Genomic DNA, 57267 nt, shown 5'->3' on the forward strand with positions numbered 1-57267 from the left:
TTTTGTGGAAAAGCCCAGTGCCGGCGAGATCCGCCTCGATGGCGAGCGGATCGGTGTGCGCAACGGCCATGTCATGAGTGATCGGCAACTGGCACCGCAGCGCGCCGAGATGGGCATGGTCTTCCAGCTCTTCAATCTCTGGCCGCATCTGTCGGTGATTGAAAACGTGGCGATCGCAGCGCGCAAGGTGCGCGGTCTGCCTGCTGCCGAGGCACGCGAACTGGCTTTGGAGATGTTGGCCAAAGTCCATATGACACACCGCGCCGACGCCTCACCGCTCGAACTGTCCGGCGGCCAGCAGCAGCGTGTCGCGATCGCGCGGGCGCTTGCTCAGAAGCCGAAGCTGATGCTGTTCGACGAGCCGACATCCGCACTCGATCCCGAACTGGTCCAGGAGGTTCTGAAAGTAATGGAGGAACTGGCGGCCGAGGGGCGCACGATGCTGATCGTCACGCACGAGATCGCGTTTGCGCGCGACATTGCCGATCGCGTCCTGTTTCTTGACGGCGGCACCATCGTCGAAGCCGGGCCGGCACGCCAGGTCATCACCGCTCCCCGCGAAGCGCGCACGCAAGCGTTTCTCAACAAGATCCGGCATTAGGCGCGCCATGACCGGATTTTCCATATTCTTCTCGGTCGTCGAAGGGCTCGTTGCCGGGCTTGGCGTAACCGCTTTCGTCACGATCGCCTCACTGGCGCTCGCAACCGCCTTCGGGTTTTTTCTCGCCCTGCTCAGGCAATTTGCCGGGATCAAGCTTATCAATCTGGCGATCGATGCCTGCTGCGAGATCCTCTGCAATGTGCCGGCCTTGACGCATCTGTTCATCCTCTATTTCGGGCTTGCCAGCATCGGCGTGAAATTGACGTCGATCACGGCGGCCGTCCTGGGCCTCGGGCTCATCGGAGCGGCGATTACCTGCGCAATCTTTCGCGCCGGTTTCGCTGCGTTGCCGGGCGGGCAGGCGGAGGCGGCGCTTGCCGCAGGGTTGACCCCGCTCCAGACGATCTTTGAGATCCTGACGCCGCAGGCCATGCGGATAGCGCTTCCAGCGCTCGGGAACTACGCGGTGCAGCTTCTCAAGGATACGTCCGTCGTCTCGGCCATCGCGGCGCCGGAAATCATGTTCTTTGCCCGTTCCATGGTGACGTCGTCCTTCCAGACAACAATGATCTACGCGACGGCGGCGGCACTCTACCTGTTGCTGAGCTTGCCACTGATGCAGGCAACGCGGTTCCTCGAAAGACGTTACGGGAGATTGAAAGGATGAGCGTCTTCTTCGCGCCCTATGGTGATTATGGTGTCGAATGGCTGCCTCTGCTGTTGCGGGCGATGGTGAATACGGCCTTGCTTTCCGTTTGTGCCTTTGCCCTGGCATTCGTTTTTGGTTTGCTGCTGTCGCTCTGCCAGAAATCCAGTTTTGCAGCGCTGAGGTATTTCGCGGTCCTTTATGTGACGATCGTGCGTGGCGTGCCGCTGCTGGCGGTTTTGTTTCTGCTTTATTTCGGTTTGCCGGGTATCGGGATCGTCTTCGATGCTTTCGGCGCGGCGATTGCGGGCCTGGCATTGTGTTTCGCGGCCCAGGTCGCAGAGCTTTTCCGCGCCGGCCTGAAGGCTATACCGGCCGGGCAGAGCGAGGCAGCGCTGGCTGCTGGCTTCACCCCGGCCCAGAGCTTCGTCCTGATCATCCTGCCGCAGGTCGCGCGTGTCATTCTGGCGCCGATGATCATCACCTTCGTCTCGCTGCTCAAGGATTCTTCGCTCGCTTCGCTGATTACCGTCAACGAACTGGTCCTCACCGGGCGGTCGATGGCGACGGAGTATTTCCTGCCCTTGCAGATCTACATTGCCGTCGGCCTCTGCTATTTCGCGATAGCCTGGCCTTTCTCGGTCCTCTCGCGCCGGCTAGCCCTTCCGGCCGCCCGCTAACTCGTCATCACAAGGCCAAGACCATGACCATTGAAACGACCGTTGCCACTGGCAACGCCCGTCGGCATGCAACGCAATCGCATGAACCTCGTTGGCCGGTGATCCTCATGACGCCCGATGTCAGCGAGGCGCCTGGTGTTCCGACCGAGACGGAGTATGTGGTGCGCGCCAACTATGCGGACGCCATAGCCGAGGCGGGGGGAATTCCGTTGATCCTGCCTTATAACTTCGAGAACCTGGCATCGGCGTTGGCTCTTGCGGATGGAATCGTCCTTACCGGTGCGCGGCCGGGGACTGAGGTGACAGGCGCGCGCAGACAGTTCGAAATTCAGCTGGTCGAGCAAGCCTTGAAAACGGGCAAGCCGCTTCTCGGCATCTGCCACGGCATGCAACTGATCGGGGAATGCCTTGGAGGCAAATTTCGCACCGAGCTGCCGGCCGCCGCCATATCCCACATCCCGCAAGGGATTCCCGATGTGTTGGCGCACGAGATCACGGTCGAGCCGGACAGCGTGCTCACCAATTGGGTCGGGAAAGGTCCAGCGCGCGTCAATAGCCTGCACCGCCATGCTTTGGCCGGCGACGGACGCTTCCGTGTCGCTGCGCGGGCGCCGGACGGCACCATCGAAGCGTTCGAAGGAGAAACGGACGGCTTTTGTCTGGGCATTCAATGGCACCCAGAATACCGGCTGACTGAACTCGACAGGAATATCATGAGAGCCTTCGTCGGCCGCAGCGCAGAAGCGGCAGCCCGCAAGGCGCGCAATGTTTCATCGGTTGGAAGCAATCGCGTGCGCGAACGGCTGGCACAGCTCGAGCTTGCTCTGCCGGAAGCATCCTTGCCGCCAGGCGCGTTTTCCGGGGCCGTGCGGACCGACAATATCATCACCGTTTCCGGTCAGGTGCCGCTGAAGGATGGCGCCGTGCTGCAGACGGGACATCTCGGAGCGGACGTCTCCATCGAAGAGGGGCGGGAATGCGCGCGCTGGGCGCTTCTCAATGCGCTTGCGCAGCTGGAGGCGGCTGCTGGCGGCTTCGGCAACATCCTGGGCTTCGTCCGGCTGGCGGGCTATGTCGCGGCAGATGCTGCTTTCGAGCGCCACGGCGCCGTCGTCGATGGGGCTTCGGAACTGCTCCGAGCGCTTTTCCCGGATCGATGGGCGCATGCCCGCATCGCGATCGGCGTAACATCCCTGCCGCGCGGGGTTCCTGTTGAAGTCGAGCTGACAGCCGTCGTCGGCGATGAGGCTTGAGATGGCGCGCGTTGCGGTGATCGGCGCCGGCGTCATCGGCGTATCGTCGGCCTATCTGATGGCCCGGGCGGGGCATGATGTGACACTTATCGATGCGGCAAGCGAGCCGGGCATGGGGGCGAGTGCCGGCAACGCCGCGCAGCTGTCCTGGGCCTACGGTGACGCAATGGCGTCGCCAGCCTTGCTGAAGCATCTGCCAGCCATTGCAATGAGCCGCGATCCGGCCTTTCGGATCCAGTGGCAACTCGATCGGGACTTTCTGTGCTGGGGTTTGAAATTTCTTGCCAATACATCGCTCAGGCGTTGGTGGACCAATACGCAGGACATCCTGCGCCTTGCCGAGCAATCCCGTCACGAACTCGCCATCCTGCTTAAGGAAACCGATGTCGAATTCGATTACCGTGTCGCCGGAAAGCTGCATCTCTACGCCGATCGGCAAAGTTTTGCTGCCGCCGACTCCAGTGTGGCGCGCAAGAATGCCCTTGGCTTCGAACAGTGCCTGCTGACGCGGGTGGAGGCGGAAAACATCGAACCTGCACTCGCCGCGTATCAGGGAGAGATTGCCGGCGCCGTTTACACTCCCGGTGATGCCCTCGGCGATGCGGCTGGATTTTGCCGCCAACTCACCATCTGGATGATCGAGCGCGGGCAGGTGTCGGCGCTTTTCGGCAGGAGGGTCTCGAGCTTCGTCCAAACGGGAGGCGTGCTGACAGGCTTGAGGTTCGAGGACCGCGACGAGCTTCGCGTCGATGCCGCCATCGTTGCGGCAGGACCGCAGATCGGTTCCCTCATATCCGATTTGCCTGAGGCCCGGGACATACGCCCCGTCAGAGGCTACTCGCTCACCATTCCAAGAACTGGCCTTGCACCCAGTATCAGCCTGACAGACGTCAAGCGAAAGCTTGCCTTTGCTGCCATCGGCGACCGTTTTCGTGTCGCCGGACTGGCAGACATCGAGCGTCCCGGGGCCGGTTTTGATGCCAGACGTTTCGACACGCTCAAGCTGGCCGCGTCGGCGGTGCTGCCCGACCTTTTCGAGCGATCGGATGAACTGATGAGATGGTCGGGCGAGCGGCCTATGACTCCGACCTCCAAGCCCATTATCGCCGCCTCCCGACGCATCAAAGGTCTTTACATCAATGCCGGTCACGGCATGTTGGGATGGACGCTTGCATTAGGTTCTGCCCGCCGCGTGGTTGATCTCTTTCAATAAGTCGGTGGCTGGCACCCGGTGCGTTCGGGCAGAGGCTGCCGAGGCTTCGCTCAATTCATACCTCTTCACATCCATCGGATCGTTCCGGATCATAAAATCCGGAATGAAGGGAGTGAGAACTCATCACCAAATGGTATCCGGAATGCGGGGTTGGTCCTAGCCGAATTTCTCGGTCGTATCGGCCTTGCCGAATACCCAGTAGCCGGATGCCTTGATCCAGCTGAGCGGGCAACCTCGTTCCAGCAGATGGGCGCGGATATCGCGTGTTACCGAGGCTTCCGCCGCGACCCAGATGAAGGTCTCCGGCTGGATGTCGACCGTGCTCAGGAGCTTCAGCAGGGCAGTGGCATCGGTTGCCTGCGAGAGAGGCCGATGCGCCCAGCGGACGTGCAGTTCGGCTGATGTCTCGAAGACCTGTTCTTCCAGCGGGTCAGTGACGGCTGCGACTGCGGTGATAACGGTTCCGGCGCCGCTCTCCTCGATCCGGCGGCCGATCGCGGGCAGTGCCGTTTCGTCGCCGATCAGCAGCCATCGTTTTACCGTCCTGGAGACCACGGCGGAGCCCCTTGGTCCACCGATCTCGAGCCTGTCGCCGGCGCGTGCGTCGATCGCCCATCGGGTCACCGGGCCTGCCTCGTGCAAGGCGAAGTCGATGGTCAGTGTCCGCTCAGTATTGTCGTAACGGCGCGGCGTGTAGTCCCGGCGTTCTTCGCCGCCATCGGCGGCCGGTACGAAAATCTTGATGTGGTCGTCGGGAGCAAGACTGATGAAATCGGCAAGATCATCGCCGGTCAATGTGATGCGACGCATACCGGGGGTGACATCGACGACGCTGTCGACGGCGAGGGTGCGCCGCCGCGTGTCGTGGCGGACCCGTTCGATGCCGGGGGCAGGTGAAGTCTGATATTTGAGTTGATTGTTATCCATGTGTCCTCAGAAGCTTTCTTGAGCTCGATCCGCAGGACACAGTCGCGCAGATCGAAGCCGCAAAGCCGTTCGATCATACGCGTTGAGTGACGTTAACGCTTACGTGGCCGGGTGACCCGACCATTGAGGGCATGATGTAGCCGACGACGGCGGCATGTGCAACCGCAAGGGAGCCGACAACGGCGATGATTGCCAAAGTTTAACTTTCCGGTGCCGTTCCGGGCCGGGCAATGATCGGCCGATCAGCGGGCAGGAGTTCCGTCCGATGGAGGAGGGATTTGGCGCCCAGCCACGATAACCTCCCCAGCGCCATCTGCCCTGGTTGCTACTTTTGAATGCAGCATAAAAGATGACACGTTTGAAGCTAATTTCCGACACTTTCCCGATCGAAGCTCTGCGCTATTGCGAGCTTTGGAGATACGATGTCGGGCATTCTTATCGCCACCCTTTTGGCAACGGTTTCAGCAAAGATTCCCGCCGGATTTGCCAGCGGTGATCTCCTTTATTCTGATTGCGGCGGCTCACGGCAGTTTGTCGTCGGATATGTCGCGGGTTGGTTGGACAAGTGGAGCCGGGACGAGTATCTGGCCCGCCGTATCTTCACCGAAGCCGTTCCTGCACCGAAGGCGATGGTGAACTCGGCTTATTTTGCCAATTCCGTCGGCGTAAACCTGTGCGTCCCGGTTGGAACCACAGCTGAGGCGATCGGCAATACGTTGTGTACATTCCTGGATGAGAACCCCGGCATACGCGAGGCCACCGGCGACGAGCTGATGACGACCTTGATGGCCTATAAATACCGTTGCCTCGTGCCGTAGGACGTCAAGCCCATACCAGCTTGCCCGCCTCGATAAACCGGCTGAGCGAGGTGGCGGCGTTCAGCATGTGGGCGCGCATGCGCCGTGATGCCATCTCGCCGTCGGCGATCGCCTGCATGATAGCCTCATGTTTGTCCTGAGATCGGCGCAGCCGTTCGCCCTGGCGCAGTGTGTGCGCCGGAAGGGGCATGCGGTTGCGCATGGCGACGCCTGCCGGCAAGGACGCCATTGTGTGCGGTGGGATGGATGGCTTCATGGACCGGATGGGAATACATAAGTCTCCAGCAAGCAGGTTTCTGCATAGATGAAGCCGCTTCAAATGCCGAGTTTGAATATGCGGGAGCGCAACGGGGCGAAGGTTGACGCCTTGCGCCGGGCTGGGCGAACCATCCCGACATCGCATTGTAGATCAGCCGATTTCGACTGGGCTTCGGTTCTTCAGGCTTGAGCCGACATGCTTTCGATCTTTCAATTTCTTGACCCACAAGGAACCAGATCATGATGATGAACAGACGGACTTTCTCGGCCGCCCTTGTTGCCGGCGCCGCCACTTCTCTGCTCGCCACCCGCGGCATGGCCGCGACATCCGCTCCGGTGAAGGCGCGCAACGTCGTGCTGGCGCATGGGCTGTTTGCCGACGGCTCGTGCTGGACCGAGGTGATCGCGCGCCTGCAGGCGGCCGGGCTCAATGCCACCGCTGTGCAGAATCCGCTGACGACGCTGCCCGAGGCCGTCGCTGCCGTGAAGCGAGTGCTCGACCGGCAGGACGGCCCGACAGTTCTGGTCGGGCATTCGTTTTCCGGCATGCTCGTGACCGAGGCCGGCGTTCACCCTGATGTTTCGGCGCTCGTTTATGTCGCAGCCCGGGCGCCGGATGCGGGCGAGGATTATACCGCTCTCGCCAAGACCTTCCCGACTCCACCGGCTTCGGCCGGCATCGTCTTCGACGGCGATGAGGGCCGGCTCAGCGAGGAGGCCTTCCTGCGTGATTTCGCCGGCGACCTGCCGGAGGCGAAGGCGAAAGTGCTCTATGCCGTGCAACAACCGTTCCAGAAAGAGCTGCTGACCGGCAAGACAACGCAGGCCGCCTGGCATTCCAAGCCGAGTTGGTATGCCGTCTCGACCGAGGACCGGACGATCAATCCCGATCTTGAACGCTTCATGGCCAAGCGCATGGGCGCAAAGACGATCGAGCTGAAGGCCAGCCACCTCTCACTGATTTCTCATCCCGACGAGATCACGAGGCTGATCCTTGAGGCTGCAGGACAGAATACGGACTGAGCCAGGCCCGCGTCTGGTGGAGGCCGGCGTGGATCCCAGGCTTGCGCAGCCCGCCGTTTCACGGGACAAAGCCCGGATGAGCATTCCAACGACACACCCCTTTGATTTCGATCCCACCTACGGCATGCGGCTCGAAGAGTTTCTCGCGGTCGAGCCGCCAGAGGCGCCCGAGGGGTTCGACGATTTCTGGGAGGCGCGGTATCACAAGGCGCTGACGGTCGATCCGAAGCCGGTGCTTTCCCGGAGTGAAATCAGCCATCCCGACTGGCACGTGCTCGACCTTGTCTATGTCTCCACGGACGCGTTCCGGATCGGCGGCTGGCTCATCCTGCCGCGTAAAGGGGAGGTGCGGCGCGGTCTGGTCGTCGGGCATGGTTACGGCGGGCGGGATCGTCCTGATTTCGAGCTGCCGATCAAGGAAACGGCGATCCTCTTTCCCTGCTGCCGCGGGCTGTCGCTCAGCGCCCATCCGCCAATCTCCCAGAATCCGTCCTGGCATGTACTGCACGATATCGACAAGCCGGACTCCTATATTATCGGCGGCTGTGTCGAGGATATCTGGCTTGCGGTCTCGACGCTTACGGCGCTCTATCCTTGGCTCTGTGGCCATATCGGCTATAGCGGCATCAGCTTCGGCGGCGGTGTCGGAGCGATGGCGATCGCCTATGATGAGCGCATCGATCGAGGCCATCTGGCACTGCCGAGCTTCGGGCACCAGCCACTACGGCTGAAGCTTCCAACTGTCGGCAGCGCCCAATCGGTGCAGGAATATCAGGCAGAACACGGAAATGCGCTCGAGACGCTGCGCTTCTACGATGCGGCGACCGCCGCCAGACGGATCAAGGTGCCGATGCTGACGGCCGTCGCCCTTTTCGATCCGGCGGTCGCGCCGCCCTGCCAGTTCGCTGTCGCAAATGCGATACCGAAATTTAATGAAATCTTCATCCTGGACGCCGGGCACTTCGACTATCCTGGCAGTGCTAAGCAAGAGGCAGTTCTCCGCGACAAGATCGGACAGTTTTTCAGGGTGCCATGAACCGCGAATATCTCCGCTGGTACAGTCAGCGGCTGCATCGAGACATGGAGATGCTGGTGTTCGGCCATGCCGGCGCCAAGGTTTTGGTGTTTCCGACGCGGGAGGGGCGGTTCTTCGAGTATGAACAGCTCGGTCTGGTCGGAAGTCTTGCCGACAAGCTGCAGGCCGGCCATCTCCAGCTCTATTGCATCGAGGGCCTGGCGGCCGAGAGCCTCTACTGCTTCCACCGCCATCCGGCCGAGCGCATTGGCCGGCATGCCGCCCTCGAAGAATATATCCTCAACGAGGTGCTGCCGCTGATGGCGGCGAAGAACCCGCATGATTGCACCATCGTGCACGGCTGCAGCCTCGGCGCCTTCCAGGCGGCGAGCCTCGTCTTCCGCCATCCGCATCTCTTCCGCAAGCTCGTCGCCTTTTCCGGCCGCTACGACTTGACGATGAAGGTGGAATCCTTTGGCGACCTGTTTGACGGCTATTACGACGACAGCGTCTATTTCCACACGCCGACGCATTTCCTGCCTGGTCTCGGTGGTGACTGGCGGCTCGACAGGCTGCGTCAGCTGGAGATTGTTCTCACCATCGGCGATGCCGATCCTTTCCTCGACAACAACCGCTATCTCAGCCGGCTGCTCGGCGAAAAGAACATCGGTCATCAGCTGCATGTCTGGGATGGTCGCGCCCACCGCGCCGGCACCTGGCGGAAGATGGCGGCACTTTACATCTGAAGGGATGCGGTTACGGCCAATGCAGCGCCGCCGTTGCCACCGGCGCGTCCCAGAGCGAGAGTTCCTCGTCGGTCAGCAAGGCGAGGGTGACGGACAGTCCCTGCATGTCGAGCGAGGTGACATAGGTTCCAACAAGCGAGCGCTCGATCGGCATGGATTTCTCCTCGATGAAACGGCGAGCACTGTTATAGGCGAGGTAGAGTTCGGCCGGCGGCGTGCCGCCGAGGCCGTTGACGAAGAGCAGGGCTCGGGTGCCCGGCGCGACCGTGATATCGTCGGCGATGGTCTCGCAGAGATGGCCGATGATGGCGTCGGCGGCGGCGAAGGACTGCCTGGCATGGCCGGGTTCGCCATGGATGCCGACGCCCATTTCCATTTCGCCGGATCCGAGCGAAAACGTGCTGCGTTCGGTCTGCGGCACCGTCACGCCGTTCAGCGCCACACCCATCGAGCGGATCCGCGAGTTCAGTCCCTCGCCAAGCTGCTTCAATGCGGCAAGCGACATGCCGCGTTCGGCCGCAGCACCCAGGATCTTTTCGACGATCAGCGTGCCGGCGACGCCACGCCGGCCGCGGCCCTCGCCTGTTCTCGACGTTTCGATATCGTCGCTGACGACGACCATATCGAGGCTGTGGCGGTCGCCGGCCATCTCGATCGCCATTTCGAAATTCATCAGGTCGCCGTCGTAATTCTTGACCACGAGCAGGCAGCCGGCGCCGGTATCCGTCTCTTCGATGGCGGCGATGATCTGGCTCGGCGTCGGCGAGGTGAAGATATGGCCAACGCAGGCGGCATCCAGCATGCCCTGGCCGACAAAGCCGATATGCATCGGTTCATGGCCGGCGCCGCCGCCTGAAATCAGCGCCACCTTGCCTGACGTGAGATGGCGGCGGCGAATACATTTGCGCTCAGCCCCGAACACCACGAAAGCATCATGGGCGCGCACGAAGCCTTCGACGCTTTCGGCGACCATGGTTTTCGCAGTGTTCATGAACTTCTTCATCAAGCCTCTCCCAAGGCTAAAGACATTACGTTACGTCAATCAGCTCACTCGTCATTCCGCACCCGATATCGCGACGATTTTCTGCACCAGATCCGAGATCGCCTCTTCCAGCAGGCGGTTTTTCCTGTCGTCACCGAAATCTGGCACCATCAGCGACAGGTGCCGCAATTTCTCGGAATGGCCGAGATCCGGCAGCTTGCCGGGATGGGCGGCCTGATAGGCTTCGAGAAAACGCTCCTGTTCGGCACCGCTGAAATGGCAGACGCGAACGATGGTCGCGAGATGGCGCGCCGGCAGCGGCGTCGCATAGGTCGGGCTGGTGATCTGGGTGACGAAGCTTCGATGTTTTCCAAGCGCCGTCGCCAGGCGCTGGCGTGTACCCGATGGCCTGTTGTCGATGATCTGCGCCAGAATGGACTTGTAGGCGATAATGGCGTCTTCGGTGTCTTCGCGCGCCATCCTATTCTCCGGCTGCCCTTGTGCCATCGGCATTGAGGCCGATGATCGCCGATCTTATCGCGGGACGCCGGGCCGGCGCCACGGAAAAATGCCGGAGGCCGGCGGCGAGCAGCCCGGGCAGATAGTGCGGATCGCCGGCCATGTCGCCGCAGATGCTGACGGGCTTGCCGGCGGCAAGCTTGACCGCCTGGGCAATCAGCCGGAGCACGGCGGGTGCCGCCTTGCCGGTATCGGCTTCGCTGCTGTCGCGGGTCGAGGCGGCGAGATATTGCGTGAGATCGTTGGTGCCGAACGAGAAGAATGCTGCCGAGCCGAAGGTGTCGAGCATCAATGCGGCTGCTGGCACCTCCACCATCATGCCGATCGGCGGCATCCGGTGGGGCAAGGCACGGCGGCCGAGTCTTTCGGCTTCTTCGCGAAATATGTCCCGCATCCTGTCGATTTCGTCGGGAAAAGTCACCATCGGCAGCATCACCGACAGCCTGCCGAAGACGGCGGTGCGCAGCAGGGCGCGGGCCTGCACGCGAGCGATTTCCGGCTGAGCGAGCAGCAGCCGGATGCCGCGCAGGCCCGAGGCGAGGGCCGGCAGGTCTTCGAGGCCGGCGAGCGGCTTGTCGCCGCCGATATCGAGCATTCTTATGATCACCGGCTTATCGCCCGCCCGCTCCAGCACCTGGCGATAGATCGCCAGCTGGCGTTCCTCATTGGCGGCATCGGCGACCGAGGCAACTGAAAATTCCGAGCGCATCAGGCCGACGCCTGCCGTTGCCGGATCGAGTGCATCGATCTCGGCGGGATCGTTGATGTTGATGGACAGCTGGATCGGCACACCGTCCGCAGAGCGCAGTTCGCCGCTTTCGGTCTGCGTGTCGGTAGCAGGTGCTTGTGCCGGTGTCGGGATCAGCATGCCGCCCGCCTGCAGGATGACCGCGCCGGCGTCGCCATCCACGCTGATTGGATCTCCATCTTCTGCCGAAAAACGACCCGTGCCGACCACCATCGGCACCGATTTCGCCCGGGCGAGCAAGGCGACATGGCCGGCGGCGCTGCCGGCAAACAGCGCAATGCCGCCGCCCTTCGACCAATCATGAGCGAGAAAGCGGCTCGGCTCCATGTCCTTGCCGACGAAGACCGAGCCAGCCGGGAAATCGGGGGTCGGTGTGCCGGCGAGCGCGCCGAGCACGCGGTTCTTGATGTCGAGAATGTCGACGGCGCGCGCCCGCATCTGCTCCTCGTCGGCCGCTTCGAGTTCGCCGATATAGGCGTCGAGCGTGGCGACCCAGGCGAAGACGACGTTCTCATCGGCTTGCATGCGCGCGCCGGTCGCTTCCGCAATCGTCGGATCACGCAGCACCTCGATCTGGAAATCGATGATATCGCGGCTTTCGGCGTCAGTGCCCTCGGCAAGGCGCTCGAGTTCGCCGATCGAGACATCGATCGCCTTTTCCAGTGCGCCGAATCCGCCGGCGATTTGAGGCGCGGGTGCGCCGTCCGGCCGCTCTGCGGAAGGAGCCTTTGGCTCCTCCGCGAGAAAGGCCGGGCCGGATGCGATGCCCGGGGATGCGCTCTTCGCTTTCAGTCTAAGCGGTTCGGCCATGTTTCTTTTCCTCATCGAAGTTGCGCTCGATGAGTTCCTTTAGGGCGCGGATCGCCTCTTCGGCGAGGATACCGTCGGCGCGGATCCGGAGGATCGAACCTTTGCGAATTCTCGCGCCCATGATCTTGATGATGCTCTTGCCGTTCAGCCAGACATCGCTGCCGTTGACGGCGACCTCGATCGAGCAGGGGAAGGACTTGGCAAGCCGCGTGAAGGTGACGGAGGGACGGGCATGCAGCCCGACGCCGTGCTTGACTTCCACTTCCGTCTGGCAGTTCAGGTGCAATGGCTCGGGCTCCTGCTTTTCACTACGCAATCCGCTCGTCATCAAGGGGACAGTTCCTCGGCTGTGGCGACGACCTTGGCGAGCGATGCGCCCCCCGACGCCTCGGCGGCGGCGATGACGGCGCCTTCGACCAAAGGCGCGTTGCAGATGGAGACGAGCGCCGCGCGGGGAAGCCCCAGCATTTCGATCGCCATCTCGCTGTTGGTCTCGGCGCCGCCGAGATCGACGAAGACGGCGACGCCGGCATCGGACCAGGCCGCCTCGATCGCCTTGAGGATGCCGCCGGCATCGGTGCCGAGCTCGCCGTGGACGTTGCCGCCCGACCAGGCGAGCGGCACGCAGTCGCCGACCATCTGCCGCACCATGTCGGCGATGCCCCTTGCCACCAGCGGCGAGTGGGAGACGATCACGATGCCTACGTTTGTGGTCTTTCCATTCATTGCTGACGGTGCTCCCCGAGATAGCGGCAGATCGCCGTGGTCAGCAGCGCGCAGCTCGACGCGCCGGGGTCGACATGGCCGATCGAACGGTCGCCGAGATAGGCGGCGCGCCCGCGCATCGCCTTCATCGCTGCCGTCCTGTCGGCGGAGCGCTCGGCTTTGCGGGCGATGTCACCGAGCGGGGACCGCTTCGCCAGCGCGGCATGCACGGGATAGAGCACGTCGAGCAGGGTCTTGTCGCCGGCATGCGCCCGCCCGCGTCTGGCGACGGCGTCGATCGCCTGTTTCAGCACCTGCGAAAAATCGGCCTTTTCCTCGCTTTTGCGAAGCTCGCGGCCGATCTCCATCAGCAGCGTGCCGTAGAGCGGCCCGGCCGCGCCGCCGACATTCATTACCAGCGTCAGTCCGATTTTTTCCACGGCTTCGGGAAAGGGCAGGCTGGACAGGCTTTCGCCTTCGGCGCTCACCGCCTCGCAGCCGCGCCGCATATTGGTTCCGTGATCGCCATCGCCGATGGCGCGATCGAGCGCGCAGAGGTGATCTGTATTATCAGCGATCGTCGCGCAGCACACCTCGATCAATCCCGCCACAAGCACCGGTTCCGCCTGCACTGCCATCCTCCCTGTCGCCGCGCCTCCCGCGGGCTTTCAAACGTCTCTTTGGTCAGGCGAGGCTTGCCGCCACGCCGAAGGCGCCGGCAACCGCGACGGCGCCGGGATCGGCGACGCCCGCCAGATCTCTTTCGCCGACATAGGAGGCGCGTCCGGCTCTCGCCTTCAACATCGTCTTTGTCGACTCCGCACCGGCTGCCGCTGCCCTTGCCGCCGCGGTGATATCGCCGGATTCGAGCGCCTGCAGCGCCGGCGACAGCGCATCGACCATCGTCCGGTCGCCGACTCCGGCTCCGCCATAGAACGTCATCCTGTCGAGCCCGGCAAGCAGGGCGGCTGATATATCGGCTTTATCGGCCATCGCCTTTGCCGCCGCGGTGAAGAAAATCGACAGCAGCACGCCGCTCGACCCGCCCATGCTGGTGCCGAGAATATCGCCGAGGCAGGCAAGCGTTGCCGCTGGTCGGTCGAGCGGCAGCATGTCCAAGCGGGCAAGCACACTGCGGGCGCCCGAGGCCACCGTCGAGCCGGTATCGCCGTCGCCGACGCGGCTGTCCAGCCGGTTGAGCTCGCTTTCCTGCGAGATCAGATGCTCGCAGAGCGCCGTGATCAAGCGCCGGTTGCGGGTGTTTTCCCCGGCCACGGCCGCGCCGTTCAAGCCGGCTGATGTTCTCGGTGCGGCGATGATCCGGATCTCATGGCGCTCGACGGCCGGCATCCAGGCATGCGGCTCGACCGCCGCCGTCAGCGCCGCCTCGCGCGCGGCATCCAGCCGGATCAGCGACAGCGAGAAACCGTTCATGTTGAGTGCGGTCATCATCGGCGCCGGGCCGATGATCAGTTGTATGCGAGCGGCGAGGCTGGAGGACAGTACTGCTTTGGCAATGACGGTCATTTCGAGCGGCGGCACGGCGCCGAGATTGTTGATGAGGAGGGCATGGCTTGCGCCTTCGCGCAGCGCAGGCGACAGGCGCGCCACCATGGTGGCGACGATATCGGCGACCGGCTGCAGGGTGATGCGCTCGACGCCGGGCTCGCCATGGATGCCGAGGCCGAGTTCACCTTCATCAGCACCGAGACGGTCCTCATGCGCCTGACCGGGCACGCTGCAGGTGGACAGCGACATGCCGAGCGAGACAATGTCGCCGGCGGCGGCGGCGGCATGGGCCGCGACCGTTTGCAGATCGTCGCCCCTTTCGGCGTGATAACCTGCGATCTTGTGGACGAACAGCGTGCCGGCGACGCCGCGCGGCTGGTTGATGCCGGGGATGGCGATATCATCGGCGACGATGACCATCTCGACGTCGAAGCCTTCGGCGCGCGCCTTTTCGGCGGCGAGGCCGAAATTCAGGCGGTCGCCGGTGTAGTTCTTGACGATCAGCAGGGCGCCCTTCGGGCCGGCCACGGCGCGGATCGCCGTCAGCACGGCATCGACGCTGGGCGAGGCGAAGATCTCGCCGGAGACGGCTGCCGTCAGCATGCCCTTGCCGACGAAGCCGGCATGGGAGGGCTCATGGCCGGCGCCGCCGCCGGAGATGATCGCCACCTTCGATTTGTCCCAGTCCGCACGCAGGATCACCTTGATATCGGGAAAGCTGTCGAGGCGGGCGAGACGACCGTTGCTGCTCGTCAGAAGCAGACCGTCCAAGGCTTCGGTGACGATGTTTTCCCTGCGGTTGAAGAAATGTTTCATCGATTGAGACCCGTCTGTTTGTTTTTCATGCCGTCGTCATGTCTGTTTGCCGGTCAGGAAAGGCGCTGTCCAGCGGCATCGAAATAAAGCGGATCGCGCAGCGTCAGGCTGATCCGGTCGCCCGGCGCGATCGCCAGATATGGATCGGCGAGTGTGACGAGCTTGTGATTGCCTGCTCTGATATGCAGATGGTTCTGGTCGCCGAGATGCTCGATCCAGTCGATCTCCGCATTGGCATCCTTGCCGACAATGATATCGAGATGTTCGGTGCGGGCGCCGACGGTCTGCGTGCCGGCCGGCGGACGGCCGCCCGGCAGCAGGTCGGCGGGCAGAAGGTTGATATGCGGCTGGCCGAGGCGGGCGGCAACATGCAGGTTGGCGGGATTGCCGTAGATCTCGCGCGGGGTTCCCACCTGCATCAGCCGTCCCTCGGCGACGATGCCGATCCGGTCGGCCATGGTCATGGCTTCCACCTGGTCATGGGTGACGTAGAGCAGCGTCGAGCCCAGTTCCTTCTGGATACGCTTCAGTTCCAGGCGCAGTTCGGCGCGCAGCTTGGCGTCGAGCGAGGACAGTGGCTCGTCCATCAGATAGATGGCCGGCCGGCGCACCAGCGCCCGGCCGATCGCGACACGCTGCATTTCGCCCCCGGAAAGCCTGGTCGAGCGGTTCTCGAGTTTATGGTCGATCCGGACCATGCGCGCGACCTCGCGCACGCGCCGATCGATCTCCTCGGCGCTCAGCTTGCGGACCGGCGCCTTCAGCGGGAAGGCGAGATTCTCGTAAACCGTCATATGCGGATAGAGCGAATATTGCTGGAAGACGAAGGCGACGTCGCGTTCGGCGGGGGCCTCAGTGGCGACATTGCGGCCGCCGATCTCGATGCGGCCGCTATCGGGTCTTTCCAAGCCGGCGATCAGCCGCAGCGTCGTGGTCTTGCCGGCACCCGTGGGACCGAGCAGCACGACGAACTCGCCGTCGCGGATCGAAAGATCGAGATCGGCCAGAGCCTGGGTATCACCGAAGCGCTTGGCGAGATTCCTGAGGACGACATCAGCCATGCCGGGTCTCCTGATAGAGTGAGGACGGCACCGCGCGGCCCGACCTGCAGTCGAAGAGTGCGAGTTTTGCCGGATTGAATTCCAGGCCGACCCTCTCGCCGATCCGGAAGCTGCGATTGGCTGGAACGCGGGCCCTGATCAGGCCGCCCGGGGTTTCCACGGCGACGACCTGGTTGGTGCCGAGATATTCGCTGCCATAGACGGCGCCGCGGAGCGCCGAGGCATCGCTGAAGCGGATATGCTCCGGCCGGACGCCGAGCGCCAGTTCGCTCTCGGCCATGTCCTGGTGGATTTCGGGAACGGCGACATCGATGCCGTCGAGCAGGATGGAGCGGTCGCCGCTTTTCAGGCCCGAGGTGAAACGCATGAAGTTCATCGGCGGCGAGCCGATGAAATCGGCGACGTACATGGTCGCAGGCTTGGCATAGATCTCCTGCGGCGTGCCGAACTGCTCGATGACGCCATGGTTCATGACGGCGATCTTGTCGGCCATGGCCATTGCTTCGTGCTGGTCATGGGTGACATAGACGGTGGTCGCGTGGATGCGATTGTGCAGTTCGCGCAGCTCATGAACCATGACCTCGCGGAATTCGGCATCGAGCGTGCCGAGCGGCTCGTCCATCAGGAAGCATTTCGGGCGCCGGACGATGGCGCGGCCGAGCGCCACGCGCTGGCGGTCGCCGCCGGCAAGGCCGGACACCGAGCGGTCGAGAATATGGTCGATCTGCAGCAGGCGCGCCGTCTCCTCGGCGCGGGCTCGGATTTCGGCCTTGGCCATGCCCTGCGACAGCAGCGGGAAGCCGATATTCTTACGCACGTTCATATGCGGGTAGAGCGCGAAGAGCTGGAAGACGAAGGCGATGTCGCGGGCGCTGGCGCGGTTGAAGGTGACGTCCTCGCCGTCGAGATAAATCTTGCCGCTCGACGGCAGCTCGAGGCCGGCGATCATGCGCAGCGTCGTCGTCTTGCCGCAGCCGGAAGGTCCGAGAAGCGCCAGGAACTCGCCGTCATGGACGGTGAAGCTCGAATCCTGAACGGCGACGAAACTGCCGAATTCCTTGCGGAGATTTTCGATCCGGATATCCGCCATGGTTCACTCCGGGAATTTCGAAACGATGATGAACATGACGGTGCCTATGAGCAGGGTCACCAGCGAATAGGTGTAGAGCACCAGCAGGAAGGGCTGGAACAGCATCAGGAAACCGAGCCCGATCAGCACGGTGGCGATGGTCTCCATCGGGCCACGACGCAGGAAGAACGGTCGCTTCGGACGGGCGGGAGTGCGTGTCTCGATCAGATGGCTCATTTGCGGACGGCTCCGAAGGTGATGCCGCGCAGCAACTGCTTGCGCAGAAGAATGGTGAAGACGAGGATGGGGATCAGGAAGATCGTCGTGCCGGCGGCGACCGCCGGCCAGTCCTGTCCGCCTTCGCCGATGATCGTCGGGATGAAGGGCGGCGCGGTCTGGGCCTCGCCCGAGGTCAGAAGGGCGGCGAAGGCATATTCGTTCCAGGCGAAGATCAGGCAGAAGATCGCCGTCGCGGCAATGCCGGTGGTCGCCTGCGGCAGCACGACCTTTCGGAAGGCCTGCAGCCTGGTATAGCCGTCGATCATCGCTGCTTCCTCGTATTCGCGCGGGATCTCGTCGATGAAGCCCTTGAGCAGCCAGACGGCAAGCGAGACGTTGACGGCGGTGTAGAGCAGGATCATGCCGAGCGCCGTGTCCGACAGGCCGAGCTCGCGGTACATCAGGTAGATCGGGATGGCGACGGCGATCGGCGGCATCATGCGTGTCGACAGGATGAAGAACAGCAGGTCGTCGGCGAGCGGCACCTTGAAGCGTGAGAAGCCATAGGCGGCAAGCGTGCCGAGGAAGACCGCCAGGAAAGTGGAGCCGAAGGCGATCACCAGCGAATTGACGAAGCGCGGCAGGAAGTTCGACGGGCCGGCGATCACCATGTTGCGCTTGCGCGTCACCTCATCGCAGGCTCCGACCGGCGCCGGCAGCGAGGCGATATAATCAGGCGTTTGCCGGGTGCGCGTCGTGAACAGGTTGCAATAGCCTTCGAGCGACGGCGTGAAGACGATCTTCGGGGGATAGCTGATCGAATCCGGCGGCGACTTGATGCTGGTCAGGAAGATCCAGACGAGTGGGATGAGGGTGATCAGCGCGTATAGGACGACGATGGTGCCGGCGATGCGCTTGCTGGAAAGGCTCGGTTCGACGACCGAATGGGCGGAGTTGGCGGCGCTCATCGTTGCTTCACCTTGTTCAATGCCTTGACGTAGATGTTGGCGAGGCCAAACACCGCGACGAAGAGGATGATGGCGAAGGCCGAGGCCCGGCCGGTCGCCCAGCTTTCGAAGGCCGCGCGTTTCAGCGTGATCGAAGCGACTTCGGTGACCGAGCCGGGCCCGCCGCCGGTGAGCAGCGTCACCATGTCGAACATCTTGAAATTCTCGATGCCGCGGAAGAGCACGGCGAGCATGATGAAGGGCAGGGCCATCGGCACGGTGATCGACCAGAACTGGCGCCAGGGCGAAGCGCGGTCGACCTCGGCCGCCTCATAGATATAATCGGGGATGGAGCGCAGGCCGGCGAGGCAGATCAGCATCACATAGGGCGTCCACATCCAGGTATCGACGATGATGATCGCCCAGGGCGCCAGAGTGACGTTGCCGAGCATCTGGATCTCCGATGTCGGAATGCCTGATATCAGCGACACGGCATAGGCAAAGAGGCCGATCTGCGGCTCGTAGAGAAAGCGCCAGAAATTGCCGACCACGGCAGGCGACAGCATCATCGGAATCAGGATGATCGTCGTCCAGAAGGCATGGCCGCGAAACTTGCGGTCGATCAGATAGGCCAGCGTGAAACCGATCACCGTCTGCAGCACGATCGTCCAGAAGACGAAATGCGCGGTGGTCTGCATCGCAAACCAGATGTCGGGATCGTTGAGGACGCGCTGGTAATTTCCAAGGCCGACGCCCTGGACCGGCGCATTCGGCCGGTTGGCGCGGTAATTGGTGAAGGAGAGATAGACCGCCCAAAGCAGCGGGAAGATGTTGATCGCCAGCAGCAAGGTGATGGCCGGTGCAATGAACAGCCAGGCGATCGCCCTGTCGGAGAGCCCGCGGACGCGCCGGGCGACCGAGACCGGCGTTGCCCTTGCTGTTGCGTCGGCTGCCTTCTCGACGATGGAGGAATGGGACATAGTCAAGTTTTCACCTGGTCTTATTGGGGTACGGGGTCTTTTGGCATATGGCAGATCTGGCGGCCCGGCTCGTCTGCCGATCCGGGCCGCCATCCTGGCGAGGATGACACGCAACAGTGATGCCACGCGCTAGATCTTGCCGTCGTCCTTGAAGACGTCGCCCCAATCCTTCACCAGACCGTCCAGCGCTTCCTTGGCGGTGCCGTTGCCGGCGACCACGTAGTTGTGGACGCGTTTCTGCATGGCCTGCAGCAGTGAGGCGTAGCTCGGCTCAGCCCAGAAGTCCTTGACGATCGCCATCGAGTCCAGGAAGGCTTGGGCATAGGGCTGGCTCTTGGCAAAGCTTGGCGCGTTGACGACGGAGTTCAGGCAGGAAAAGCCGCCGAGTTCCCACCATTTGGCCTGCACATCAGGCTGGGCGAACCACTTGATATACTGCAGGGCGGCGTCGCGCTTGTCGGAGTAGGAGACCACCGAGATGCCCTGGCCGCCGAGCTGGGCAAAATGCTCCTTTTCAGCTGGATTTGGGAAGAAGCCGATCCTGTCGCCGCCGACCTTTTCGTCCTTATAGAGGCCGGGCCAGGTGAAGGCGAAGTTCATCTGCATGGCGACCTGGCCGGATTTGAAGGCATCGGCGGATTCGACCATGTAGACGTTCGAGCTGCCGGGCGGGGTGCAGCAATCATAGAGGGACTTGTAGAATTCGAGGCCCTTGACCGCGTCGTCCGAGTTGACGAAGCCTTCCATGTCATAGGGTTTCTTCGGATTGTCGTACTGGAAGCCCCAGTCATAGAGGACGTTGGTCACGCCCATGGTAATGCCTTCGGAGCCGCGTTCGGTATAAATCGAGGCGCCATAGACGGTCTTGCCGTCGATTTCACGCTTCTGGAAGAATTCGGCGATCTGCTTCAGCTGATCGTAGGTCTTCGGCGCTGCGAGATCCCAACCGTATTTTGCCTTGAATTCCTTCTGCAGTTCCGGCTTCTCGAACCAGTCCTTGCGGTAGGTCCAACCGACGACGTCGCCCATGGCGGGCAGTGCCCAGTAGTTCGGGGTGTTCTTCGGCCATTCCGAGTAGCCGACGACCGTCGCCGGCACGAAGTCATCCATCTTGATGCCTTCCTTGTCGAAGAAGTCGTTGAGCTTGACGTAGTGGCCGTTCTCGGCCGATCCGCCGATCCACTGGCTGTCACCGATGATGAGATCGCAGAGCTTGCCATGGGAGTTCAGTTCGTTGAGGAAGCGGTCGGCATAACTCGTCCACGGAACGAATTCGAACTTCATCTGCGTGCCGGTTTTGGCGGTGAAATCCTTCGACAGCTCGACGAGCGCATTGGCGGGGTCCCAGGCGGCCCAGCACAGCGTCAGTTCATCGGCTTTGGCGAGATTGGGCAATGCCGACGACATGACGAATGCCGTGGCCAGCCCCAAAAGGGCTTTCGATGTTTTCTGCATAAGTTCCTCCCAGAACCAAGGGCCGGCTCCCCGCCGGCGTCGCATGTTCACCCGTTTCAGAAAATGCTCACATGAACTCCTCAATCATCATGTTTAGCAATATGTTTAGTGAAAACTATTTTTATAAACATTGCAAGCGGCAATCGTTGCTGCAGTGCACAGCTGTCGCGCCCACCCGACAGCGACTTTCTGGGCGCAATCTTTTCCGCGAAATCGGGAAATTTCTCCGCAAGCGTACCAAAGCAGCGACATCTGGCCTCGCTGCGACATCGATCGCCCGATATGGATTGTGCGCCGCTCCTGTTTTTCCCCGGAGCGGATCAGGCTTGGCCTCGCTTCGGCGGGGCCTTTTTCTTGAATCCTTTCTGGGGATCGATGTCGGCCGCCGTCCGGCCCTATCGGGAATATTCCTGCGCAGTGCGAGATTTAGCCTTTCCGGCCGGCTGCAACGGGCGTATTCAGCCAGTGCGCGGCTTTCCATGTCCGCGCGCCTCCGCGCGACAGCTCTCCGATCGGCTTCCTTCCCGTTTCCCTGCCGCGTCATCCGGAATTTTCATTGGCAGATCGATGACCACGGCAGAGACGAGCGAGAACGGGCAAGAGGCGGCGAGCAGCCGCCAGGCGAAAATCGTGGCGCTGGTCGTTGCCGTTTCCTTCTTCATGCAGATCCTCGACGGCACGATCGTCACCACCTCGCTGCCGCAGATGGCGGCAAGCTTCGGCGTGCAGCCGGTGTCGATGAGCATCGGCATCACCGTCTACATGCTGACGATGGCCGCTTTCATTCCGCTGTCGGGCTGGCTCGGCGATCGGTTCGGCGCGCGCCGTATCTTCCTGATGTCGATTGCCGTTTTTACCGGCGCCTCGCTGTTCTGCGGGCTCTCCGGCAGCCTTGCGGAATTCGTGCTGTGGCGCGCCGTCCAGGGGGCGGGCAGTGCGCTGATGACGCCGGTCGGGCGCATCATCGTGCTCAAGAATGCCCGCAAGTCGGAACTGGTGCAGGCGATCGCGCTGATCACCTGGCCGGCGCTGACGGCGCCGGTGATCGGCCCGGTGCTCGGCGGCTTCATCACCACCTATGCCAGTTGGCACTGGAACTTCCTCATCAACATCCCGATCGGCATTCTCGGCATGGCGCTGGTGCTACGCTTCGTGCCGGAGCAGCGCGAGAGCAATCCCGGCCGGCTGGATCTGATGGGCTTCGTCCTCAGCGCTGCGGGACTGACCTTCCTGCTTGCCGCGTTGGAGCTTTCGGTCAAATGGGACGGCGGTCTCTTGCCGATCATTTCAATGCTGGCGGCGGGCATCGTGCTTTCGGTCATGGCGACTCGGCATTTTCTCGCCGTCGACAATCCACTGCTCGACCTTTCGGCCTTCCGCATCCAGACCTTTTCGATGTCGACGCTGTCGGCGGGCACGGCCTGCCGGATGGCCATCAATGCGACGCCGTTCCTGCTGCCTCTGCTGTTCCAGCTCGGCTTCGGACTGAGCTCGATTGCCGCCGGCACCTATCTGCTCGTCTATTTCCTCGGCAATTTCAGCATGAAGGCGGTGACGACGCCGCTGCTGCGGTTCTTCGGCTTCCGCACCGTGCTCGGGGTCAATGGGTTGATCGCGGCGCTTTCGATTGTCGGCTGCGGCTTCCTTTCGCCGGCGACGCCGCCGTTTTTCATCCATGCGCTACTTTTTCTCGCCGGCCTGTCGCGGTCGATGGAATTCACCGCGCTGAACACGCTGGCTTTTGCCGATATCGGCCCGGCGCAGCGAAGCTCGGCCTCGACGCTGTCGAGCATGCTGCAGCAGGTGTCGATGCTGCTCGGCGTGGCTGTGGCGGCGGCCGTGCTCAATATCGCCTCGGCCCTCAGGGGCGCCGACAATCCCGTTCTTGCCGATTTTCGCTGGGCTTTCGTCGTGGTCGGCGCGATCGGCATCGTCTCGTCGCTACGCTTCCTGCAATTGCCGGTGGAGGCGGGGGCCGAAGTATCCGGCCATCGGAAATTCCAGAAAAATTAGCTTGGCCTGCGGAACCAATCGGGCCGCTCGGCGTTTATGGATCTTACTTCAGGGTTCTCGTTCCCAACCTCTTTCATCGGCTTCCATGGGATCTTCCCCAGGCCATGGTCATGATCTGAAAATGCCGGCTGCCCGACATCCTTCTTCCGCGTCGCCTGCGACAAGAGCGAGGGATAACCGCTGTTTACCCCAGGCGGTCAATGCAATACGACATTGCCATGCGGACGACTCGGACGCTTGCGGGCGTTCGTCGCTCAGAGAGAACGCCGGGAGACGGAATGAGCAATTCTAGCGGCGATGCGGATGCCCTGATCCACATCCTCTATATCGACGACGACGAGGAGCTTGCCCTGCTGATGCAGAAGAACCTGCTCCGGCGCGGCTTTTCGGTGGAGTGGGCTGAGAATGGCGCTGCCGGCCTTGCGAGACTCGGCGAAGGCGGCATCGATGCCGTCGTGCTCGATCATGTCCTGGCTGACGAGACCGGCCTCGACATTTTGCCTTGCATTGCGGCGATGCCGGATCATCCGCCGGTCATCTATGCGACGGGTTCGGACGATACCAGCATCGCGGTTGCGGCGCTGAAGGCCGGCGCCGATGACTACATGCTCAAGGAGATCTCAGCCGATTATTTCGACCTGCTGGCCGCTGCCCTCGAACAGGCGCTGGAGCGGGCGCGTTTTCGCCGCGAAACGGCGCAGGCGCAGGAGGTGATCCGCCAGCAGCGCGACCTTGCCGAGATGCTGCTTACCGAAGTCAACCACCGTATCGCCAACAGCCTCGGCCTCGTCGGCGCGCTGATCCGCATGCAGTCTTCGATGACCAAGGACCAGGTGGCGATCGATGCGCTGCATGAAACGCAGATGCGCATCAACGCCATCGCCAGCGTGCACCGCCGGCTCTACACCAACCGGCAGATCGGCTCGGTGCAGCTTGACGAATATCTGAACAGCCTGCTCACCGAACTTGAAGCCTCGATGCGCGACGACAAGCGGCCACACCGCATCGTGCTTACTGCTGAGCCGGTCAACCTGGCGACCGACAAGGTGATCACGCTTGGGCTGATCGTCAGCGAGCTTGTCACCAATGCCTTCAAATATGCCTATCCGGATAGCGTGCCGGGCGAGATCCGCGTCCTCGTCGACCAAACGGACGAGATATTGCGCGTCATCGTCGAGGATGACGGCGCCGGTTTCGACCCGTCGAGCCCGGCCAGAGGAACCGGCCTCGGCACGCGCATTCTGACGGCCATGGCCGCGAGTTTGAAATCGGATTTCGCTTATGATCCCGGGCATGACGGCACCAAGGCGACATTGGTGTTTTCGTTGCATGAGGGGAAGTAGTGTTTGTGCAGCCTAAAGGCTTGCCGGCCGATCTTTTCTTGAAAGGTTGCGCGCCCCTGAAGCATCGCCCGAGCTCCAGAGCGCGATGATCTGTTTACGGTCGACCCGCAGCGGGCACGGGAAGAAGTCTGCCCGCAGCAGCCAGATCGTGCCGGACACGATCTTCCGGTCGGATAGCCGTAAGCTATGCTATATCCGACACCTGTTGCCAAAGCCTGCTTTCTTTCGCTGCGCTCGGACGGCCTGTGCGGGACGTGACTCCTATCCATGCCTCTGCGCAACGATCGCTTTCAAAGCATACAGATATTACGTGATGCTACAGGCGCCGCTGCGACCCAGCTGCTAGTATTCCGGCTCCGACGCCTCCTCCTGGGCGATTGCTGGATGCGTGAATGGCAAAGCGTAGTGTGGCTCTTTTTCTTCTTCTAACGAGTTGCGGGCATCCGGGCGGCGTGATGACACCCGTTTCAATTTCATCGACGCCGCCAACATCAAGGGTCGACATGCTGGTTGCGACCACGCGCGAGCCTTCCGGAAGCCCGGCCACACTCTTCAACGGCGAGCGCAGTTCCAAGCCACATCTGACCCAGATCTCCATTTCAATCCCGGCAAAGCGTGAAGCCGGCACGGTTCAGTGGCCTAAACGCCTTCCCCCCGATCCCGCCACCGACTTTGCCGTGACGAACGTTCAGCAAATCGACACCGTCGCGCAAGGGCGCGTCTGGTTCCGACAGCACGTGAACGGCGGGCATGCACTCGTCTTCATTCATGGCTTCAACAACACCTATGAGGATTCTGTCTTCCGGCTGGCGCAGATCGTGCACGACAGCAAGATGCAGGCGACGCCCGTCCTGTTCACCTGGCCGTCACGAGCGGAAATCACTGCCTACCAGTACGACAAGGAAAGTACGAACTATTCGCGCACGGCGCTGGAGCAGGCGCTTCGCACGCTGGCGGCCGATCCCAACGTCAAGGACATCACCGTCATGGCCCACTCTATGGGGACCTGGCTTGCCATGGAATCCCTGCGGCAGATGGGGATACGCGACGGTCACGTTAATTCGAAAATCCACAATGTCATCCTGGCCTCGCCTGACATCGACATTCAGGTCTTCGCCAAACAATATGTGGAGATGGGCGAACCGCGCCCGAAATTCACGATCTTCGTCTCCCAGGATGACAAGGCTCTTGCAGTCTCCAGCTTTCTCACCGGACGTGTATCCCGTCTCGGTGCGATCAACCCTGCTGAAGAGCCCTACCGCTCGAAACTGGAAAAGGCCGGCATCACCGCCATCGACCTGACGAAGGTGAAGACCAACGACAAGCTCAATCACGGCAAATTTGCGGAAAGTCCCGAGATTGTCCAACTCATCGGCCAGCGCCTTATGACCGGCCAGACCCTTACCGATTCCAAGGTCACGCTGGGCCAGGGCATTACAGCTGTCGTCGGCGGCACGGTGGCAAATATCGGCACTGTAGCGGCCACCGCCGTCGCGGCGCCGGTTGCGATCATCGAGCAGCCCGTCACGCGGAGGAGGCCGCCACGATCCGCCAACGAGACGCTCGACGGCGACCTGAAACAACAAACGCTGACGCAATGAGGAGTCTCAGGTTGAAATGGCTGCTTTCCTTCACCGCCGCCTTTTTCTTCGCATTGAGCGCTTTGGCGCAAACGCCACCGGTAAGCCCTCAGCAGAAGGTCGACGAACTCGTGCGCTTGCTGCAGGATCCCGAGGTGAAAGTCTGGCTCGATAGCCGCAAGCAGGAGAGCGGATCCGCGCCATCCGTTTCACCGGCCGGCCATTCGGCCTTGGCCAGGTGGGAGGCCGGCGTGCGGGGGCGTGTGAACGCGATTCTGGCCGCGATCCCGGCGATTCCGGCAGAGGTGACGGCGGCGGCAACGAGAGCAAGGCGCGAAGCTGCCGACAGAGGCTATGCGCCGGTATTCGTCATATTCGGCGGTCTGGTCGCCTTTGGTCTCGCCGCCGAGGCGGTGTATCGCAGGTTTGCCGCACGTCGCGAGGCATTGTTTGGCCGGCTTATCCCAGTCGGCATATTCGCCGGCGCGATGGGCATCGTCTTTTTCGCAGTCGAATGGCCGCCGCTCGCGCGAGTGACGCTCCTTGCCTATCTCTCGGCTTTCATCCTGTTTCGATTGGCGGCTGCACTCCTGTCCGCGGTAGCGATGGGCTCGTCGCTGCGGATGAGGCTATTGATCCTGTTCGGGCTCATCAGCTTTGCGAGCGCGACAGCAGCCGTCGGCGAGCCGCTCGGCGTTTCCCCTGAAGCCAGCGACGCAATCAGCTACTGCTTCTCCGTGATTGGGCTGCTTTTTGCCATCGAGTCCGTGTGGTCGATCTGGGAAGGAAGCCGCGCCTGGAAGGCGGCGCTAACGGCTTTCCTCGTCGTCCTGTGGCTCGTCTGGTGCCTCAATATGAAGGGCCTGTTCTGGATCGGCATCTACGCGCTGATATTGCCGGCGGTCCTGAATGCCGTCGGCCGCATGGCGCTGTCCTTCACCAGCGATCCCGGCAGCCTGCGCGGTATCCTGGTCGCCCGCGGTGCGCGCGCCGCAGTTATCGCGCTCGCCGTGGGATGGCTGGCGCTTGTCTGGCGTCTCAATCCAGACACGCTGGGTCGGCGCGACCCGATGATCGCGGCTCTGTTTTACGGCGGCTTGAAGAGCGTCCTGATCCTCGTGGTCGCCGACCTTCTTTGGCAAGTGGCGCGGGGTTGGATCGATCGAACGCTGCGTGTATCGACCAGCACGACATCGCTTGCGCCGGCCGACGCAGCCCGACGCGCGCGGTTTCGGACACTTCTCCCGATCCTTCGCAATGCATTGGCCGTTGCTGTCGCGGTCATGGCGGGGCTGATCGTGCTGGCGCAATTGGGTGTGCAGATCGGACCGCTGATCGCCGGAGCGGGCATCTTCGGGGTCGCCATCGGTTTCGGCTCGCAGACTTTGGTCAAAGACGTGATCAACGGTGTCTTCTACATGCTCGACGACGCCTTCCGTGTGGGTGAATACATCCAGGCCAAGGACTACAAGGGGACGGTGGAGAGCTTCAGCCTGCGCTCGGTGCGTTTGCGCCATCATCGCGGCCCGGTGTTCACGGTGCCGTTCAGCGAATTGGGTGCCGTCGAGAACATGAGCCGGGACTGGGTGATCGACAAGTTCAGGATCACCGTCGGATTCGATACCGACATAGACAAGGCGCGCAAGCTGACCAAGAAGGTCGGAGCCGATCTGATGGAAGATCCGGAACTCGGCCAGCACTTCATCGAGCCGCTGAAAATGAAGGGCGTCGAGCAGTTCGGCGACTACGGCATCGTGTTGAGCTTCGCCATGACCACGGTTCCGGGCATGCAGACTTATATCCGTCGCAAAGCCTATGCCAAGATTCGCGAGTTGTTCCTGGCCAACGGCATCGCATTCGCGCAGCCAACGGTGCAAGTCGGAGGCGACGACAAGGGTGGCGGCGCGGCGGCCGCTCAAGCGATCCTTGCGCAGCAGGCGGCAAAATCGGCGACGCCGGCGAAGTGACCTCGCCGGCCACGGCAGATGAAAGGATACTCCAACACGTTCAATCGTCGCATTGTGCTTTCCGAAAATCGATTCCGATTTTCGGGCCGATGCGCTAAGGTTTCAGATCATAGGCCTGCTGAGACGCACGAAGCTCCACCAGCGTCTTGCCGACGCAGCTGCCGCCGCCGGCGCCGCCGATCGCCTTTGCCTGTCCATCGAGCGTGATCGTGCCGGCGATCCGGTCGGATGCGACATAGGTCGCCACGCCGTCTTGCGAGACACGCGATATGTAAAAGGCATGGTAGGTTTCGTTGTACTTGCAATGGATGACCAACGGAAACTGAGAGAAGGGATCATCCTCGGCATGGACGGCGTGCAGTGGAAAAGCTGCGACCAGAGTCGGCGCGGCGACCAGGCCCGCAAGAGCTCTTCTGGCCAATGCGATCGATTTTCGGCGGGACGCATGTGTCATGGTTCAATCCTCTATCGTAGCCTGCAGCGCCGCGCGTATCGTCAGATTCGCAAAGACCGCTGTCACACTCTGCATTGCTAAATCGTCAAGGCGACGAGCGCATCGCGATCGAGAAGCCGTACAATCCGTTGTGATTTGCCGGCAAGACGAAGGATGCGTTTCTCCCGGAGCTTCGTAAAAGAGCGGGCAACCGTTTCGACCGTCAGCCCGAGATAGTCGGCAATATCGCTGCGAGACATCATCATATCGAATTCCGGATCCTCGGGATGGCGGTCGGCCATCTCCTGAACGAAGGCTGCAAGGCGCTTCAAGGCGCTTTGCTCGCTGATGATGAGTTGTTTGCATTGCGCCTTTGCCAGGTTCGTCAGGGCAATGTGCAAAAGATCGATGGGGACGACCGCGTCCTGATTGGTGCGAAACGGCCTTACGCGCGTTTCGCAAATGGCCTCTGCAAAATCGGTCCGGACATTCCCGTTTTCGAGCCCGAACCATTCGCCCTTGCCGCAGAAGGATAGGATATGCCGCTGGCCGCTCGACGTCAGGCGGTAAATCCGCACGGCGCCTGCTTCGACCTGGTAGATGGCAAGGGCATATTCGCCTTCGCTGTAGATCGTTTCGTCGGCGCTGAGTTTGATCGACTGATCTTTGGCCGTCGCGGAAACCGTTCCATGGTGGTGGCCGGGAACCGTTGTGTATTTTCCGATCGCGTGACCCTGGAACATGTGCGTCGTCCCCCATCCGCGTTCAGCATAAGCAATCGCTGCGTGCCTCGGTATTCGAGATACCCCTTACGTATTGCTACGGAAGCACGCGACCGCCGATGGGTGTATAATGCTTCCACCCCTTGAGAGTGATACGGCGGTATCGCGGGAGGTCTAGATGGCACCGGAAGAGGGAGGGGGCAGCCAGGCACGTCAAGATACCGAAAGCGTTCGCGCGCAGCTTGATCGTATACTCGCAAGCCCGGAATTTCTTGCGCCTGAACGCGGGCGCCGCTTCCTGCAATATATTGTGGAAGAGACGCTTGAAGGCCACGCCGGACAGCTCAAGGCTTTTACGATTGCACAGGCCGTGTTCGGCCGCGATGCCTCCTTCGATGCACAGAACGATCCGGTTGTCCGTATCGAAGCCGGGCGGATCCGTCGCGCCCTTGAACGATACTATCTCGTCTGCGGAAGCAGCGACCCGATACAAATCACCATTCCCAAAGGGGGCTATGCTCCACATTTTTCAAGCGATGAAGACACCTCGAACGTCGAGGCCGCCGATGCGCCAAATCGGGAGAACAGGCACCGCCATCCCGGGCATCAGCGATCGATGCGATATCGCGATCTTCTCCTGCCGATCGGCATTCCCGCGCTCTTCGGCGCAATGGCGGTACTCGCCCTCATCCGCCCGCTCGAATCCTACCTGTCGCCGCCGAAAACGCCGCCGGCTGCCGTCTCGACGTTGAAAAGCAAAACCAGGATTGTTGTCGAACCCTTCGCAGCCCTCGGCGGTACTGCGCGCGGCGCGGATTTTGCCAAGGGGCTGGCCGATCAGCTGATCGCCAAGCTCATGAAAGTGGACAACCTCGTCGTGCTTGCTCCCGATCGATCCGGGATGGAGACGACCGGCTCGCTGTTCAATCTGCAGGGAAGCATCCTTGTCGAGGGCACAGTCCTGCATCTGCATGTCCGCCTGATCAACGGCGCCGACGGCACGGTCGTCTGGGCAAATCAATATGATCGCGAGTTGCGCGATCAAACCATTCTCGATGTCGAGGACGAAATTGCCGCTCAAATCGTTATGGAAATTTCAAGCAACCAGAAACTGAGCGGCGCAGATCCGATTCCATAGCCGCATAGCAAGCGACCGCCTTCCCATCGCCGGCGGGACCGTCCACCCGGATCGTTCGTGCCATTATCCTCCCGATGGCAGGTCGACGGCCACCCCTGCGGCGCGCAGGCCGGCAAAGAACCTTTCCTGATCCGCCGGGCGCTGCAAGCGCAGCGAAACCTCCTGGCGGATGTTCGTCATCAATGCCGGCGCGTGGGACTGGAGCCAATCCTGCTCCAACTTGGCGTCCTCCATCTTCCCCGCGGCTCCGAGAATGGACAGCAAGGCAAGGCGGCGCATGGGGTTGCCGTCGAGATCCGATATTCGCGACCATTGTTCTGCCGCTTCGATATCGCCTCTCATAAATGCGCACATCGCCATACCCGCCTCGTAATAGCCACTGGGGCCGGCATTTTTGTCAAGCGCGATCGCTATCAACTCGCAACCCGATTGCCATTTGCCCGACATCGCCAATCGCAAGCCGTACTCGCCCGCAACTTCCACATCGTCGGGATCTGCGCCATAGGCCGCCGTCCCGGCCGCCAGCGCCTTGTCGATATCTCCACGGAAGAAGTTCACCAGCATAACGGCGCGAAGCACGCGGGGATTATCCGGCGCCAGCGATTCCGCCCGCTGCGCCGAAGCCGTTGCCAATTCGAGGGGCTTGGCCGAAGATGGTGTGCCGAGCCTGTAGCGAAATCTGATTTCGTCAAGATAGACCAGGGACAAGAGCGCCCATGACGTCGCATTATCGGGGGTGCGCCGGATAGCCTGTTGCAGGCACTCGCGCACCGCGCCATGACTTTGCGAAGTCATCGCCTGGAGATAGCTATAGTAGGCCGGGATACAGGCACGGGCATCCTGGTCTGCCTTCTGCGCCGCCTGCGCGATCATGGCTGTTTCGGCCTGAAAGATGGCGCCGTGGGGCTGCGCTATCGCACCGGCGATTTGCCGGGCAACATTTGTTTGAATCCAGAGCTTGTTCTGAGCGCGAAGATCGGCATCGAAATTATTGGCCCAGATGACGGCCCCGTCTGCCCGACGCACCAGCCTGGCAACGGAGCGCAACCGGCTTCCATCCGTCTGGACGTTGCCCTGAAGCGCGTAGTCGGCAGCAGCGGCATGATCACCCGGCGGCGGATCGGCGACCACGACGATGTCTTCGAGCTGGGCAAGCTGGCCGATAACATCGTCTCTCAGGCCGCGGGCGATATCCGAATTGGAATCGACGGAGTTGCTCTCTGCAAAAACCTCGACAGCTACCGTCGGCGGGGAGGTATGTTTATGCGTCGGCAATGGTCTGATCGGGGCACTTCCCGCCACAAGAAATGCCGATGCAAGGGCGAGAAGAAGAAGAATGGCCAGCAGACCGGTTCCGAGACCACGAGCAATCGGCGGCGGACGGCGCGCCTCATGAGGTGAATGATCTTGATCAGCAAATTCTCCGATCCGCGGATTTTCCGGGTCTTTTTCGGGCCGAGCCGGCATTGGCGCGTCGCGGGTATATTCGAAATGCGGCACGTATCCGCCTTTCGGCACCGTAATAATGACGTCATCCGCCTGGCCTGCGACGAGATAATAACGTTCCAGGGCCTTTCGTATTCGGCCCGCCTCGATCCTGACGACTGGATCATTCTGCGGGTCGAATGACGCTTCCCGACCAAAAACCATATTTGCGATGGTAAATGCCTTCAGGAAACCTGATCGACCAGCGAGCGTCTCGCTGACAACAAATTCCAAAAAATTTCGCCCGCGCTTCGGCGCGTGAAATTCTTCACTTGCGAGAATTCGCTCGACTTGCCGGCAGATTTCCTCAGCCGTCGGTCCAAGACTGCTGAATACATCGATCTTTGTTGCGTTTCTCATGATCGCCCCTACGACAAGATCACGCAATTATATAAGCGTCTTCTAAAGCATCATATCTGAGGAGCGTCCAGTTGCAAGCACCGCTTTTCGAATTATCGCGCGCAGGCTGGCCAGGTGTTGGCCGGTGAGATCCGTCCGGTTTCGGTCGACTGCTCGACCGCGTCGATGGCGATGGCCATGCGCATGAGCTCTGCAAGATTGCGAGCTCCCATCTTGGCCATGACATTGGCGCGGTGGACCTCCACCGTGCGCGAGCTGATGCCGAGATGATAGGCGATCATCTTGTTCTGCAGACCATCGAGCACGCCGATCAGAACCTGATGTTCGCGGTCCGTGAGCTGACGAACTCGTGCCGCGACGCTTTCGGAATCGGCGATTGCGCTGCCTGGACGCCTTTGTCCCATTGCCAGATTGATCGCCGCGATCAGTGCTTCCTCCCTGAGAGGCTTTTCGAGGAAATCCGACGCTCCCGCCTTCATCGCCTGAACGGCTGCAGCGATATCGCCCTGGCCGGTAATGACGATCGCCGGAACGTCTACGCCGAACCGGCGCAGACGTTGGAGCAATTCGATGCCGTTGACATCAGGCATGCGCAGATCCGTCACAAGGCAGTTTCGGCCCGAAAGCGGCAGAATATCCAGAAATGCTTTTGCGCAACTATGTGCTCGCACGGCAAACCCTGCCGATACCAGCAAGAATGTCAAAGATCGTCTCAATACCTCCTCGTCATCGACGAGATGGATCGTAAGGTCGTTCGCCATCGACTTCTGTCTCCACCAGCGGAAGCGAGAACGAGAAGACTGAACCATTCTCTGTTCTTCTACGCGCGCTTATTCGGCCTCCATGCGCCTCGACAATGCGCTTGGACAATGCCAAGCCCATGCCAAGGCCATGCGGCTTGCCGGTCACGAAAGGACGAAACAACGACTCTTCCATTTCGGCTGCAATCCCGCAGCCATTGTCGGACACGTCGACAATGACATACGAGGAATTGTCTTTTGTCCGGATCGTAATCAAGGGCTGCTCGACACACTCGGTCGCCTCCAAGGCGTTGCGAACGAGGTTCGTGAGCACTTGCACGATCTGAACGCGGTTTCCAAGGATGGTGTTCTTCACTGCTTCGAGCCGAAAGTCGGTGTGAAGGTCTTTTCGCCGCGACCCAATGAGTGCGAGCCTTGTCGCCCTATGGATCAATTCGTGCATCGTTTCCGGTTTCCTCTCGGAAGCGCCACGCTCGACGAATTCTCTCACGTTCTGGACGATACTTCCTGCCCAGAGCGCCTGCTGCGTAATTTCCAGCAGCGCTTCGTGAAGCTCTTCACCGCGCCGGCGACGCTTGCCCATGACAAGGCGCCCGCACCCCTCTGAATAGGCCGCGATAGACGACAGCGGCTGGGAAAGCTCATGGGCAAGAGTGGACGCCATCTCCCCCAGCTCAGTCATTCTTGCAAGCCGGGCAATCTCTTGCTGCAGCTCCTGAACTTGCTGCAAGGTCTGGCGTTCGGTTCGAAAGTCCTCAAAAATCGCCGCAGTGAAGACGCCTTTTTCATCATCCTTCCTGATAATGGTAAGTGCGGTCGGAAATTGAACTCCGCTCTTGGTGATCGCCAGACCGGCACGCACCGCCCCGTGGTCTGCCCAGCGCCCATTCAATCGAACATTCGGCGTCGGATGCCAGACGAGGCCGATCTTTCGACCCATCAATTCACGCTCTTCATAACCGAACATGGCAACCGCAGCCTTGTTGCAGCCGGAAATTCTATGGCGGCCATCGATAAAAAACACGGCGTCCGGCATGTGTTCGTGGAGTTGCCGGATCCAGTCCATCCGCAGCCCGTCGTTTCCTTCGCGCAAGGCGCGCACCGGCTCGTGAGACACCACCTGCGACGTCCCGGATCGGACTTGTCCTGCGACGACTGCGACGGTGGAACTGGCTTCGGCGACGACGCGCGGCGGCGCCATCTTGATGGACATGATGGTCTCCTCCGTCCATTGAGAAGTCTTGGCCCATGGACCGTCTTTCCTCCAGAATGAGGTCACAATACCACCATTGGGCGGGTAATCCGTGTAGTATCGCGTAGCCTCTATTGGTCTTGCTCCGCGAACCTTCGGCGCAAACCCATAGCGCGTCGTCCGACTTCGTCGCCATTGATCCGGCTCAATGCCTCCGTCTCATTGTTCCACTATGGTGAGAAACAGCGGGCAAGTGGCCGGGCCGCCCGTGGGCGGGCGAGCCGCAAGGAATATCGGCGATCGAGCGATGGCCAAAGCTCGTCGGATCTATTTCCGCAGACAAGACCCACACTTGCCGGCTGATCGCCGGTCAGGCCAAAACCTGCCGGTTGGATGATTGGTGTGCCGGAATGACAACCTCGTGTCCGGTTGACCCGGTGGATCGTCGGGAGGGTTTGGTAATGTGGCGATTGCCAGTCGAAGCTCCATTCGAACAGGATATAGAGCTCGCCGTCATCGACGACGAAGGCGTGCATGCCCTGGTTTTCCCCTGCCAGCGTCTCCCCGACGGCTGGATCAATGCGGTGACCGGCGACGCGCTCGACATTCATCCCACCCATTGGCGCCTATGGCAAATCCATCGCTGCGATGTTCCGGGTCTTCAATGACCTCTCGCCCCAAAGCGGCGGAAGGACCGCAACATACTGTGCCGTGGATTGTCTGCGATCAATGACACGACCGATCGGGCCGAAATAGTCTGCTTTTCGAAGGACGGCCGACGCGGCCGCGATCTGGAAAGCCGGAAGGAGGACCACATGCGTGGTTTCGGGGTTCACTCGGAGGTCGGGAAATTGAGAACCGTCATGGTTTGCAGACCGTCGTTGGCTCATCAGCGACTGACACCTGCTAACTGCCATGATCTGCTTTTTGACGATGTCCTATGGGTACATGAGGCTCAGAGGGATCATTTTGATTTTGTGCTGAAGATGCAGGAACGGGGCGTTGAAGTTCTCGAGCTCCACGACTTGCTTGGCCAGGCGCTTGCCAACAAACAGGCGCGCGATTTCGTATTGGACAGGCGCATTACTCCGAATGTCCTCGGCTCGCAGATCGCCGAGGCGATGCGACCGTGGCTTGACGAAATGCCGCCCACGCAGCTTGCCGCATTCATGATCGGCGGCATCGCAATCTCCGACCTGCCTGAGGTCAAGGCGAAGTCGCTGATGCTCAGCGCCTTGCCGGAGACGGATTTCGTCATCCCGCCCATTCCGAACACCCTGTTCCAGCGCGACCCCTCTTGCTGGATCTACGGCGGCGTGACCTGCAACCCGATGTTCTGGCCGGCAAGACGCGCCGAAACGCTGATCCAGCGTGCGATCTACAAGTTTCATCCGATCTTCCTCGGCGGTGATTTCCAGATCTGGTGGGGCGATTCAGACAATCAGTTCGCCAACGCCTCGATGGAGGGAGGCGACGTCATGCCGATCGGCAACGGCACCGTCCTGATCGGCATGGGCGAGCGTACGACCTATCAGGCCGTCGGTCAGGTGGCGCAGGCGCTGTTCAGGAGCAAGGCCGCGAAGAGGGTGATCGGCTGCCTGATGCCGAAGAGCCGCGCGGCAATGCACCTGGATACCGTTTTCAGCTTTTGCGATCGCGATGTCGTCACGCTGTTTGCCGAGGTCGTCGACCAGGTCCGCTGCTACAGCATGTATCCGAAAGACGACGACGGCACGTTCGAGATTCATCCTGAAACTCGACCAATGCTCGATGTCGTCAGCGAGGCGCTCGACTTGCCGCGATTGCGCACCGTCGAAACCGGCGGCAATTCCTACCAGGCCGAGCGCGAACAATGGGATGACGGCAACAATGTCGTCGCGCTCGAGCCCGGCGTCGTCGTCGCCTACGACCGCAACACCTACACGAATACGCTTCTGCGGAAGGCGGGGATCGAGGTCGTCACCATTCGCGGCGCCGAACTCGGCCGTGGCCGCGGTGGCGGGCACTGCATGACATGTCCCATCTGGCGCGACCCTGCTTACTGACGTTTCCATCCACGAAACAGGCTGACGGAGCAAGACCATGAGCTTCAATCTGCGCAATCGATCGCTTCTGACCGTGCAGGACTATACACCGCGGGAATTCCGTTACCTCCTCGATCTCGCCCGCGATCTGAAGCGGGCCAAATATGCCCGCACCGAGCAGGAACACCTGAAAGGCAAGGAGATCTGCCTGATTTTCGAGAAAACCTCGACGCGAACGAGGTGCGCCTTCGAAGTCGCCTGCTCGGATCAGGGCGCCAACGTCACCTATCTCGATCCGTCCGGCTCGCAGATCGGGCATAAGGAATCCTTCAAGGATACGGCGCGAGTGCTCGGCCGCATGTATGATGCCATCGAATATCGCGGCTCGGCGCAGAAGGGCGTTGAGACGCTGGCACGTTATGCCGGGGTGCCGGTCTATAACGGCCTGACGGACGAATATCATCCGACACAGATGATTGCCGACGTCATGACCATGCGCGAACATAGCGACAAACCGGTCGCCCAGATCAAATATGCCTATGTCGGCGACACCCGCTCGAACATGGGGCATTCGCTGTTGATCGTCGGCTGCCTGCTCGGCATGGACGTGCGTATCTGCGGCCCGAGATCGCTGTGGCCTTCGGAAGAATATATGAAGATCGCCAGGGATCTTCAGCAGGCCTCGGGCGCTCGCCTGCTGGTCACCGAAGATCCGAAGGAGGCGGTCAAAGACGTCGATTTCATCCATACGGACGTCTGGGTCTCGATGGGCGAGCCGAAGGAGGTCTGGCGCGAACGCATCAAGCTGCTCACGCCCTATCAGGTCAATCAGGAACTGATGAAGGCGACCGGCAATCCGCAGACCAAGTTCATGCACTGCCTGCCGGCATTCCACGACACCGAAACCACGCTCGGCAAACAGATCGCCGAAGATTACGGCATGGACAATGGACTTGAAGTCACCAACGACGTCTTCGAGTCCGAGGCCAATGTCGCCTTCGAGCAGGCGGAGAACCGTCTGCACACGATCAAGGCCCTGCTTGTCGCGACCCTGGGAGATTGACATGCGTGTGGTGATTGCGCTTGGCGGCAATGCGCTTCTGCGGCGTGGGGAAGCCATGACCGCCGATACCCAGAGACGGAACGCGCGCGTCGCGGCTGAGGCGATCGCGCCATTGGCGGCCGAACATGAGATCGTCGTCACCCACGGCAACGGGCCGCAGGTGGGGCTGCTTGCGCTGCAGGGGGCGGCCTACAAACCCGAGGAAGCCTATCCGCTCGATGTTCTCGGCGCCGAGACCGAGGGCATGATCGGTTACATGCTGGAACAGGAACTCGGCAATCTCTTGCCGTTCGAGCAACCTTTGGCCACGCTGCTGACCATGGTGGAGGTCGATGCCGCCGATCCGGGCTTCCAGAACCCCACGAAGTTCGTCGGCCCCGTCTATGAGAAAGCCGAGGCTGACCGGATCGCCAAGGAAAAGGGCTGGGTTTTCAAGCAGGATGGCGAAAAATGGCGGCGTGTCGTCGCCTCGCCGGCGCCCAAACGCATCTTCGAGATCCGCCCGGTCCGATGGCTGCTGGAACAGCGCACCATCGTCATCTGTGCGGGTGGCGGCGGCATTCCGACAATGTACGAAAAGGGCCACGACCGGAAGCTGATCGGTGTCGAAGCGGTGATCGACAAGGATCTGTGCTCGGAGCTGCTGGCGCGCGAGCTCCGAGCCGATCTCCTGATCATGGCGACGGATGCCGAGGCCGTCTACACCGATTGGGGCAAGCCGTCCCAGAAGGCGATCCATCAGGCCCGTCCCGACGATTTCAAGCAGTTTTCCTTCCCGGCCGGGTCGATGGGCCCGAAGATCGATGCCGCCTGCCATTTTGCGCGGGCCGGTGGCAAGACCGCGGCCATCGGATCGCTTGCCGACATTGCGGGAATGGTGCGCGGCGAACGCGGAACGATCATCAATGAAAATTTTGCCGGCCTGAGCTGGCACAGCTGACCGCCCGATCTTTCAAGCAAACTTATCCTGAGAGGGCAGGGGGCGCGATACCGCGCCCCCTGCTGCCGTCTCCTTGTCTGTGGCGCCAGTCGCATTTCGTTTTTGCCAGACATAGACCGGGATGCCGAGCATCAACAGCACGAGGCCGTATAGCACCGGTTCGGCGCCGGAGCCGTAGAGGGTGAAGATTGCAAAGACGAAGGCGATGATCTCGATTGCGCTCACCCGTGGCATTCGCCCATGGGCGGCACCAGCAACGAGGGTTCCGGCAAGCGAGCAGAAGGCATAGGGAATGACGGCGGCCATGGTGCTCAGACCGACCATGAGCCGGTAGGCCGCCGCGAAACCTTCGGAGCCGATCGCCTGGACAAGAACCAAAAGCGTTGCGAACGAGGCTGAGATGATCATGCCCCATGCCGGCACGCCGCGCGCGGAGAGCCGCGCAAAAAGCGGCGGAAACAGCCCGTCCCGGGCAGCAGCCATCGGGACTTGCCCCATCAGCAGAGTCCAGCCGTTGAGAGCGCCGATCGAGGAGAGCAGCACGGCAATCGAGATCGCCAGCTCGCCGGGCCGTCCCCACATGATCCCCGCGGCCTGGGAGAATGGCGCAACCGAGCGAACGAGCTGTTCGCGCGGCAGGAGGCCCATCACGACAATGGTGCCCAGGACATAGAGGGCGGCGGCGATCGAGATCCCAAGCACGGTCGAACGGGGGATGGTGCGCTCGGCATTCTCGACATCGCCTGCAGGCACGGTCGCCGATTCCAGCCCCAGATAGGCAAACATCGTCAGCGGCGCCAGCGTTGCGACCGACTGCAGCAGCGATTGTCCGCTCGGATTGAATTCGGAGAAATGCGAGGTGTCGATGAAGAGAAGGCCGATGATGGCGACGGCGCCGAAGGGAAGCAGCTTGGCATAGGTGGTGACCTGCGCGAAGACACCCGCCGCATGGACGCCGCGAAGATTGACGAGCACGATCGCCCAGATCACGCCAAGCGTCAGCACGGTCGCGGCGAAGCGGTTGCCGAGAGCAGGGAAGAGATCGACCATGACGCCGGCAAAGGCAATGGCGATGACCGGCAGCGACGTCCAGATGGAAATCCAGTAGCCCCAGGCAATCAGGAAGCCGGCGAAATCGCCATAGGCGAGCCTCGTATATGCATAGGGGCCGCCGACAGCGGGCACGAGGCGCGCCAGGCGCGCAAAGGTGAGGCCGAGGCAGATCGCGCCGGCGCCCATGACGATCCAGACGATAATCGCAAGGTTGCCATAGGGCGCGACTGCGGCCGGCGAAAGATAAAAGCCCGACCCCACCATGTTTCCCACCACGATGGCGGTGCAGGCAGCAAGTCCGAGGCTCTTGCCATTTGGCGACGTTGTCATGGTCCCCTCCCGATAAACATCCTTTCCGACGCCGATATCGCCTCGGACATCTGTTCCCGGACGCAATCTTCCTCCCAAAGAACAGATGCCGCAATCCGGTTCAATGCGTAGTGGGCGACGGTCTGAAAGCATCAGAAAATATGCGGGCCATCGGCAATGTACCTGCTTGAACAGCATTGATCGTACTCAATGCTTGGCGTCGGTGCATGAGCTATCTTCGACACCGAACGTCATTTAGTTCTCGGGAGTAAGAGCGATGAAGATGGCCATGATCATTGGACTTGCCGTATTCACTGCCGCCGCCGGAATTGCTCCGGTCGAGGCCCAGCAGAATCGACGCGAATATCGGAGAATGAACTGGAGCGAAAATCTGCCCGAGGCGGTGAGAACCTATCACGACAGACGATTCACGATCGTTAGCTACAGGATGGCGGATTTTTCGGAGACAGGTTCTCACCCTAAGCAGGGAAGTGAAGAACATGTCAAAGCCATCAGAGACGCAATTCGCGCGAACAAATGGCTTGCGGCCCAGCTCAAGGCCAAGAAGCTTACCGCGAACGACATCGAATGGGTCTCGCGGGCGCGCAACGGTAATATGACCTTCTATACAAAATGAGCGGCATTTGTGCCGGGTAAATTTCAGGCTGGGGCAGCCGCGCGGCCTTCCCTGCGCGCCCACCGCATGATTGGCTGGTTGCCATGGCGCGGCTGCGGCCGGCAATGAAAAAAGCGGGCCCATTCCGTCTCACACCTCGTCTCACCTTCACGACCAGCATAAAACGATTGGAACGAAAGGTGTCGGAGGCGGGGACAATGATGTTAGGCGAGCAGGGATTTCTCAGGATCTCGATCGCGGCGACGGTTGTGGTCGCTACGCTCGGCGTGGTTTTCGGCATCCTTTCCGGATCGTTCTCCATCGCCTTCGACGGCGTTTATTCGCTGGCCGATGCGGCGATGACCGGGCTTGCGCTCTGGGTTTCCAGCCTCATCATACAATCGACCCAGAGCGACGCGCAGTCGGGCCGAATCCGAAACCGCTTTACCATGGGCTTCTGGCATCTGGAGCCCATCGTGCTGATGCTCAATGGCTGCCTGCTGATGACGGTCGCCGTCTATGCACTGATCAGCGCGATCATCAGCATCATGAACGGCGGCCACGAACTGCAATTCGGCATGGCGGTCGCCTATTCCGCGGCGACCCTATTTGTCTGCGCTGCCATGGCTTTCCTTGGCATCAGGCTGAATGCCGGCATCAAATCCGATTTCATCTCGCTCGACATCAAGGCGTGGATCATGTCCGGCGGCATCGCGTTAGCGCTGCTGATTGCATTTCTGATCGGCATGGCTGTGCAGGCGACGCCCGTCGCATGGGTCGCCAGCTATATGGATCCCGCGGTTCTGGCGCTGGTCTGCCTGGTCATGATCCCGCTTCCGATCGGCACTGTCCGGAAGGCGTTGAGCGAGATCCTGCTGATCGCCCCTGTCGATCTCCAGGAGCATGTCGACCGCGTCGCCTCGGAAACGGTTCGCCGCCTCGGCTTCCTTTCGCACCGCGCCTATGTCGCCCGGGTCGGCCGCGCAATGCAGATCGAACTCTACTTCATCGTACCGGAAGGGCTTCCGGCAAAGACGGTAGAGGAATGGGACGCACTCCGCGACGAGATAGGGGCCTCGATCGGAGACGAGAGCGCCAATCGCTGGCTGACGATCGCCTTCACGGCCGACGCGGAATGGGCGGAATAGGCGGAATAGGCGACGTCAGCGTTCCCATCGATATCGAAATCCTTTGCCTCAGGTTGATTGCAATCAACGACGGTGCATCACCCGTCATGTACGATCCCTCCAGCTGAGATACGCGTCGCTGCAGAGCGGCCACGGCCTTTGACCCTCGGTTTCCGGAGGAACGCATGGAATTCCAGATGGCATTTCCGATAGCCGTTATCGACGAAGACTTTGATGGCAAGAGCGCCGCAGGACGCGGCATGCGCGATCTGGCGGCCGCAATCGAAAAGGAAGGCTTCCGGATCGTCTCCGGCGTTTCCTACGAGGATGCGCGGCGCCTCGTGCATATCTTCAACACCGAATCCTGCTGGCTGGTATCCGTCGACGGGAGCGAGGACAAGACCACGCGCTGGCAGCTGTTGGGAGAGGTATTGGCCGCCAAGCGGCAGAGGAACGACCGCCTGCCGATTTTCCTCTTCGGCGACGAAACGACCGCGGAAGACGTCCCGGCCGGGGTGCTTCGCCACGCCAACGCCTTCTTCCGGCTGTTCGAGGATACGGCGGAATTCATGGCGCGCGCCATAGCGCAGGCTGCGCGCAACTATCTCGACCGGCTGCCGCCGCCGATGTTCAAGGCGCTGATGGACTACACCCTCGAGGGCGCCTATTCTTGGCATACGCCCGGCCATGGGGGTGGTGTCGCTTTCCGCAAGAGCCCCGTCGGCCAGCTCTTCTATACTTTCTTCGGTGAAAACACGCTGCGATCCGATATCTCCGTATCGGTCGGCAGCGTTGGTTCGCTGCTGGATCACGTCGGGCCGATCGCCGAGGGCGAGCGCAATGCCGCACGCATCTTCGGCACCGACGAGACCCTATTTGTGGTCGGCGGCACGTCGACGGCAAACAAGATCGTATGGCATGGCATGGTGGGGCGCGGCGATCTGGTGCTGTGCGACCGCAACTGCCACAAGTCGATCCTGCACTCGCTAATCATGACGGGCGCAACTCCCATCTATCTCACGCCGTCGCGCAACGGGCTCGGCATCATCGGCCCGATCTCGAAGGATCAGTTCACCCCGGAATCGATTGCTCGCAAGATTGCCGCAAGCCCCTTTGCCGGGCAGACGAGCGGCAAGGTCCGGTTGATGGTTATCACCAACTCGACCTATGACGGGCTGTGCTACAATGTCGATGCGATCAAGGCATCGCTCGGCGACGCAGTCGAAGTGCTGCATTTCGACGAGGCCTGGTACGCCTATGCCAATTTCCACGAATTCTACGATGGCTTCCACGGGATTTCGTCTACGAAGCCGGCGCGTTCGAAAACCGCCATCACTTTTGCCACGCAATCGACGCACAAGCTTCTGGCCGCGTTCTCGCAGGCCTCGATGATCCACATCCAGCATGCCGAGACCACGCGGCTCGACGTCACCCGCTTCAACGAAGCCTTCATGATGCACACCTCCACCTCGCCGCAATACGGCATCATCGCCTCCTGCGATGTCGCCGCAGCGATGATGGAGCAACCGGCGGGACGCGCGCTCGTCCAGGAGATGATCGACGAGGCGATCAGCTTCCGCCGGGCGATGAACACGATGAGGCAACAGACGGAAGGCAGCTGGTGGTTTGACGTCTGGGAGCCGACGGTCGCCGAGCAGACGCCGACCGATATCCATGCCGACTGGGTTCTGAAGCCGGATGATGCCTGGCATGGGTTTACCGGCCTTGCCGAAAACCACGTCATGGTCGACCCGATCAAAGTCACCATTCTGTCGCCGGGCCTGTCGGCAAGCGGAGCGATGGACGAGCATGGGATACCGGCGGCCGTCATCACCAAGTTCCTGTCCTCCCGACGCATAGAAATCGAAAAGACCGGCCTCTATTCCTTCCTGGTGCTTTTCTCGATGGGCATCACCCGCGGCAAGTGGAGCACGCTCGTTACCGAGCTCCTGAATTTCAAGGATCTCTATGACGTCAATGCGCCATTGACCCGCGCGCTGCCGGCACTCGCTGCATCCCATCCGGAAGCCTATGGCGGCATGGGGCTCAAAGACCTCTGCGAACAGATCCATGCGATCTACCGCAAGGACGATGTGCCGAAGGCGCAGCGCGAGATGTACACCGTCTTGCCCGAAATGGCGTTGCGTCCCGCCGACGCCTATGACCGGCTGGTCAAGGGGCGGATCGAGAGCGTCGAGATCGACAATCTCATGAACCGCATCCTCGCCGTGATGATCGTACCCTATCCGCCGGGTATCCCGCTGATCATGCCGGGCGAGCGGATCACCCAGTCGACGAAATCCATTCAGGACTATCTGCTTTACGCCCGTGATTTCGACCGGAAGTTCCCCGGTTTCGAGACGGATATCCACGGCCTTCGATTCTTGCCCGGTGACGGCGGTCGCCGCTATCTTGTCGATTGCATTGCAGAGGAGGGGCAGGAATGATCCCGCGCGATGTGAAGTCTCCGACGGTCGCCATACCGTTTCACAAGATGCTGAAGATCGTGGCCGTCATCGACCGCGACAATTCTCAGGCCCAGGAACTGGTGGCGCAGATCACCGCCCAGGGTTTCCAGGTGGAGCTGCGCCACGACTATTCCGCTGATGTATCTGAGGATGCTGACGTCGGCGCCTATATCGGCTCGGTCGAGGGCGGCAAGCTGCCGGCGGCACGTAACTTTCTTCGCTCGGTCAGGGATATCGGTTTTCGCACGCCGATCTGGGCAATGGCGGATACGCTGACGATTGCGGATATGGATGTCGTCGAGATGGCCGGCGAGGTGGATGGCTTCGTCTATCTCGGCCAGCAGACGCCGACCTTCTATGCCAAGCAGATCGTTTCCAGCGCGGTCAATTACGGCAAGTCGCTGCTGCCGCCGTTTTTCGGCGGCATGATGGCCTATGACGGCGAGGCCAATATCGCCTTCGATTGCCCTGGACATCAGGGCGGCCAGTTCTATCGAAAATCACCGGCCGGCCAGCTCTTCTTCAAATATTTCGGCGAAAGCATTTTCCGCAACGATCTCTGCAATGCGGACGTCGATCTCGGCGACCTCCTGATCCATGAAGGCCCCGCCGTCGAAGCACAGAAGCAGGCTGCGCGCATCTTCGGCGCGGACCGCACCTACTTCATCCTGAACGGAACAAGCACCTCCAACAAGGTGGTCGCCAACGCGGTGCTGCGCAGCGGCGATCTCGTGCTCTTCGACCGCAACAATCACAAATCCCTGCATCAGGGCGCGCTGGTTCAGGCGGGCGCCATCCCGATCTATCTGCCGACCGCCCGCAATTCCTTCGGCATGATCGGCGCGGTCGACTGGGCGGCCTGGGACGAGAGCTGGCTGCGGCGAAAGATCGAGGAACATCCGCTTGTCACCGACAAGAGCCGCGCGCAGGCGGAGAGGCCTTTCCGCCTGGCCTGCATCCAGCTCGCGACTTATGACGGCACGATTTACAATGTCCGGCAGGTCATGGAGAAGATCGGTCATCTCTGCGACTACGTGCTCTGGGACGAGGCTTGGATCGGCTACAACGCCTTTCATCCGCTCTTCGAGGGCCACAGCCCGATGCGCCTGAAAGACCTGCGGGCGGACATGCCTGGCCTGTTCTCCACCCAATCCGTGCACAAGCAGGGCGCCGGCTTCTCGCAGGCATCGCAGATCCACAAGCGGGACGAACATATCAGCGGCCAGCGCCGGTTCGTCGAACACAAGCGTTTCAACGAATCGCTGCTGATGCATGTTTCGACCTCTCCCTTCTATCCGCTCTTCGCCTCGCTTGACGTCAACGCCAAGGTGCATGAGGGCAAGGCGGGCGAGATGCTCTGGGACCGCTGCATCGAACTGGGGATCGAGGTGCGCAAGAAGCTGCGCGGTTTCGTCGAGCACTACGAGTCCAAAGCCGCAGGCACGGAAGAGCAATGGTTCTTCGATCCCTTCGTGCCGGACAAGGTCACCATTTCGGGCTCAAAACATACCACCGACCTCGAAGCCGTACGGTGGGAAGATGTGTCCACGGATGTGCTCAAGCGCGAGCAGCAATGCTGGCGTTTCGATCCACAGGCAAAGTGGCACGGTTATGCCGGATATGCGCCTGATTACACGATGGTCGATCCGAACAAGCTTACGCTGCTGACGCCCGGCATCGACCGCAAGACCGGTGAATATCGCGAGTTCGGTATCCCGGCGACCGTCGTCGCCAACTATCTGCGCGAGCAGCGGGTCGTCGCCGAAAAATGCGACCTCAACAGCCTGCTTTTCCTGCTCACTCCAGCCGAAGACGAGAGCAAGCTGAACACGCTCGTCGCCAAACTCGTCAAGTTCAAGAATCTCTGGGATCGCGACGCGCCGCTGCAGGAGGTGCTGCCGACGGTCTTTGCGGCCAATCGCGAGCGTTATGCCGGCTATACGGTCCGCCAGGTCTGCCGCGAAATGCATACCTTTTATCGCGATGCCGGCGTCAAGGAATTGCAGCGTCTCTGCTTCCGCTCGGAGAGCTTCCCGGAGCCGGCCATCGCTCCCAAGCAGGCCTATGAAGCGCTGGTCGCCAACAATGTCGACTATGTGTCGTTGACGGAAGCCGCCGGCCGCATTTCGGCAACGCTGGCGCTGATCTATCCGCCCGGCATCGGCGTGATCGTGCCGGGAGAGCGCTGGGACGACCGAGCACGACCCATGCGCGACTATTTCCTCGCCTTCGAGGAATCCTTCAACCGGTTTCCGGGTTTCAACTACGAGGTCCAGGGCGTGTTCCAGGAGCGGGTCGAGGGGCGGATCAAATTCCACACATATGTCGTGCGCGAGTAGCGGCAGGAGGATTTCATCATGACCGACAACACGATGCATCTCGCGGCCGAGACCACCGCGAAGAAAAAGATGAATCTGGTGCAGCTCACCTTCATCGTCGCCGTGAACATGATGGGGTCGGGCATCATTATGCTTCCCGCCAACATGGCGCAGGTCGGTGCAATCTCGCTCCTTTCCTGGCTGGTGACCGCCGTCGGCTCGATGGCGATCGCCTATGGCTTTGCTCAGGCCGGATTGTTCAATCAGCGCCCCGGGGGCATGTCCGCCTATGCGGAAGATGCCTACGGAAAAGACGGCTATTTCCTGGTGTTCTTCCTGTACTTCCTGTCGCTCGCCATCGGCAATGTGGCGATTGGTATTTCGGCCGTTGGTTATCTCGCCGGCTTCTTTCCGGTGCTGACATCCACGCCCATCATGACCTGCCTGGCGCTGATCGTGCTTCTGTGGCTGACGACGGCCGCCAATTTCGGCGGTCCGCGTATTACCGGGCGTATCGGTTCGATCACAGTCTGGGGCGTCATCCTTCCGGTCGGGCTGCTGTCGATCATCGGCTGGCTCTGGTTCAGTTCAAGCACATTCGGCGCTGCCTGGAATCCGAAAGGGCTGACACTGGCCCAGGGCATGGGATCGAGCATTTCGCTGACGCTCTGGGCCTTCCTCGGCATGGAGTCGGCGGCGCAGAATTCGGATGCCGTCGAAAACCCAAAGCGTGACGTACCGCTCGCCTGCATGTTCGGCACGCTCGGGGCAGCCGTCATCTATATCCTGTCGACGACAGTCATTCAGGGCATCGTGCCGAATGCCGAGCTCGCCACTTCAACAGGTCCGTTCGCACTGGCCTATGCCACGATGTTCAATCCGACGATCGGTTCGATCATCATGGCGCTGGCGGTCCTTGCCTGCCTCGGCTCTTTGCTGGGCTGGCAGTTCACGATCGCCCAGACGGCGAAAACCGCTGCCGATGAGCGGATGTTCCCGTCCATATTTTCCCGGGTGAACGAGATGGGCGCGCCGGTCAGCGGCATGATCATTCTAGGCATCGTGCAGACAGGTCTTGCCCTGATGACCATATCGCCGACTTTGAGCGAGCAGTTCTCCGCGCTCGTCAACCTCGCTGTCGTCACCAATGTGCTGCCTTACATCATAGCGCTGTCTGCCCTGTTCGTCATGATGAAGGCCGCTCGCGTGCCGCCGGCGAAATACCGGCTGAATGCCACGATCGCCTTGGTCGGCATGGCTTACAGCGTTTTCGCCATCTATGCCTCCGGCAAGGATGCGGTACTCGGCGGCATGATCGTTACAGGGATCGCTTTCATCATTTACGGGCTTATCGCCCCGCGTTTCGCCAGCGGCGTGAACCGGGCGCCGGCCGAGTAACACAGGGAGGACCAAACATGTCAGGTAGAAATGGTCGCTGGGCGGCAATTGCCGCCTCTGTCCTCGCCGTGATGGCCGTCGCACCGCCCGCGCCCGCCCAGACGCTCGACCGCGTTAGGACGTCCAGCGCGCTGAAATTCGGCTACGACCCCGACGCGAGACCTTTTTCATTCGATGCCCAGCAGGGCAAACCCGATGGCTATGCGGTTGCCCTCTGCAACCGGATAGCCGACAGCCTGAGGGCTCAGCTGAACCTGCCGAAGCTCGACGTGGAATGGGTTTCCCTTGCAGGCGACGCCAAGCTGCGTGCCATACAGGATGGCACGGTGGACCTTGTCTGCGGGGCGGAGCCGGTGACGCTCAGCCGCAGGCAGCAGGTCTCATTCTCACTCCCGATCTTCCCGAGCGGTACCGGGGCGCTGCTCAATGCGAGTGCTCCGCTGGCGCTGCGCGAGGTTCTGCAATATGGCGAGCCATCGAGTCGGCCCGTCTGGCGCGGCGCGCCGGCCCGCACGATCCTCGAGCACAAGACATTCTCCTCCATAGCCGGCACGACAAGCGAAGGCTGGCTGTCCGACAGGATCAAGACCTTTCAGCTCGCGGCAACGGCGACGCCCGTGAACAGCTATCAACAGGGGATCGAGCGTGTCCTGGACGGCAGTTCGGCGGTGCTCTTCGGCGACATGCCGCTTCTGATGGATGCCGCCGCCCGCAGCGACAGCTCCGGCAATCTCATCATCCTCGAGCGTCATTTCACCTACGAACCCCTCGGCCTCGAGTTGGCGCGCGGGGACGAGGATTTTCGCTTGGCCGTCGATCGCGCCCTGAGCCAGGCCTATGCGGCGCAGAATTTCCGGGTGTTTTTTACAACATGGTTTGGCCAGCCTGACGACGCAGTCGTGACCTTCTTCCAGCAGACGGCTCTTCCGGAATGAGGCCGCGAGCAGATCAGGGAAGACGAGCAAGACAGGGATCATTGGCGTCGGCCGGGAGCTAGCGGCAACAGATCATCGCGATCCAGGTAATCGGGGGCCAGGTTATCGGGGGCCAGGTAATCAGGGGCTAGGTGATCAGAGGGGAGTGAAGGTTGAGCCTTCTTTTCAAAGAGATTCGCGATAGCCCCATGCTCTGGCTGCTGGCCGCCGTGCCGGTCGTGTTCGCAGCTGCGGCGCTCTTCCCCGAGGCCCACACGGCGCTTTTCATCCTGTCGGTGCTGGCCATCGTCCCGCTGGCCGGACTGCTCAGCCATGCGACCGAATCCGTTGCCGCCAAGACGGGTGACGCCGCGGGCGGGCTGCTGAATGCGACCCTCGGCAATCTCACCGAACTGGTCATCGCGCTGGCTGCCCTGCAGGCAGGCGAATATACGCTGGTCAAGGCATCCATCGCCGGAGCGATCGTCACCAACACGCTATTCATGCTGGGCGCTTCGTTTCTGCTCGGCGGGCTCAAATACCACATTCAGGAGTTCAACCGAGCCAGCGCGCGACTTCAAGCCGGCCTGCTTTTCCTGGCCACAATCGCCCTGCTGATGCCTTCGGCGCTTGGTGGATTGGACTCGGCATCGGTCGCACCAGTCACTCAAACGCTCAGTCTCAGCCTGGCTGCCTTGCTGATCGTCGGGTACGGGCTTGGGCTGTTGTTCACGCTTCGGACGCATCGGGAATTTTTTTCTTCAACGGAACATGCCGAGGCCGGCGAAGCGCCGTGGCCGATCGGCCTTGCTCTGGGCACGCTTGCCGGCGTCACCGTAATCGTGGCCCTGGTGAGCGAGATTTTCGTCGAGTCCGTGCAGGAAGCGGCCGAGGCCTTCGGAATGACCCCCGCCTTTGTCGGTTTCATCGTCGTCGCATTGGTCGGCGGTGCGGCCGAAATGGCCTCGGCATTTTCCGGCGCTCGCAAGAACCGGCTGGATCTGAGCGTGGGCATCGCGCTCGGGAGCGCTTCCCAGATTGCCTTGTTCGTTGCGCCCGTTCTGGTCTTGATGAGTTATTTCATCGGTCCGTCGCCGATGGATCTGCAATTCTGGCCGGGTGCCGTGACGATGATGTTCCTTGCGACGGTGACTGCGATGTTCGTCACCAACAGCGGGCGATCGGCATGGTTTGTCGGCGTCCTGGTGCTGATGGTGTACATGATTTTCGCCATAACGCTGTACGTCCTGCCGCCGGCAGTGCGATGAGGTCCCGCGTTCCCAAACAGGAGCGATCGGGCGGCGGACCGCATACCCGGCAGGTGAGAAGGCTGTTCTTCATCGCACTCGCACAGCAGCTGCGTGTCATCTGGCCGATCCTTTCCGGCATCGTGTCGATCATGGTCGCATCCGGACTGGCAATTTGGCGGATCGAAAATTGGCGGATCGATGAAGCGCTTTATTTTACCTTCGTGACGGGACTTACCATCGGCTACGGCGACTTTACGCCCAAACATGTTTCGGCACGGATACTCGCTTTGGTCATCGGGTTTGCAGGGATCGTGCTGACCGGCGTCATTGCAGCCATCACAGTAAAAGCCTTGAGCGTGACGGACCGAGACGGCAGCTAGGTTTGATGAGATTGCGCCGCCGTACATTTTATTCGTGATCTCGGGGAACGATCCGATACCTTGGTGACTTCGTATCCATTGCAGGGATACGTTGAATGCGGAGCTGATCCATGAGCAAAGAGCGTGGCCGCAGAAAACTGATGTTGCGGCTCCCCGATATCCGGCATCTCCTGGAGAGCATGACCAGTGAAGCGCTCGCGGAGATGTTTGAATCCTACGATCTTGCTGTCGATGCGCTGGAGCGGTTCCGAAGTAAGAGCCCGAGGGAAGAGAAGCTCATCATCGAGTATGAACAGCTCTGCCGCGAAATCGAGCAGGAGGTTGTCGTCTACTGCAAGAACAGGTGAGTCCCGCCAGGCCGCCGCTGGCGCCTCGACGATCGTCATTGCGGGTGTTCGATGCGTTCCGGTTGAGCATCGAATCTCGCGGAGCGGCTATTTTCCGATCCGGTCGAAACCGAAGGCCAGGCCCAGGCTTTCAGCAGTTCGTAGAAGACACCGAGAACGACCGGCCCCAAAAACAGCCCCAGCAGGCCTTGTGACAAGGTGCCGCCGATGACGCCGATCAGTATCACCGGCATTGGAGTGGAGAGGCCGCGCGCCATCAAGATCGGTTTCAGTATGTTATCGATGATCATGATGGGGATCGTCACGACGGTGAAAGCCAAGGCGATCGACATGGGCCAGGAGAACCACGCCCAAATGATGACCGGCAAAAGAATGAGCGCAGGCCCGAGCTGCATCAGGCACAGGACGAGCACAAGAAAGGTCAAGGGGCCGCTCCCCGGAACGTCAAAAAGGGCAAAACACAGTCCGCACAACAGCGCTTGCAGGAAGGCAACGCCAATGACGCCCCGCGATACATTGCGCACCGTAGCTCCCGCCAGCCGGGCAAAGCCGACACCCTTTTCACCGGCGATCCGGCTTGCCAGCACCTGTATGGCTGCAGCCAGGCGTGCTGATCGCGTCAGCAATAGGCCCGAAAGCATGATCGAAACGACAAAGCTCAAAACGCCGCCGCCGATCGAGGCGAGCTTCGTGACGATAACGGCCGTGACTTCACGAATGGGCGCTTGAAACTTGATGATGGTAGCGGCCAGATCGCTTGCAATCCGATTCCAGGCGTCGTGAATCCGCTCGCCGACGACGGGCCATTCCCGAATAGCGACCGGTGCCGAGGGGAGCGTGAAGTTCCCCGTCCGCAGTTTGCCGATCAACGCCTGCGTGGTGTCGGCAAAATTGACCGCAACGAGGGCCAGGGGCGCAATGATCAGGACGAGGCAAAAGACGACGATGATGGCGGCCGCGATGACGGGCCTGTTTCCGATCAGCCTCGAAAGTGCCTCGAATATCGGGAAAAGGGCGACCGCAAGGATGGCCGACCAGATGACGATCAGCGCAAAGGGAGCAATCAGAACGATGGTCCAATAGGCAAAAAGCCCGATGATGCCCAATCGGACAAGATCGCTTATTCTCGCCTCTATCGAAATCTGCCCTGACCCGGCTCCCTGCGCCGCCGTATCGCCTGTGGTCTCCATCGTTGCGTCCCGTCCGCCATGTTCTAGAGCGGTTCAGCTTTTCGCGGAAACGCGAACTGCTCTAACCTTTTGTTCTGACGCGATTCCCGGCAAAAGCGCTTCGCGCTTTGCCTGGAATTGCTTCAGGCTGAGGTCGTCTTATGACGTCGCGTCCGGCACGACATGGCGGATGCTGTGGTCCTCCATGAAATCCGACGGCCGCTTCTGACGTTTGCCGAGATCGGGTGCTTCGAACTTCACCCGCTCATAAGGGATGGATTGCAGGATGTGCGAGATGCAGTTGACCCGGGCACGTTTCTTGTCATCCGAGGGCACCACCCACCACGGTGCATGGTTGCTGTCGGTCATCCGCAGCATCTCGTCATAGACACGCGTGTAGTCCCACCAGCGCTGATAGGATTCAACATCCATCGGACTGAGTTTCCACTGTCGCAGAGGATCGTCGATCCGGCGTCTGAAACGGCGTTCCTGCTCTTCCTCGCTGACCGTCAGGAAGTATTTCAGTAGAACGACGCCGCTTTCGACGATCGCGGCCTCGAAGCGAGGCGCCAATTCAAGAAAGCGCTGCGCTTTCTTTTCGCTGCAAAATCCCATGACCCGATCAACGCCGGCGCGGTTGTACCAACTGCGGTCGAATATGACGATTTCGCCGGCGGCCGGCATATGAGCGATATAGCGCTGCATGTAGATCTGAGATTTCTCGCGGTCGGTGGGCGCCGGCAGTGCCACGACGCGAAAGACCCGCGGACTGACCTTTTCTGTTATGCGCTTGATCATGCCGCCTTTGCCGGCGGCATCCCGTCCCTCGAAGACGATGACGACTCTCGCACCGGATTTCTTGATCCAGGCTTGCAAATGGGCCAACTCCACCTGCAGTCGCTCGATTTCCTTGTCATAGTCCCATGATTTCTTTTTCTTTTTATCCTTTCCGACGCGGCCTGCCCCTCCATCCGTCTTTGCGGGCTCGTAATTCTCGTCCATTTCTCTACCTCCCTTGCGCGAACATATTCTAAAGCGCGTCGCGATCTTTCAGATTCGCTCCTTGCGCTTTAGCTCTTTGTTTTTACGCATGTCGTTGCCGCAAAACCGCTGCACACTTTTGCGCGACATGCTTTAGCCTGCCGACGCGGTGCTGCCGGTCTCGCCGACACTTCCTATCAGCGCTCGCAACGCCTCTTCCCTGCCGTTGAAAAGATTGTGAACACCGATCGCTTCGACGACCCCCGCGCGCTCGAGGATGCCGCGGCTTTCCTCGCTGAGGTCGGTCATTGCGAAAACGATATTCCGCTTTGCCAGGATCTCGGCCACGGCATCGAGCGCGGCTGCGCCGGTGCTGTCGATATGCGTGACGGCGCTGGCATCGAGCACGAGGCATCTGGTTTCGGCAGGGAGTTCCTTCGCTACGGACGCCAGCCGCAGGCGCACGTAATCGGCGTTGTAAAACAGAATGCTGCCTTGGATGGCGAAGACGGCGGCCCCCTCGACAGGGCGCGCTTCCGGAAAGCGGGCAAGATCGAAAAAGCCGTGCCGTCCCTCGATACGTCCAAGAAGACCGTCGCGGGGAAACATCGTCTGACGCAAGAGATAGACGAGCGTTGCCGCAACCGCGACGATGACGCCGTTGAGAACACCGAAGCTGATTGCGCCCCACATGGCGATCAGCGCAAAAATGAATTCCATGCGGCTGATGCGCCAGATCTTTTTCAATTCGTGAATATCGATGAGGCTGATTGCCGCCGTTGCGAGGATTGCGGCGAGCGCGGGAATGGGGAGTATCCGCAGCGCACTGTGAAGGAAAACAAGCGCGGCGATCAGCGTCGCGGCCGATACCAGTCCAGCGACCTGAGAGACGCCGCCTGTCGACAGGTTTATCGCGGTTCGGGAATCCGAGACGCTGACGGGAAACGAGCCGAACAAGCCGGGCGCGATGTTGGCGGCGCCAAGTCCGATCAATTCCTGATTTGCGTCGACCTCCTCTCCGGTTCGTGAGCCGAAGCTTCTTGCTGCGACGATGCCTGCGCCGAAGCTGACGAGAAAGATCGCGGCCGAACCGAGCACGATCTTATCGAGAGGCATCTGATGCAATGCAGGCAGAGATAGGCTCGGCATTCCGCTTGGGATATCGCCGACAACTGCAATGCCCCGGCCTTGGAAGTCGAAGATCGCCGAAAGGACGACCGAGAGGACAACCACCAGAACAGGACCTGGAACTCGGAACCGAAAGGCCCGGACGATCCATAACAGGGCGAACATGATCAGGCCGAGAATGAGCGAAGGCCAGTGGATCAGGCTGCTCTTGGCGAGCATTTCGACGAGCGGCGGGATCAGTCCATCCGATGAGATCTTTACCCCCGTGAAACGACCGATTTGTCCGACCAGGATCGAGAGCGATACGCCGGCGAAGAAACCCACCAGAATGGGACGGGAGAGAAAGCTCGCGAGAACGCCGAGCCTCAGCAGTTTCGCCGCGATGCAGAAGACGCCGACACCAAGCGCAAGGGCCGACGCGATGGCGACCCTGTCGATACCTGCCGTCGTGGGTTCGGCTGCGATGATGGCGCCCATGGCGGCCGCCAGCACGGTCATGGTCGCGGCGTCAGGCCCGACGACCAAAAGCCGGGAAGGACCAAAGATCGCATAGGCGATCGGAGCAACGATGCTGGCATAGATGCCAGTTTCCGGCGGCAGGCCGGCGATGGCGGGATAGGCGATGGCGCTCGGCAAGCCGACTGCGGCAATCGACAGCCCGGCTGGAATGTCACTGCGGAGCCAGTCTCTGTTGAAGCCAGCCAAGCCCCGCAACATCGGAAGACTTCCTATCACCCGCTGGCTCCTTATTTTTGCCGCTGGCACGCATCAATGTTCGAGGAACACGTAGTTCATCCAGCTGCTCATGCGCAGCAGCACCTTGCGCAGAACGGCGACATGGTGCCAATGGTGGGTGTAGACCGCGACCTCCGCGACCACGCCGCCCGGCAGTTGATAATCATCGGTGTTTTCGAGCAACTCGATCCGAGCCAGCGTTTGTCCGGGCGATAGGCGCTCGGGCGATTGCGGGTCGATCAGCGCGCCGCTCGGCTGCAGCTGGCCCTGGGCCATCACATCGATGACCTCTTGCACCCGCGCCTTGAATATCTTGCCGGGTACGGCTTTGAAGGCAACCTCGGCCTCGTCGCCGACGTGGACGCGCTGCAGCGAATTCTGGATGAAGGCTGCCCCCAGCATGCGGTCCTGACTGTCGATGAAGACCATGACCGGCCTGAGCGGAAGGGGATTAGCCATCATTCCGGGGCGGAGGAAGACCTGCGTGACGTAGCCGTCGCTCGGCGCCCGCACCACCGTCTGATCAAGCTCGTATTCGGCATTGTTCAGCTCCGCCTGCAGCCTTGCAACCGTCGGGTTCGTTCCGTTGATGTCAGACTCGTAGGCGAGCCTTGCCTGCGCGGCTTGTGCGCGGGCAGTGTCGACCGTAGCTTCCGACGTCAGATAGATGCCTCGCCGGTTTTCGACCTCGAGTTCGGAAAAGACGGCGCCCCTGCCGCTCGACTTTGCATTCTCGTTCGACTGCTGGAATTTCTCGAAAGCCTGCCGGGACCGGTCCCTTGAGGCCTCGGCGCCCGTGACCGCTGCATTGGCTGCATCCACGGCCGCTTTCAATTGCAGAACGGACTGCTCGGCTTCGGCGAGCGCGGCTTTCTTCTGATCAACCGTGAACTGATAGGGTCGGGGATCGATGCGAAAAAGGATGTCGCCCTTCTTTAGAGGTGCATTCGGTGTCACCGGCACCTCGACGACCTGCCCCCCGACGACGGGAATAACGGGAGCCGAAGTGAAATAGATGCGCCCGTCGCTCGAATAGGGATGATTGTAGCTCATCAAAAGCAGCAGGGTGGAGATGAGGAAGATCCCGCCGAGAACGGCCGTCGCGAGCGTCCACTGGTTTACCGGAATCCTGAATACTTTGAAGATCGTCCAGCAAATCGCGGCATAGGTCAGTATCAGGAGCAGATCCATCAGGCGGTCTCCTTCTCCGGCGCTTGCGCCTCAAGCTCGGCGATCCGGGCATGGAGACGAGCAATTTCCGCATTCGCTTCGACTTCCGCCGATAGTTTGCCGTCCTGCCGGATACCCCAGCCGCGGTCTTCACGGTAAAGCGTCGCCCAGATGAACAGGAACGGCCAGATCGCGTGAAGCGTGAAGAGGCTGACCCATCCAGCGACATGGATGGCATCCTGATGGGGGTGATTGCGCGCCTTGGCGATCAGATGCGGAATGTCGTGAATGGCAATCACGGCATAGAAGAGGGTGACCACGACAAAGGCCAATACGCCCAAGGCAAAATAGTCGAGAAACACGACCCCTCCCTTCCGGCTTGGTCTACCCGAGCCGTCGATCGCAAGCGAAGGTGGAATTGTAGGCCCGTTTCGGCGCAAAGGCCCGTAGCATCGCGTAATCTCTATCGGGGCGTTCGCGGGCGACCCGTCTGACGGACTTGCCTGCGCTGGAAGGAAAGGAGCGAGATCGGCGAGACGAATCCCGTTCGCCGTCTCGTATCGGGCATGGGATGCGTCCTTCCGAAGCCAGCCACCGTAGGATCGCGTATTTTACGTCTCCAGACGGGTCCGCCTGTTATATAGTTTCCACACTGCTTAGCGCAGTTTCGTCGGCGGGGGCGGAGATGGCGTCGGGAGAAAGTGGTTCGACATATCTGTCCGCTCTGGAAACGGCAGAGGCTTATTTTCCCGACCAGGCAAGGCTGGTGCAGCGGCTTTTCTACGTCGATGAGGCTTTTCATAGCATGTGCGAGGATCTCGTTGCCGCGGCGCAGGCTTTGGCGCATGTCGAACAGTTACCCGACACGTTGAGAGAAGCGCGGCGGCTGGAATATGCAGGCCTGGTCGATGCCTTGTTGAAAGAGATGAGGGAGGCGATTTCACAGTCGAAAATTGTAGTGCTCCGGCGGTCACCCGCCATCGGCCCGAAATCTCCGTGAACGCATCCGTCATTCAACTGAACCTAGGGAGGTCAATGTGCGATGAAAGCAATTTCCCGCAAACTGCTTGGTGGGTTGTCAGCTCTGGCGATCATTGCACTGCAGCCAGCCTTCCCCGTGCGAGCACAGGCCCCTGCGCCGGCTGCGGCGCCCACCCAGTCGAGCGCAGAACAGCCCGCGGCTGCCCTTCTTTCGGAGGATGAACTCGAGGTGCTGGTGGCGCGGATCGCGCTCTATCCGGATGAACTGGTCGCGGCGATTTCGGCCGCCTCCCTCTTTCCCCTGCAGATCATCGAAGCGCAGCGTTTCCTGGAAGCGAAAAAGAAAAATGCCGATCTCAAGCCCAAAAGCGATTGGGACGGCAGCGTCGTTTCGCTGCTCAACTACCCTGACATTGTCAAGATGATGAGCGAGGATCTCGATTGGACTCAATCACTCGCCGATGCGCTCGCCAATCAGCAGAAGGACGTGCTGATTGCCATCCAGCAGCTTCGCGACGAGGCGGTGGCAAAGAACATCATTAAGACGGATGACAAGGTGACGGTCGTCACCGAAAACGACAACATCATTATCCGTCCGACCGATCCCGAGAAGATCTATATCCCGCAATATCCGCCGGAAATGCTTTATGAACCGGACTATGCCGCGGCGCCGATCTCCTATTATCCCGATTATTACGACAGCTACTACTATCCGGGTGCCGCGTTCTTTGCCGGAGCGGTCACCGGGCTTGCCTGGGCCGCCGTCGTCAATTGGGACGACTGGGGCGTATGGGGTGGTCGCTGGGACGGCGATATCGACATCGATTGCAACAATTGTCTGAATAATCGCAACTTCAACGGAAAAATGAAGTGGAACGACGTCGACTGGGCGAATGTCGACC

At 61.0% G+C, this 57267-nt stretch carries 54 protein-coding genes and 1 pseudogene (2 of these 55 running past the window's edge); 29 read left to right on the plus strand and 26 right to left on the minus strand.

Features of this window, described 5'->3' with window-relative positions:
* The 5 genes in view from FHX10_RS04620 to FHX10_RS04640 are tightly spaced (at most 23 nt apart) and all read left to right on the plus strand, a layout consistent with a single transcriptional unit that may run on beyond the window.
* Positions 1-601, plus strand: the 3' portion of a protein-coding gene (locus FHX10_RS04620) for an amino acid ABC transporter ATP-binding protein (RefSeq protein WP_183844920.1). It extends 152 nt beyond the left edge of the window; 601 of the gene's 753 nt are visible here — the last part of the coding sequence; its start codon lies off the left edge, out of view; the stop codon is at positions 599-601.
* Between the two features lie 7 nt (positions 602-608).
* Positions 609-1268, plus strand: a complete 660-nt coding sequence (locus FHX10_RS04625) for an amino acid ABC transporter permease (protein ID WP_063475115.1) — start codon at positions 609-611, stop codon at positions 1266-1268.
* Positions 1265-1927 (plus strand): amino acid ABC transporter permease, encoded by a 663-nt coding sequence (locus FHX10_RS04630; RefSeq protein ID WP_063475114.1) that lies wholly within the window; start codon positions 1265-1267, stop codon positions 1925-1927. Before FHX10_RS04625 ends, FHX10_RS04630 begins: the two co-directional genes overlap by 4 nt.
* Positions 1928-1950: 23 nt before the next feature.
* Positions 1951-3180: an Atu1372/SO_1960 family protein gene (locus FHX10_RS04635; RefSeq protein WP_063475113.1), complete on the plus strand. Its 1230-nt coding sequence runs from the start codon at positions 1951-1953 to the stop codon at positions 3178-3180.
* A gap of 1 nt (position 3181) precedes the next feature.
* Positions 3182-4393 carry an FAD-dependent oxidoreductase gene (locus tag FHX10_RS04640; protein WP_063475112.1) on the plus strand — a complete coding sequence of 404 codons (1212 nt, stop codon included), beginning with the start codon at positions 3182-3184 and terminating at the stop codon, positions 4391-4393.
* A 156-nt stretch (positions 4394-4549) separates the two neighbouring features.
* Here the strand turns inward: FHX10_RS04640 and FHX10_RS04645 are convergent, their stop codons facing one another.
* Positions 4550-5320 carry a siderophore-interacting protein gene (locus FHX10_RS04645; protein WP_097594257.1) on the minus strand — a complete coding sequence of 257 codons (771 nt, stop codon included), beginning with the start codon at positions 5318-5320 and terminating at the stop codon, positions 4550-4552.
* Between the two features lie 422 nt (positions 5321-5742).
* On the opposite strand from FHX10_RS04645, the gene FHX10_RS04650 reads away from it, so the two are divergent.
* Positions 5743-6138: a hypothetical protein gene (locus FHX10_RS04650; protein WP_063475111.1), complete on the plus strand. Its 396-nt coding sequence runs from the start codon at positions 5743-5745 to the stop codon at positions 6136-6138.
* A 4-nt stretch (positions 6139-6142) separates the two neighbouring features.
* Here FHX10_RS04650 and FHX10_RS04655 read toward each other — a convergent pair.
* Positions 6143-6410: pseudogene (locus tag FHX10_RS04655) on the minus strand (FCD domain-containing protein); the annotation flags it as partial.
* A 226-nt stretch (positions 6411-6636) separates the two neighbouring features.
* On the opposite strand from FHX10_RS04655, the gene FHX10_RS04660 reads away from it, so the two are divergent.
* The 3 genes from FHX10_RS04660 to FHX10_RS04670 all read left to right on the plus strand — a co-directional run bounded on the left by FHX10_RS04660 (position 6637) and on the right by FHX10_RS04670 (position 9180).
* Positions 6637-7419 carry an alpha/beta fold hydrolase gene (locus FHX10_RS04660; protein ID WP_028757817.1) on the plus strand — a complete coding sequence of 261 codons (783 nt, stop codon included), beginning with the start codon at positions 6637-6639 and terminating at the stop codon, positions 7417-7419.
* Between the two features lie 76 nt (positions 7420-7495).
* Positions 7496-8455, plus strand: coding sequence for an acetylxylan esterase (locus FHX10_RS04665; RefSeq protein ID WP_063475212.1), 960 nt, complete (start codon positions 7496-7498; stop codon positions 8453-8455).
* Complete coding sequence (locus FHX10_RS04670; RefSeq protein WP_063475109.1) at positions 8452-9180, plus strand: esterase family protein; 729 nt, start codon at positions 8452-8454, stop codon at positions 9178-9180. The genes FHX10_RS04665 and FHX10_RS04670 overlap by 4 nt, the downstream gene beginning before the upstream one ends.
* Positions 9181-9190: 10 nt before the next feature.
* Here the strand turns inward: FHX10_RS04670 and FHX10_RS04675 are convergent, their stop codons facing one another.
* From FHX10_RS04675 to FHX10_RS04735, 13 genes are all read right to left on the minus strand, one after another.
* The gene (locus tag FHX10_RS04675; RefSeq protein ID WP_063475108.1) at positions 9191-10183 is read right to left on the minus strand and encodes a dihydroxyacetone kinase subunit DhaK; all 993 of its coding nucleotides are present in this window, start codon (positions 10181-10183) and stop codon (positions 9191-9193) included.
* Positions 10184-10234: 51 nt separating this feature from the next.
* Positions 10235-10642, minus strand: coding sequence for a hypothetical protein (locus FHX10_RS04680; protein WP_028757820.1), 408 nt, complete (start codon positions 10640-10642; stop codon positions 10235-10237).
* Between the two features lies 1 nt (position 10643).
* Positions 10644-12239, minus strand: a complete 1596-nt coding sequence (locus FHX10_RS04685; protein ID WP_063475107.1) for a putative PEP-binding protein — start codon at positions 12237-12239, stop codon at positions 10644-10646.
* The gene (locus FHX10_RS04690) at positions 12223-12567 is read right to left on the minus strand and encodes an HPr family phosphocarrier protein (protein ID WP_028757822.1); all 345 of its coding nucleotides are present in this window, start codon (positions 12565-12567) and stop codon (positions 12223-12225) included. The genes FHX10_RS04685 and FHX10_RS04690 overlap by 17 nt, the downstream gene beginning before the upstream one ends.
* The gene (dhaM, locus tag FHX10_RS04695; RefSeq protein WP_047610384.1) at positions 12567-12965 is read right to left on the minus strand and encodes a dihydroxyacetone kinase phosphoryl donor subunit DhaM; all 399 of its coding nucleotides are present in this window, start codon (positions 12963-12965) and stop codon (positions 12567-12569) included. Before dhaM ends, FHX10_RS04690 begins: the two co-directional genes overlap by 1 nt.
* Complete coding sequence (gene dhaL / locus FHX10_RS04700; RefSeq protein ID WP_063475106.1) at positions 12962-13582, minus strand: dihydroxyacetone kinase subunit DhaL; 621 nt, start codon at positions 13580-13582, stop codon at positions 12962-12964. The genes dhaM and dhaL overlap by 4 nt, the downstream gene beginning before the upstream one ends.
* Before the next feature lie 46 nt (positions 13583-13628).
* Entirely contained in the window at positions 13629-15269 is a 1641-nt protein-coding gene (locus FHX10_RS04705) for a dihydroxyacetone kinase subunit DhaK (RefSeq protein ID WP_063475105.1), read from the minus strand.
* A 53-nt stretch (positions 15270-15322) separates the two neighbouring features.
* Positions 15323-16330 (minus strand): ABC transporter ATP-binding protein, encoded by a 1008-nt coding sequence (locus FHX10_RS04710; protein ID WP_063475104.1) that lies wholly within the window; start codon positions 16328-16330, stop codon positions 15323-15325.
* Entirely contained in the window at positions 16323-17420 is a 1098-nt protein-coding gene (locus tag FHX10_RS04715) for an ABC transporter ATP-binding protein (RefSeq protein ID WP_063475103.1), read from the minus strand. Before FHX10_RS04715 ends, FHX10_RS04710 begins: the two co-directional genes overlap by 8 nt.
* Positions 17421-17423: 3 nt before the next feature.
* Complete coding sequence (locus tag FHX10_RS04720; RefSeq protein WP_063475102.1) at positions 17424-17636, minus strand: hypothetical protein; 213 nt, start codon at positions 17634-17636, stop codon at positions 17424-17426.
* Positions 17633-18586, minus strand: a complete 954-nt coding sequence (locus FHX10_RS04725) for a carbohydrate ABC transporter permease (protein ID WP_028757828.1) — start codon at positions 18584-18586, stop codon at positions 17633-17635. The genes FHX10_RS04720 and FHX10_RS04725 overlap by 4 nt, the downstream gene beginning before the upstream one ends.
* On the minus strand, positions 18583-19551 hold the full coding sequence (locus tag FHX10_RS04730; protein ID WP_174824444.1) for a carbohydrate ABC transporter permease: 969 nt from the start codon (positions 19549-19551) through the stop codon (positions 18583-18585). The genes FHX10_RS04725 and FHX10_RS04730 overlap by 4 nt, the downstream gene beginning before the upstream one ends.
* 123 nt (positions 19552-19674) lie before the next feature.
* Entirely contained in the window at positions 19675-21000 is a 1326-nt protein-coding gene (locus FHX10_RS04735; RefSeq protein ID WP_063475100.1) for an ABC transporter substrate-binding protein, read from the minus strand.
* A gap of 567 nt (positions 21001-21567) precedes the next feature.
* On the opposite strand from FHX10_RS04735, the gene FHX10_RS04740 reads away from it, so the two are divergent.
* The 4 genes from FHX10_RS04740 (at position 21568) to FHX10_RS04755 (ending at position 27903) form a co-directional block, all read left to right on the plus strand.
* A complete protein-coding gene (locus FHX10_RS04740) occupies positions 21568-23013 on the plus strand; it encodes an MFS transporter (RefSeq protein ID WP_063475099.1) in 1446 nt (481 codons plus the stop codon).
* Positions 23014-23291: 278 nt separating this feature from the next.
* Positions 23292-24356 carry a sensor histidine kinase gene (locus FHX10_RS04745; RefSeq protein WP_063475098.1) on the plus strand — a complete coding sequence of 355 codons (1065 nt, stop codon included), beginning with the start codon at positions 23292-23294 and terminating at the stop codon, positions 24354-24356.
* A 392-nt stretch (positions 24357-24748) separates the two neighbouring features.
* Positions 24749-25957, plus strand: a complete 1209-nt coding sequence (locus FHX10_RS04750) for an alpha/beta hydrolase (RefSeq protein WP_028757833.1) — start codon at positions 24749-24751, stop codon at positions 25955-25957.
* An 11-nt stretch (positions 25958-25968) separates the two neighbouring features.
* The gene (locus FHX10_RS04755) at positions 25969-27903 is read left to right on the plus strand and encodes a mechanosensitive ion channel family protein (RefSeq protein WP_063475097.1); all 1935 of its coding nucleotides are present in this window, start codon (positions 25969-25971) and stop codon (positions 27901-27903) included.
* Between the two features lie 94 nt (positions 27904-27997).
* Here FHX10_RS04755 and FHX10_RS04760 read toward each other — a convergent pair whose 3' ends face one another.
* Both FHX10_RS04760 and FHX10_RS04765 read right to left on the minus strand, forming a co-directional pair.
* Positions 27998-28357 carry a hypothetical protein gene (locus FHX10_RS04760; RefSeq protein ID WP_028757835.1) on the minus strand — a complete coding sequence of 120 codons (360 nt, stop codon included), beginning with the start codon at positions 28355-28357 and terminating at the stop codon, positions 27998-28000.
* A 77-nt stretch (positions 28358-28434) separates the two neighbouring features.
* Positions 28435-29079 carry a helix-turn-helix domain-containing protein gene (locus FHX10_RS04765; protein ID WP_028757836.1) on the minus strand — a complete coding sequence of 215 codons (645 nt, stop codon included), beginning with the start codon at positions 29077-29079 and terminating at the stop codon, positions 28435-28437.
* Between the two features lie 157 nt (positions 29080-29236).
* On the opposite strand from FHX10_RS04765, the gene FHX10_RS04770 reads away from it, so the two are divergent.
* The gene (locus tag FHX10_RS04770) at positions 29237-30196 is read left to right on the plus strand and encodes a membrane protein (RefSeq protein WP_028755965.1); all 960 of its coding nucleotides are present in this window, start codon (positions 29237-29239) and stop codon (positions 30194-30196) included.
* Between the two features lie 63 nt (positions 30197-30259).
* Here the strand turns inward: FHX10_RS04770 and FHX10_RS04775 are convergent, their stop codons facing one another.
* The 3 genes from FHX10_RS04775 to FHX10_RS04785 form a co-directional block, all read right to left on the minus strand.
* Complete coding sequence (locus FHX10_RS04775) at positions 30260-32041, minus strand: membrane protein (RefSeq protein ID WP_028755966.1); 1782 nt, start codon at positions 32039-32041, stop codon at positions 30260-30262.
* 92 nt (positions 32042-32133) lie between these two features.
* Positions 32134-32802 carry a response regulator transcription factor gene (locus tag FHX10_RS04780; RefSeq protein ID WP_028755967.1) on the minus strand — a complete coding sequence of 223 codons (669 nt, stop codon included), beginning with the start codon at positions 32800-32802 and terminating at the stop codon, positions 32134-32136.
* Entirely contained in the window at positions 32768-34015 is a 1248-nt protein-coding gene (locus FHX10_RS04785) for a two-component system sensor histidine kinase NtrB (RefSeq protein WP_063475096.1), read from the minus strand. Before FHX10_RS04785 ends, FHX10_RS04780 begins: the two co-directional genes overlap by 35 nt.
* A gap of 440 nt (positions 34016-34455) precedes the next feature.
* On the opposite strand from FHX10_RS04785, the gene FHX10_RS04790 reads away from it, so the two are divergent.
* The 4 genes from FHX10_RS04790 to arcC all read left to right on the plus strand — a co-directional run bounded on the left by FHX10_RS04790 (position 34456) and on the right by arcC (position 38021).
* Positions 34456-34662: a hypothetical protein gene (locus FHX10_RS04790; protein WP_028755968.1), complete on the plus strand. Its 207-nt coding sequence runs from the start codon at positions 34456-34458 to the stop codon at positions 34660-34662.
* Between the two features lie 147 nt (positions 34663-34809).
* Positions 34810-36039 carry an arginine deiminase gene (gene arcA, locus FHX10_RS04795; RefSeq protein ID WP_184389110.1) on the plus strand — a complete coding sequence of 410 codons (1230 nt, stop codon included), beginning with the start codon at positions 34810-34812 and terminating at the stop codon, positions 36037-36039.
* Positions 36040-36076: 37 nt separating this feature from the next.
* Positions 36077-37081: an ornithine carbamoyltransferase gene (locus FHX10_RS04800; protein WP_028755964.1), complete on the plus strand. Its 1005-nt coding sequence runs from the start codon at positions 36077-36079 to the stop codon at positions 37079-37081.
* A gap of 1 nt (position 37082) precedes the next feature.
* Complete coding sequence (gene arcC, locus FHX10_RS04805) at positions 37083-38021, plus strand: carbamate kinase (RefSeq protein ID WP_028755963.1); 939 nt, start codon at positions 37083-37085, stop codon at positions 38019-38021.
* 12 nt (positions 38022-38033) lie between these two features.
* Here arcC and FHX10_RS04810 read toward each other — a convergent pair whose 3' ends face one another.
* A complete protein-coding gene (locus tag FHX10_RS04810; protein WP_028755962.1) occupies positions 38034-39404 on the minus strand; it encodes an amino acid permease in 1371 nt (456 codons plus the stop codon).
* A 256-nt stretch (positions 39405-39660) separates the two neighbouring features.
* Between FHX10_RS04810 and FHX10_RS04815 the strand changes: the two genes are divergently transcribed.
* From FHX10_RS04815 to FHX10_RS04855, 9 genes are all read left to right on the plus strand, one after another.
* Positions 39661-40020: a hypothetical protein gene (locus FHX10_RS04815; RefSeq protein ID WP_244604781.1), complete on the plus strand. Its 360-nt coding sequence runs from the start codon at positions 39661-39663 to the stop codon at positions 40018-40020.
* A gap of 200 nt (positions 40021-40220) precedes the next feature.
* Positions 40221-41147: a cation diffusion facilitator family transporter gene (locus FHX10_RS04820; RefSeq protein ID WP_028755960.1), complete on the plus strand. Its 927-nt coding sequence runs from the start codon at positions 40221-40223 to the stop codon at positions 41145-41147.
* 164 nt (positions 41148-41311) lie between these two features.
* Positions 41312-43573: an Orn/Lys/Arg decarboxylase N-terminal domain-containing protein gene (locus tag FHX10_RS04825; protein ID WP_028755959.1), complete on the plus strand. Its 2262-nt coding sequence runs from the start codon at positions 41312-41314 to the stop codon at positions 43571-43573.
* Positions 43570-45933: an ornithine decarboxylase gene (gene speC / locus FHX10_RS04830; protein ID WP_028755958.1), complete on the plus strand. Its 2364-nt coding sequence runs from the start codon at positions 43570-43572 to the stop codon at positions 45931-45933. Before FHX10_RS04825 ends, speC begins: the two co-directional genes overlap by 4 nt.
* 18 nt (positions 45934-45951) lie before the next feature.
* Entirely contained in the window at positions 45952-47310 is a 1359-nt protein-coding gene (gene potE / locus FHX10_RS04835; RefSeq protein ID WP_028757847.1) for a putrescine-ornithine antiporter, read from the plus strand.
* A 17-nt stretch (positions 47311-47327) separates the two neighbouring features.
* Positions 47328-48245: an amino acid ABC transporter substrate-binding protein gene (locus tag FHX10_RS04840; RefSeq protein ID WP_028755956.1), complete on the plus strand. Its 918-nt coding sequence runs from the start codon at positions 47328-47330 to the stop codon at positions 48243-48245.
* Positions 48246-48397: 152 nt separating this feature from the next.
* On the plus strand, positions 48398-49492 hold the full coding sequence (gene cax, locus FHX10_RS04845) for a calcium/proton exchanger (protein ID WP_028755955.1): 1095 nt from the start codon (positions 48398-48400) through the stop codon (positions 49490-49492).
* A complete protein-coding gene (locus FHX10_RS04850) occupies positions 49489-49854 on the plus strand; it encodes a potassium channel family protein (protein WP_028757850.1) in 366 nt (121 codons plus the stop codon). The genes cax and FHX10_RS04850 overlap by 4 nt, the downstream gene beginning before the upstream one ends.
* Positions 49855-49964: 110 nt before the next feature.
* Entirely contained in the window at positions 49965-50201 is a 237-nt protein-coding gene (locus FHX10_RS04855) for a hypothetical protein (protein ID WP_028756251.1), read from the plus strand.
* Between the two features lie 35 nt (positions 50202-50236).
* On the opposite strand, the gene FHX10_RS04860 is transcribed toward FHX10_RS04855, so the two are convergent.
* From FHX10_RS04860 to FHX10_RS04880, 5 genes are all read right to left on the minus strand, one after another.
* Positions 50237-51391, minus strand: coding sequence for an AI-2E family transporter (locus tag FHX10_RS04860; protein ID WP_028756252.1), 1155 nt, complete (start codon positions 51389-51391; stop codon positions 50237-50239).
* 138 nt (positions 51392-51529) lie between these two features.
* Positions 51530-52372 (minus strand): polyphosphate kinase 2, encoded by an 843-nt coding sequence (gene ppk2 / locus FHX10_RS04865; protein ID WP_028757192.1) that lies wholly within the window; start codon positions 52370-52372, stop codon positions 51530-51532.
* 132 nt (positions 52373-52504) lie between these two features.
* Complete coding sequence (locus FHX10_RS04870) at positions 52505-54196, minus strand: SulP family inorganic anion transporter (protein ID WP_206114806.1); 1692 nt, start codon at positions 54194-54196, stop codon at positions 52505-52507.
* Positions 54197-54247: 51 nt separating this feature from the next.
* Positions 54248-55405: an HlyD family secretion protein gene (locus tag FHX10_RS04875; protein WP_028756255.1), complete on the minus strand. Its 1158-nt coding sequence runs from the start codon at positions 55403-55405 to the stop codon at positions 54248-54250.
* Positions 55405-55746: a DUF3302 domain-containing protein gene (locus FHX10_RS04880; protein WP_047610340.1), complete on the minus strand. Its 342-nt coding sequence runs from the start codon at positions 55744-55746 to the stop codon at positions 55405-55407. The genes FHX10_RS04875 and FHX10_RS04880 overlap by 1 nt, the downstream gene beginning before the upstream one ends.
* 323 nt (positions 55747-56069) lie before the next feature.
* Here FHX10_RS04880 and FHX10_RS04885 point away from each other — a divergent pair, with 323 nt between their 5' ends.
* On the plus strand, positions 56070-56384 hold the full coding sequence (locus FHX10_RS04885) for a hypothetical protein (protein WP_097594260.1): 315 nt from the start codon (positions 56070-56072) through the stop codon (positions 56382-56384).
* 42 nt (positions 56385-56426) lie between these two features.
* On the plus strand, positions 56427-57267 hold the 5' portion of the coding sequence (locus tag FHX10_RS04890) for a DUF3300 domain-containing protein (RefSeq protein WP_047610337.1). The gene runs 545 nt beyond the window's last position; the window shows 841 of its 1386 coding nt (coding positions 1-841); it begins with the start codon at positions 56427-56429; its stop codon lies off the right edge, out of view.

The sequence above is a fragment of the Rhizobium sp. BK591 genome, assembly GCF_014195045.1.
GTDB lineage: Bacteria > Pseudomonadota > Alphaproteobacteria > Rhizobiales > Rhizobiaceae > Rhizobium > Rhizobium anhuiense.

Coding starts and splice junctions, on each gene's coding strand:
- FHX10_RS04650 (WP_063475111.1), top strand. CDS start 5,743: ATGTCGGGCATTCTTATCGCCACCCTTTTGGCAACGGTTTCAGCAAAG.
- FHX10_RS04745 (WP_063475098.1), top strand. CDS start 23,292: ATGAGCAATTCTAGCGGCGATGCGGATGCCCTGATCCACATCCTCTAT.
- dhaL (WP_063475106.1), bottom strand. CDS start 13,582: ATGGCAGTGCAGGCGGAACCGGTGCTTGTGGCGGGATTGATCGAGGTG.
- FHX10_RS04860 (WP_028756252.1), bottom strand. CDS start 51,391: ATGGAGACCACAGGCGATACGGCGGCGCAGGGAGCCGGGTCAGGGCAG.
- FHX10_RS04665 (WP_063475212.1), top strand. CDS start 7,496: ATGAGCATTCCAACGACACACCCCTTTGATTTCGATCCCACCTACGGC.
- FHX10_RS04870 (WP_206114806.1), bottom strand. CDS start 54,196: ATGTTGCGGGGCTTGGCTGGCTTCAACAGAGACTGGCTCCGCAGTGAC.
- FHX10_RS04855 (WP_028756251.1), top strand. CDS start 49,965: ATGAGCAAAGAGCGTGGCCGCAGAAAACTGATGTTGCGGCTCCCCGAT.
- FHX10_RS04640 (WP_063475112.1), top strand. CDS start 3,182: ATGGCGCGCGTTGCGGTGATCGGCGCCGGCGTCATCGGCGTATCGTCG.
- FHX10_RS04790 (WP_028755968.1), top strand. CDS start 34,456: ATGTGGCGATTGCCAGTCGAAGCTCCATTCGAACAGGATATAGAGCTC.
- FHX10_RS04785 (WP_063475096.1), bottom strand. CDS start 34,015: ATGTCCATCAAGATGGCGCCGCCGCGCGTCGTCGCCGAAGCCAGTTCC.
- FHX10_RS04770 (WP_028755965.1), top strand. CDS start 29,237: ATGGCACCGGAAGAGGGAGGGGGCAGCCAGGCACGTCAAGATACCGAA.
- FHX10_RS04775 (WP_028755966.1), bottom strand. CDS start 32,041: ATGAGAAACGCAACAAAGATCGATGTATTCAGCAGTCTTGGACCGACG.
- FHX10_RS04705 (WP_063475105.1), bottom strand. CDS start 15,269: ATGAAACATTTCTTCAACCGCAGGGAAAACATCGTCACCGAAGCCTTG.
- dhaM (WP_047610384.1), bottom strand. CDS start 12,965: ATGAATGGAAAGACCACAAACGTAGGCATCGTGATCGTCTCCCACTCG.
- FHX10_RS04825 (WP_028755959.1), top strand. CDS start 41,312: ATGGAATTCCAGATGGCATTTCCGATAGCCGTTATCGACGAAGACTTT.
- FHX10_RS04635 (WP_063475113.1), top strand. CDS start 1,951: ATGACCATTGAAACGACCGTTGCCACTGGCAACGCCCGTCGGCATGCA.
- FHX10_RS04885 (WP_097594260.1), top strand. CDS start 56,070: ATGGCGTCGGGAGAAAGTGGTTCGACATATCTGTCCGCTCTGGAAACG.
- potE (WP_028757847.1), top strand. CDS start 45,952: ATGACCGACAACACGATGCATCTCGCGGCCGAGACCACCGCGAAGAAA.
- FHX10_RS04645 (WP_097594257.1), bottom strand. CDS start 5,320: ATGGATAACAATCAACTCAAATATCAGACTTCACCTGCCCCCGGCATC.
- FHX10_RS04715 (WP_063475103.1), bottom strand. CDS start 17,420: ATGGCGGATATCCGGATCGAAAATCTCCGCAAGGAATTCGGCAGTTTC.
- FHX10_RS04800 (WP_028755964.1), top strand. CDS start 36,077: ATGAGCTTCAATCTGCGCAATCGATCGCTTCTGACCGTGCAGGACTAT.
- FHX10_RS04735 (WP_063475100.1), bottom strand. CDS start 21,000: ATGCAGAAAACATCGAAAGCCCTTTTGGGGCTGGCCACGGCATTCGTC.
- FHX10_RS04720 (WP_063475102.1), bottom strand. CDS start 17,636: ATGAGCCATCTGATCGAGACACGCACTCCCGCCCGTCCGAAGCGACCG.
- FHX10_RS04675 (WP_063475108.1), bottom strand. CDS start 10,183: ATGAAGAAGTTCATGAACACTGCGAAAACCATGGTCGCCGAAAGCGTC.
- FHX10_RS04875 (WP_028756255.1), bottom strand. CDS start 55,405: ATGGATCTGCTCCTGATACTGACCTATGCCGCGATTTGCTGGACGATC.
- FHX10_RS04690 (WP_028757822.1), bottom strand. CDS start 12,567: ATGACGAGCGGATTGCGTAGTGAAAAGCAGGAGCCCGAGCCATTGCAC.
- FHX10_RS04750 (WP_028757833.1), top strand. CDS start 24,749: ATGGCAAAGCGTAGTGTGGCTCTTTTTCTTCTTCTAACGAGTTGCGGG.
- arcC (WP_028755963.1), top strand. CDS start 37,083: ATGCGTGTGGTGATTGCGCTTGGCGGCAATGCGCTTCTGCGGCGTGGG.
- FHX10_RS04760 (WP_028757835.1), bottom strand. CDS start 28,357: ATGACACATGCGTCCCGCCGAAAATCGATCGCATTGGCCAGAAGAGCT.
- FHX10_RS04725 (WP_028757828.1), bottom strand. CDS start 18,586: ATGAGCGCCGCCAACTCCGCCCATTCGGTCGTCGAACCGAGCCTTTCC.
- FHX10_RS04680 (WP_028757820.1), bottom strand. CDS start 10,642: ATGGCGCGCGAAGACACCGAAGACGCCATTATCGCCTACAAGTCCATT.
- FHX10_RS04670 (WP_063475109.1), top strand. CDS start 8,452: ATGAACCGCGAATATCTCCGCTGGTACAGTCAGCGGCTGCATCGAGAC.
- FHX10_RS04710 (WP_063475104.1), bottom strand. CDS start 16,330: ATGGCTGATGTCGTCCTCAGGAATCTCGCCAAGCGCTTCGGTGATACC.
- arcA (WP_184389110.1), top strand. CDS start 34,810: ATGCGTGGTTTCGGGGTTCACTCGGAGGTCGGGAAATTGAGAACCGTC.
- FHX10_RS04630 (WP_063475114.1), top strand. CDS start 1,265: ATGAGCGTCTTCTTCGCGCCCTATGGTGATTATGGTGTCGAATGGCTG.
- FHX10_RS04850 (WP_028757850.1), top strand. CDS start 49,489: ATGAGGTCCCGCGTTCCCAAACAGGAGCGATCGGGCGGCGGACCGCAT.
- speC (WP_028755958.1), top strand. CDS start 43,570: ATGATCCCGCGCGATGTGAAGTCTCCGACGGTCGCCATACCGTTTCAC.
- FHX10_RS04740 (WP_063475099.1), top strand. CDS start 21,568: ATGACCACGGCAGAGACGAGCGAGAACGGGCAAGAGGCGGCGAGCAGC.
- ppk2 (WP_028757192.1), bottom strand. CDS start 52,372: ATGGACGAGAATTACGAGCCCGCAAAGACGGATGGAGGGGCAGGCCGC.
- FHX10_RS04815 (WP_244604781.1), top strand. CDS start 39,661: ATGAAGATGGCCATGATCATTGGACTTGCCGTATTCACTGCCGCCGCC.
- FHX10_RS04820 (WP_028755960.1), top strand. CDS start 40,221: ATGTTAGGCGAGCAGGGATTTCTCAGGATCTCGATCGCGGCGACGGTT.
- FHX10_RS04840 (WP_028755956.1), top strand. CDS start 47,328: ATGTCAGGTAGAAATGGTCGCTGGGCGGCAATTGCCGCCTCTGTCCTC.
- FHX10_RS04685 (WP_063475107.1), bottom strand. CDS start 12,239: ATGGCCGAACCGCTTAGACTGAAAGCGAAGAGCGCATCCCCGGGCATC.
- FHX10_RS04810 (WP_028755962.1), bottom strand. CDS start 39,404: ATGACAACGTCGCCAAATGGCAAGAGCCTCGGACTTGCTGCCTGCACC.
- FHX10_RS04625 (WP_063475115.1), top strand. CDS start 609: ATGACCGGATTTTCCATATTCTTCTCGGTCGTCGAAGGGCTCGTTGCC.
- FHX10_RS04660 (WP_028757817.1), top strand. CDS start 6,637: ATGATGATGAACAGACGGACTTTCTCGGCCGCCCTTGTTGCCGGCGCC.
- FHX10_RS04780 (WP_028755967.1), bottom strand. CDS start 32,802: ATGGCGAACGACCTTACGATCCATCTCGTCGATGACGAGGAGGTATTG.
- FHX10_RS04765 (WP_028757836.1), bottom strand. CDS start 29,079: ATGTTCCAGGGTCACGCGATCGGAAAATACACAACGGTTCCCGGCCAC.